Origin of the sequence: Halomonas sp. LC1, assembly GCF_030247125.1 — a bacterium.
GTDB lineage: Bacteria > Pseudomonadota > Gammaproteobacteria > Pseudomonadales > Halomonadaceae > Vreelandella.
Window position 1 is genome coordinate 167193 of the sequence record NZ_JASSPG010000008.1, and the last position, 57047, is coordinate 224239.

51 protein-coding genes, 1 tRNA gene and 1 other RNA gene (2 of these 53 cut by a window edge) are annotated in these 57047 nt (G+C 60.2%); 37 read left to right on the forward strand and 16 right to left on the reverse strand.

Annotated elements, in window-relative coordinates:
• The 6 genes from QIT27_RS14290 to QIT27_RS14315 form a co-directional block, all read left to right on the forward strand.
• Positions 1-3046: the 3' portion of a putative bifunctional diguanylate cyclase/phosphodiesterase gene (locus QIT27_RS14290; RefSeq protein WP_285264195.1), read on the forward strand. Its footprint begins 446 nt before the window's first position; 3046 of the gene's 3492 nt are visible here — the last part of the coding sequence; its start codon lies beyond the left edge, outside the window; its stop codon occupies positions 3044-3046.
• A 6-nt stretch (positions 3047-3052) separates the two neighbouring features.
• Positions 3053-3331 (forward strand): GIY-YIG nuclease family protein, encoded by a 279-nt coding sequence (locus tag QIT27_RS14295; RefSeq protein ID WP_159340702.1) that lies wholly within the window; start codon positions 3053-3055, stop codon positions 3329-3331.
• Between the two features lie 9 nt (positions 3332-3340).
• The gene (locus tag QIT27_RS14300) at positions 3341-4384 is read left to right on the forward strand and encodes a histone deacetylase family protein (protein WP_285264196.1); all 1044 of its coding nucleotides are present in this window, start codon (positions 3341-3343) and stop codon (positions 4382-4384) included.
• Positions 4385-4493: 109 nt separating this feature from the next.
• A complete protein-coding gene (locus QIT27_RS14305; RefSeq protein WP_285264197.1) occupies positions 4494-4880 on the forward strand; it encodes a hypothetical protein in 387 nt (128 codons plus the stop codon).
• A gap of 32 nt (positions 4881-4912) precedes the next feature.
• Positions 4913-6592 (forward strand): VRR-NUC domain-containing protein, encoded by a 1680-nt coding sequence (locus tag QIT27_RS14310; RefSeq protein WP_285264198.1) that lies wholly within the window; start codon positions 4913-4915, stop codon positions 6590-6592.
• A complete protein-coding gene (locus tag QIT27_RS14315; protein WP_285264243.1) occupies positions 6589-8853 on the forward strand; it encodes an ATP-dependent DNA helicase in 2265 nt (754 codons plus the stop codon). The genes QIT27_RS14310 and QIT27_RS14315 overlap by 4 nt, the downstream gene beginning before the upstream one ends.
• Positions 8854-8930: 77 nt before the next feature.
• Here the strand turns inward: QIT27_RS14315 and QIT27_RS14320 are convergent.
• A tRNA-Pro gene (locus QIT27_RS14320) sits at positions 8931-9007 on the reverse strand.
• Between the two features lie 104 nt (positions 9008-9111).
• The gene (ispB, locus tag QIT27_RS14325; RefSeq protein ID WP_253019198.1) at positions 9112-10116 is read right to left on the reverse strand and encodes an octaprenyl diphosphate synthase; all 1005 of its coding nucleotides are present in this window, start codon (positions 10114-10116) and stop codon (positions 9112-9114) included.
• Between the two features lie 285 nt (positions 10117-10401).
• Between ispB and rplU the strand changes: the two genes are divergently transcribed.
• The 4 genes from rplU to proB all read left to right on the forward strand — a co-directional run bounded on the left by rplU (position 10402) and on the right by proB (position 13561).
• The gene (gene rplU, locus QIT27_RS14330) at positions 10402-10713 is read left to right on the forward strand and encodes a 50S ribosomal protein L21 (protein ID WP_139527921.1); all 312 of its coding nucleotides are present in this window, start codon (positions 10402-10404) and stop codon (positions 10711-10713) included.
• 30 nt (positions 10714-10743) lie between these two features.
• Positions 10744-11001: a 50S ribosomal protein L27 gene (gene rpmA, locus QIT27_RS14335; protein WP_139527922.1), complete on the forward strand. Its 258-nt coding sequence runs from the start codon at positions 10744-10746 to the stop codon at positions 10999-11001.
• A gap of 169 nt (positions 11002-11170) precedes the next feature.
• Positions 11171-12361, forward strand: coding sequence for an Obg family GTPase CgtA (cgtA, locus tag QIT27_RS14340; RefSeq protein WP_159340707.1), 1191 nt, complete (start codon positions 11171-11173; stop codon positions 12359-12361).
• 39 nt (positions 12362-12400) lie between these two features.
• Positions 12401-13561 carry a glutamate 5-kinase gene (proB, locus tag QIT27_RS14345; RefSeq protein WP_502875206.1) on the forward strand — a complete coding sequence of 387 codons (1161 nt, stop codon included), beginning with the start codon at positions 12401-12403 and terminating at the stop codon, positions 13559-13561.
• Positions 13562-13569: 8 nt separating this feature from the next.
• Here proB and QIT27_RS14350 read toward each other — a convergent pair whose 3' ends face one another.
• The gene (locus QIT27_RS14350) at positions 13570-14586 is read right to left on the reverse strand and encodes a DUF1853 family protein (protein ID WP_350338775.1); all 1017 of its coding nucleotides are present in this window, start codon (positions 14584-14586) and stop codon (positions 13570-13572) included.
• A 116-nt stretch (positions 14587-14702) separates the two neighbouring features.
• On the opposite strand from QIT27_RS14350, the gene QIT27_RS14355 reads away from it, so the two are divergent.
• Complete coding sequence (locus QIT27_RS14355) at positions 14703-16052, forward strand: Glu/Leu/Phe/Val family dehydrogenase (RefSeq protein ID WP_285264200.1); 1350 nt, start codon at positions 14703-14705, stop codon at positions 16050-16052.
• A 95-nt stretch (positions 16053-16147) separates the two neighbouring features.
• Here the strand turns inward: QIT27_RS14355 and QIT27_RS14360 are convergent, their stop codons facing one another.
• Positions 16148-16624: a PepSY domain-containing protein gene (locus QIT27_RS14360; protein ID WP_285264201.1), complete on the reverse strand. Its 477-nt coding sequence runs from the start codon at positions 16622-16624 to the stop codon at positions 16148-16150.
• A 157-nt stretch (positions 16625-16781) separates the two neighbouring features.
• On the opposite strand from QIT27_RS14360, the gene QIT27_RS14365 reads away from it, so the two are divergent.
• The 13 genes from QIT27_RS14365 to QIT27_RS14425 all read left to right on the forward strand — a co-directional run bounded on the left by QIT27_RS14365 (position 16782) and on the right by QIT27_RS14425 (position 32190).
• Positions 16782-17147 carry a PepSY domain-containing protein gene (locus QIT27_RS14365; protein WP_159340710.1) on the forward strand — a complete coding sequence of 122 codons (366 nt, stop codon included), beginning with the start codon at positions 16782-16784 and terminating at the stop codon, positions 17145-17147.
• A gap of 54 nt (positions 17148-17201) precedes the next feature.
• Positions 17202-17876, forward strand: coding sequence for a winged helix-turn-helix domain-containing protein (locus QIT27_RS14370; RefSeq protein WP_159340711.1), 675 nt, complete (start codon positions 17202-17204; stop codon positions 17874-17876).
• The gene (locus QIT27_RS14375) at positions 17873-19237 is read left to right on the forward strand and encodes a sensor histidine kinase (protein ID WP_285264202.1); all 1365 of its coding nucleotides are present in this window, start codon (positions 17873-17875) and stop codon (positions 19235-19237) included. Before QIT27_RS14370 ends, QIT27_RS14375 begins: the two co-directional genes overlap by 4 nt.
• A 42-nt stretch (positions 19238-19279) precedes the next feature.
• On the forward strand, positions 19280-21202 hold the full coding sequence (locus QIT27_RS14380; protein ID WP_285264203.1) for an alkaline phosphatase D family protein: 1923 nt from the start codon (positions 19280-19282) through the stop codon (positions 21200-21202).
• Positions 21203-21321: 119 nt separating this feature from the next.
• Positions 21322-23076, forward strand: coding sequence for a bifunctional diguanylate cyclase/phosphodiesterase (locus QIT27_RS14385; protein ID WP_285264204.1), 1755 nt, complete (start codon positions 21322-21324; stop codon positions 23074-23076).
• Positions 23077-23177: 101 nt separating this feature from the next.
• Positions 23178-24143, forward strand: coding sequence for a phosphate/phosphite/phosphonate ABC transporter substrate-binding protein (phnD, locus tag QIT27_RS14390; protein ID WP_285264205.1), 966 nt, complete (start codon positions 23178-23180; stop codon positions 24141-24143).
• A gap of 123 nt (positions 24144-24266) precedes the next feature.
• Entirely contained in the window at positions 24267-25142 is an 876-nt protein-coding gene (gene phnC, locus QIT27_RS14395; protein WP_285264206.1) for a phosphonate ABC transporter ATP-binding protein, read from the forward strand.
• A complete protein-coding gene (phnE, locus tag QIT27_RS14400; protein ID WP_044628760.1) occupies positions 25139-25966 on the forward strand; it encodes a phosphonate ABC transporter, permease protein PhnE in 828 nt (275 codons plus the stop codon). The genes phnC and phnE (QIT27_RS14400) overlap by 4 nt, the downstream gene beginning before the upstream one ends.
• Positions 25967-26028: 62 nt before the next feature.
• The gene (phnE, locus tag QIT27_RS14405; protein ID WP_253019190.1) at positions 26029-26844 is read left to right on the forward strand and encodes a phosphonate ABC transporter, permease protein PhnE; all 816 of its coding nucleotides are present in this window, start codon (positions 26029-26031) and stop codon (positions 26842-26844) included.
• Between the two features lie 24 nt (positions 26845-26868).
• Positions 26869-27498, forward strand: coding sequence for a histidine phosphatase family protein (locus tag QIT27_RS14410; protein WP_253019189.1), 630 nt, complete (start codon positions 26869-26871; stop codon positions 27496-27498).
• An 81-nt stretch (positions 27499-27579) separates the two neighbouring features.
• Entirely contained in the window at positions 27580-28059 is a 480-nt protein-coding gene (locus QIT27_RS14415) for a C40 family peptidase (RefSeq protein WP_253019188.1), read from the forward strand.
• Between the two features lie 176 nt (positions 28060-28235).
• Positions 28236-30200 carry a methyl-accepting chemotaxis protein gene (locus QIT27_RS14420; RefSeq protein ID WP_285264207.1) on the forward strand — a complete coding sequence of 655 codons (1965 nt, stop codon included), beginning with the start codon at positions 28236-28238 and terminating at the stop codon, positions 30198-30200.
• Between the two features lie 274 nt (positions 30201-30474).
• On the forward strand, positions 30475-32190 hold the full coding sequence (locus QIT27_RS14425; protein ID WP_253019186.1) for a putative bifunctional diguanylate cyclase/phosphodiesterase: 1716 nt from the start codon (positions 30475-30477) through the stop codon (positions 32188-32190).
• 16 nt (positions 32191-32206) lie between these two features.
• Here QIT27_RS14425 and QIT27_RS14430 read toward each other — a convergent pair whose 3' ends face one another.
• Positions 32207-32848, reverse strand: a complete 642-nt coding sequence (locus tag QIT27_RS14430) for a putative metalloprotease CJM1_0395 family protein (protein ID WP_285264208.1) — start codon at positions 32846-32848, stop codon at positions 32207-32209.
• 73 nt (positions 32849-32921) lie between these two features.
• On the opposite strand from QIT27_RS14430, the gene QIT27_RS14435 reads away from it, so the two are divergent.
• From QIT27_RS14435 to QIT27_RS14455, 5 genes are all read left to right on the forward strand, one after another.
• On the forward strand, positions 32922-33149 hold the full coding sequence (locus QIT27_RS14435; RefSeq protein WP_159340722.1) for a DUF2835 family protein: 228 nt from the start codon (positions 32922-32924) through the stop codon (positions 33147-33149).
• 8 nt (positions 33150-33157) lie between these two features.
• The gene (locus tag QIT27_RS14440) at positions 33158-33541 is read left to right on the forward strand and encodes a hypothetical protein (RefSeq protein WP_285264209.1); all 384 of its coding nucleotides are present in this window, start codon (positions 33158-33160) and stop codon (positions 33539-33541) included.
• 114 nt (positions 33542-33655) lie between these two features.
• Positions 33656-34234 (forward strand): antibiotic biosynthesis monooxygenase, encoded by a 579-nt coding sequence (locus tag QIT27_RS14445; protein WP_285264210.1) that lies wholly within the window; start codon positions 33656-33658, stop codon positions 34232-34234.
• 235 nt (positions 34235-34469) lie between these two features.
• The gene (locus tag QIT27_RS14450) at positions 34470-35141 is read left to right on the forward strand and encodes a glutathione S-transferase (RefSeq protein ID WP_159340725.1); all 672 of its coding nucleotides are present in this window, start codon (positions 34470-34472) and stop codon (positions 35139-35141) included.
• Between the two features lie 41 nt (positions 35142-35182).
• Positions 35183-37753, forward strand: a complete 2571-nt coding sequence (locus QIT27_RS14455) for an EAL domain-containing protein (protein WP_502875207.1) — start codon at positions 35183-35185, stop codon at positions 37751-37753.
• 93 nt (positions 37754-37846) lie between these two features.
• On the opposite strand, the gene nhaD is transcribed toward QIT27_RS14455, so the two are convergent.
• From nhaD to QIT27_RS14475, 4 genes are all read right to left on the reverse strand, one after another.
• Positions 37847-39325: a sodium:proton antiporter NhaD gene (gene nhaD, locus QIT27_RS14460; protein WP_285264211.1), complete on the reverse strand. Its 1479-nt coding sequence runs from the start codon at positions 39323-39325 to the stop codon at positions 37847-37849.
• Between the two features lie 260 nt (positions 39326-39585).
• Entirely contained in the window at positions 39586-41205 is a 1620-nt protein-coding gene (locus QIT27_RS14465; protein ID WP_285264212.1) for an ABC transporter ATP-binding protein, read from the reverse strand.
• On the reverse strand, positions 41198-42037 hold the full coding sequence (locus QIT27_RS14470) for an ABC transporter permease (protein ID WP_253019182.1): 840 nt from the start codon (positions 42035-42037) through the stop codon (positions 41198-41200). Before QIT27_RS14470 ends, QIT27_RS14465 begins: the two co-directional genes overlap by 8 nt.
• A 37-nt stretch (positions 42038-42074) precedes the next feature.
• Positions 42075-43034 (reverse strand): ABC transporter permease, encoded by a 960-nt coding sequence (locus QIT27_RS14475; protein WP_253019181.1) that lies wholly within the window; start codon positions 43032-43034, stop codon positions 42075-42077.
• Between the two features lie 336 nt (positions 43035-43370).
• Here QIT27_RS14475 and QIT27_RS14480 point away from each other — a divergent pair, with 336 nt between their 5' ends.
• Positions 43371-44348, forward strand: coding sequence for a TAXI family TRAP transporter solute-binding subunit (locus tag QIT27_RS14480; protein ID WP_285264213.1), 978 nt, complete (start codon positions 43371-43373; stop codon positions 44346-44348).
• Here the strand turns inward: QIT27_RS14480 and QIT27_RS14485 are convergent.
• The 3 genes from QIT27_RS14485 to smpB form a co-directional block, all read right to left on the reverse strand.
• Entirely contained in the window at positions 44345-45301 is a 957-nt protein-coding gene (locus tag QIT27_RS14485) for a calcium/sodium antiporter (protein ID WP_285264214.1), read from the reverse strand. The genes QIT27_RS14480 and QIT27_RS14485 overlap by 4 nt on opposite strands.
• Positions 45302-45546: 245 nt before the next feature.
• Positions 45547-45926, reverse strand: a transfer-messenger RNA (tmRNA) gene (gene ssrA / locus QIT27_RS14490).
• A 44-nt stretch (positions 45927-45970) separates the two neighbouring features.
• A complete protein-coding gene (gene smpB, locus QIT27_RS14495; protein WP_062360527.1) occupies positions 45971-46462 on the reverse strand; it encodes an SsrA-binding protein SmpB in 492 nt (163 codons plus the stop codon).
• Positions 46463-46588: 126 nt separating this feature from the next.
• On the opposite strand from smpB, the gene QIT27_RS14500 reads away from it, so the two are divergent.
• Entirely contained in the window at positions 46589-47023 is a 435-nt protein-coding gene (locus QIT27_RS14500; RefSeq protein ID WP_159340779.1) for a type II toxin-antitoxin system RatA family toxin, read from the forward strand.
• Positions 47013-47324 carry an RnfH family protein gene (locus tag QIT27_RS14505; protein ID WP_159340780.1) on the forward strand — a complete coding sequence of 104 codons (312 nt, stop codon included), beginning with the start codon at positions 47013-47015 and terminating at the stop codon, positions 47322-47324. Before QIT27_RS14500 ends, QIT27_RS14505 begins: the two co-directional genes overlap by 11 nt.
• A 7-nt stretch (positions 47325-47331) precedes the next feature.
• Here the strand turns inward: QIT27_RS14505 and bamE are convergent, their stop codons facing one another.
• Positions 47332-47796 carry an outer membrane protein assembly factor BamE gene (gene bamE, locus QIT27_RS14510; RefSeq protein ID WP_159340781.1) on the reverse strand — a complete coding sequence of 155 codons (465 nt, stop codon included), beginning with the start codon at positions 47794-47796 and terminating at the stop codon, positions 47332-47334.
• A gap of 72 nt (positions 47797-47868) precedes the next feature.
• Between bamE and fur the strand changes: the two genes are divergently transcribed.
• A complete protein-coding gene (gene fur / locus QIT27_RS14515) occupies positions 47869-48321 on the forward strand; it encodes a ferric iron uptake transcriptional regulator (protein WP_016915905.1) in 453 nt (150 codons plus the stop codon).
• A gap of 182 nt (positions 48322-48503) precedes the next feature.
• Here the strand turns inward: fur and recN are convergent, their stop codons facing one another.
• Positions 48504-50177 carry a DNA repair protein RecN gene (recN, locus tag QIT27_RS14520; protein WP_253019180.1) on the reverse strand — a complete coding sequence of 558 codons (1674 nt, stop codon included), beginning with the start codon at positions 50175-50177 and terminating at the stop codon, positions 48504-48506.
• A 199-nt stretch (positions 50178-50376) separates the two neighbouring features.
• Here recN and grpE point away from each other — a divergent pair, with 199 nt between their 5' ends.
• From grpE to QIT27_RS14540, 4 genes are all read left to right on the forward strand, one after another.
• Positions 50377-51006, forward strand: coding sequence for a nucleotide exchange factor GrpE (grpE, locus tag QIT27_RS14525; protein ID WP_159340783.1), 630 nt, complete (start codon positions 50377-50379; stop codon positions 51004-51006).
• A gap of 152 nt (positions 51007-51158) precedes the next feature.
• A complete protein-coding gene (gene dnaK / locus QIT27_RS14530; protein WP_159340784.1) occupies positions 51159-53090 on the forward strand; it encodes a molecular chaperone DnaK in 1932 nt (643 codons plus the stop codon).
• 109 nt (positions 53091-53199) lie between these two features.
• On the forward strand, positions 53200-54354 hold the full coding sequence (gene dnaJ, locus QIT27_RS14535) for a molecular chaperone DnaJ (RefSeq protein ID WP_159340785.1): 1155 nt from the start codon (positions 53200-53202) through the stop codon (positions 54352-54354).
• Between the two features lie 219 nt (positions 54355-54573).
• A complete protein-coding gene (locus QIT27_RS14540; RefSeq protein WP_285264215.1) occupies positions 54574-55476 on the forward strand; it encodes a DMT family transporter in 903 nt (300 codons plus the stop codon).
• On the opposite strand, the gene QIT27_RS14545 is transcribed toward QIT27_RS14540, so the two are convergent.
• On the reverse strand, positions 55454-56203 hold the full coding sequence (locus QIT27_RS14545) for an ABC transporter ATP-binding protein (RefSeq protein ID WP_285264216.1): 750 nt from the start codon (positions 56201-56203) through the stop codon (positions 55454-55456). The genes QIT27_RS14540 and QIT27_RS14545 overlap by 23 nt on opposite strands.
• On the reverse strand, positions 56197-57047 hold the 3' portion of the coding sequence (locus QIT27_RS14550) for a FecCD family ABC transporter permease (protein ID WP_285264217.1). It continues 217 nt past the right edge of the window; the window shows 851 of its 1068 coding nt (coding positions 218-1068); its start codon lies off the right edge, out of view; the stop codon is at positions 56197-56199. The genes QIT27_RS14545 and QIT27_RS14550 overlap by 7 nt, the downstream gene beginning before the upstream one ends.

The following is a 57047-nucleotide window of genomic DNA, read 5'->3' on the forward strand; positions in this document are numbered from 1 at the left end:
GCGGCTATGGATGAGCGATGCAGAGGATCGGCCGCTGTTCAGCTCATCGCCCATTGCGGTGCTGGTCTTCATCGTGCTGCTGGGAGCCGCGCTGCTGGTCGCGGGCTGGCGACATCGCGCCGAGCGGCTGAGCCCTGGTAAGCTCACGGTCATGGTGGGGTTGGCGGGCGTGTTGGTGAGTAGTCTCGCGTGGCTACTGCTGAGCATGAACCAGCGTTCGACCATCGAGTTGCAAGCCAGTTATCTGCTGGATAACGTGCAGCTCAACGCGGAGCAGGCCATGTCAGAGCGTCTGCAGCTCATGCACCGTATGGCAGAGCGCCTGGGGAGTTTGCCTGACGAGCAGCGCACGACACTGCTCCAACAAGATGCCCAGAGCTATTTCCGCGATACCCTGAGTTTGAATGCCATCGCCCTGATCGATGCTCAAGGGGGGCTGATCTGGCGCCAGGGGCGTCAGCAGGGGCGCGATGGTTGGTTGGTAGGACAATTAGCCAAACCCAGCGTACAGGCGTGGCTGGCGGTGCCCTTTGATCGTCCGCGGCTGCTGATGCCCGATGGCGAGCAGCGCAGCATGATGCTGATGGCGCTTCCCGTGCCCAACCGAGCACAGCAGCTGCTGGCGGCCATCGATTTGAGCGCGCTGCTCAACCATGAGTTAAGCCTGGCGCTGGGGCCGTTTCAGGTAGGCGTGAGCCGAGGCGAGCAGCTGCTGATGATGTTGCACCCCTCGGGCTTCGCCGTGGAAGGCGTAGAATCCCCCGTGAACGCCTTGGCCAACCGGCTCACCGGCTTGCCTGGCGGCGTGAACTTAATGCTGACCGCGTATCCTGGGCAGCATCATAATTGGTACCTCTTGGGGGTGATGCCCATCAGTGTGGCCATGGGTGGCTTGGTGATGAGCTGGCTGCTGGCTTTTAGTGTGGGCGTCGTGGGGGCTACCATTGCCCGTACTCGGGAGCTGGCGGCGGCGCGTCACTCGTTGGAAGAGAACGAGCAGCGCTACCGCTCGCTGTTCGTGCACCACCCCGACGCCGTCTTTTCGCTGGATCAGCGCGGCTATTTCCAAACCGCCAATACCACCTGTGCCGATGTGACCGGCTACCCGTTGGACGAGGTCGTGGGGCGGCACTTCACCGATTTCATTGCTCCCCATGAGCGAGAGCGCATCAAAGCGCACTTCACGTATGTGCTTCAGGGAGGCATTAGCCGCTACGAAGTCACCATGACCGACCGGGAGGCCCAGCAACTCATTCTGGATCTGATCAGCCTGCCCGTCACGGTCAACGGGCACATCGAGGGGGTCTACTGTATCGCCCAGGACGTGACCGACAAGCGGCGTCAGCAGACGCGGCTTCGCACCCTGGAGCGCAGCGTGGAAGCGAGTGTCAACGGCGTACTGATCGCGGATGCCCGACAGCCTGACCTGCCCATCATCTACGCCAACCAAGCGTTTAGCACCATGACGGGGTACGCCCAGAGTGACGTGATTGGCCAAAACTGCCGTTTCTTGCAAGGGCCAGAGAGCGATCCCGCCATGGTCACCAAGCTACGGCGCGGGATTCAAGCGCAGCGCGAAACCCATGTCACGCTGTGCAATTACCGCAAGGATGGCACGCCATTCTGGAACGATCTTTATATTGCGCCCGTGCGAGATAGCGAAGGTCAGGTCACGCACTTTGTGGGCGTTCAGCACGATATTTCGCAGCACAAAGCCTATGAAGCGCGGCTGGCTTACCATGCCACCCATGACGACCTGACCCGTCTGCCCAACCGCATGATGTTCGAAGAGACCCTGCATAAGCAGTTTGCCGCCGCCCAAGGCAGCGGTGAGCGGATCAGCGTACTGTTCGTCGATCTAGACGACTTCAAGCCCATCAATGATACCTTGGGGCATGCGGTAGGCGACCAGGTACTGATCGAAGTAGCCAAGCGGCTGCGGGCCGGGCTACGCCAGGAAGACACGGTCGCCCGCCTGGGGGGCGATGAATTCGTGCTGCTGATTACCAATACGGGCGACGAGCAGCAGGTCATCGAGGTGGTCGAGCGCTTGCTGCCCGCGCTCGCCAAACCCTACTGCCTGGAGGGCCATGAACTGTACCTGACCGCCAGCGTGGGGATTGCCATGAGCCAGCCCGACACGCCGCAGCCGCAAACGCTGATCCAGCAGGCGGACATGGCCATGTACAAGGCCAAGCAGCAGGGACGCAACGCGTACGCCTGGTTCAGTCACGACATCAATGCGCTGGCCAGCGAGCGAGTGAGCCTGCGCAATGACCTGCAAGAAGCGATCGACCACCAAGGCTTCGAGCTTCACTATCAGCCGCTGATGGATCGGCAAGGCAATATTGCCAGCGTGGAGGCGCTGCTGCGCTGGCCGCACCCCAGCAAAGGCTATGTCTCGCCGGCACGCTTCATTCCACTAGCGGAAGCCACCGGGCAGATCATGCCGATCAGCGAGTGGGTGCTGCAACGCGCTTGTCACGACATGCTGGCACTACAGCGCAGCGGCTTGGGCGCACTGCGCGTTGCGGTCAACCTGTCACCGCTACAGTTCCATCGTGACAGCTTCCTGGCTACGCTACGCCAAACCCTGGCCGATACCGGGCTGCCTGCCGAACAGCTCTCCCTGGAACTGACCGAAGGTATTTTGATGGATAACACCGCCTCCGCCATCGAGATTCTACATGCCCTTCGCGGTATGCAGGTCAGCGTCTCCATCGATGACTTTGGCACCGGCTACTCGAGCCTGAGTTATCTAAAGCATCTGCCCATCAGTACGGTGAAAATCGACCGCAGTTTCATTCACGAGCTGACCAACAGCAGCGATGATGCCGCCATCGTTCAAGGCATCATCTCCATGGCCCACCATTTGGGGCTGAGCGTTGTGGCCGAAGGGGTCGAGACCAGCGAGCAGCACCAGCGGTTGTTAAGCTATCACTGCGACGGCTTCCAAGGCTTCGGGTTGGCCAAGCCCATGCCCTTGGCGGAGCTCGAGCGCCTGCTGGCCGCTCAGCGAACGGCCACCACGCCCGTCAACCAATGAGTCATCATGGACAAGAGTTCGCCGCCCCAATGGTATCTCTACCTGCTAGAGTGTCAGCGGGGTACCTACGTAGGTATTACCAACAACCTCGCCAAGCGCTACCGCGCCCATGCGGCGGGTAAAGGCGCGCGTTATACCCGAGCGAATCCGCCGTTAGCCCTGCTCGGCGCGCAGCCGTTTGCCGACCGCGCTGAGGCCAGCCGAGCAGAGTATCGGCTAAAGCAGCAGTCACCCGATCAAAAACGCCGCTGGGCCGCCAAGTGGCCATATACGTATGAAGAGTAAGGAGCCTTGATGCTGACGTTTTTCTCCGAAGGCAGTCGCCGCCGCCAAGCACGCAGCGAGCTGCACGATGGTGCCTTGGTCACGCCCTTCGAGTGCCCGGAACGAATCGATTTGGTGCTGGCAGCCCTGCGCCAAGCGGACTTCGAGGTGCGCGCGCCCAACGATTACGGCCTAGCGCCCGTGCTGGCGGTTCACGATGCCGAGTACGTCGCGTTCCTGGAAAACTGCTGGCAGGCATGGCAAGCTGCGGGCCATGCGGGGGAAGCAATTCCCAACATTTGGCCTGCACGAACGATGCGCGGCGACCGTATTCCCCAATCGGTGAGCGGCCAGTTGGGCTACTACGCCCTGGCTGCTGAAACCTCGATTACGGAAGGTACCTTTGCCGCTGCCTTGGCAAGTAAAGATACGGCGCTGGCGGCAATCGATCATACCCTCGCCACCGGCGAGCCGACCTTCGGCCTGTGCCGTCCGCCGGGCCACCACGCGGCGGTGGATCAATTCGGCGGCTACTGCTTCTTTAACAATGCCGCCATCGCCGCCCAGCGTGCGCTGGACGCTGGCAAGCGCCGTGTCGCGATTCTCGATGTGGATTTTCATCACGGCAACGGCACCCAGCAGATCTTCTATCGCCGTGACGACGTGCTGTTCGCCTCGCTCCACGGCGACCCTGACGTGACCTTCCCCTACTTTTCGGGCTACAGCGACGAAACCGGCGAAGGAGTAGGTGAAGGCTTCACGATCAATTACCCGCTGCCGCCGGGCACCTCCGTTGCGACGTGGATGGCCGCGTTGGATGAGGCGCTGGCGCATATCCATAGAGCAGAGTGTGAATTGCTGGTGGTATCGCTGGGTGTGGATATTTTTGAAGGTGATCCGATCAGCGCGTTTACCTTTCAACACGCCGACTTTATTGCTCTCGGGCAGCGCCTTGCCGCCGCCGGGCTACCCTGCGTGTTTTTGATGGAAGGGGGCTATGCCGTTGAGGATATCGGGGTCAACGTGGTGAACGTCTTACAAGGGTTTGAAGAGGTCATGCAGGGCGTGAAATAAGGCATTAAGGTGACAGTTGCACGAAATTCGGGCAGTCTTATGCCTTTTTGGCCTATGCTGTAGGTCGTTATCTCTTTTTTAATTTGATCGTTCAACGCGGGAGCGGCACGTGGCAGTTTACGGCGGTATTCAGGCACATGAAGTGGAGCGTTGGCTAAATGCCCTCACCAACGCGGCCTATGACCGACGCTGCCCGCTTTCCAAAGTGCACGGGGGAAACGCCCGTGCCCGCACTGCCCGCCAGGATTTGCTTCACCTGGCGACCGCGTTTCGAGGCGGCGAGCGCAGCCGCGACGCCGTTGCCGATGGCCTCAGCCGCTGGTGCCAGCACTATCTCACCGAAGCGGAGTGGTACGTGCTGGTCGGCGGGCGCAGGCCAGCTGCCCAAGCGAAGCCTGCCCCGCGTGTGAGCGAGCCAACCTCTGACACACCGAACGCCGACGAGCAAGCCGCTGACGATGCCTTGGAAGTGCTTTACCAACACCGCGTGGGTTAACCCACGACTGCTTGCACTGTTACAATGGATGCATGAACAGTGCCTCTGCCGCTCCGGCGACCGCCTCCCTCGATGATCCTTTCTACTACTTAGCGAATTTTCGCTTCGTGGTCGCGTGGGTGCAGGCGCGCCACGGAGATTTACTCAGTGCCGATGAGCATCACACGCTCCAGCAGTGGTCGCAGCTGCCCCGCGCTTCTCAAGCGCTGTTAGTGCGGATGGTGATGCGTAAAGGCGAGCTGTTCCGCGTGGATAAGCTTAGCTACCCTGAAATTGGCGATACTCATCAGGCGTTGGCGCCGCTACTGGCGCTTGGCTGGGTGGATGACGCGCCGCTGTTAAGCGTGGAGGAGCTGTTTCGGCTGCTGCGATTAAGCGAGCTGCGCGACGCCCTGAAAGCCTCTATGAATTCCGTTGGGCTGCCGTCTAACGTCACCAAAACAGTGCTTCAGGCGGCGTTAACGCCGGTGCTCACCGTTGCACTGCCGCTGCGCCAGTGGTGGCCTGCCGCCACAACGCACATCGTGCGACTCAACGTCATGGCGCTGTGCGACCGTCTGCGGCTGATGTTCTTTGGCAACCTGCGCCAGGACTGGGCCGAGTTCGTGCTCACCGAGCTTGGCTTGCAGCGTTTTGAACAAGTGCCGCTGACTGCCGAATCACGGGCGTTTCAGCATCGAGACGAGGTGGACACCTACCTGGCACTACACCACCTGCGCGAACGCCTAGAAAACGGTGAGCTGCCTGAACAGCTGGCCACAGAAGTGCCCGCAGCCTCCAACAACCGCTGGCTAGACGCACGCCGTTCGCGGCTGCTGCTAACCCTGGGGCAAACGGCGGAACGTAGCGGCAATACGGAGCTGGCCCTGTCGCTTTACGCTGAATCGACTAACAGCGAGGCGCGCATACGCAGGCTGCGAGTGTTGGAACGCCTGAAGCGCTATTCAGAGGCTTATGAACTCGCTCAGGCCGCGCGCGAGCAGGCGGGGGAGAGCGAAGCCCAAGCGCTGGGGCGCTTGTTGCCCCGCTTGGCGCGCAAGCTGAACCAGCCCGCCCCCCAGGCCGTGAAAGCCGCCGAGGCCCCGACCTACGTGCTGGAGCTTCCTGGCCCTCAATCGGTAGAGCGCGCCGTTGCCGAACACTTATCCACCGCCAGTGCTCCGGTGTTCTATGTGGAAAACTGCCTAATCACCGGGCTTTTTGGTCTGCTGCTCTGGCCAGCGATTTTCAAACCGCTACCGGGGGCGTTTTTTCACCCGTTTCATAGTGGGCCTGCGGATTTGTACCGCGAGGACTTCGTTCGTCAGCGCCAAGCCGAGATCGACGCCTGCCTGGCACAGCTAGACGACGGGCGCTACCGCGAGACGATGCGCGCGACATGGCACGCGAAGCAGGGCATTACCTCGCCGTTTGTGCACTGGGGTGTCTTGAGCGAACCGCTGTTAACAGCCGCGCTTAGCTGCCTGCCCGCCGCGCATCTGCGCGCCTGCTTTACCCGCTTGCTGAGTGACCTAAAGCACAATCGGGCGGGCCTGCCGGATCTTATTCAGCTAATGCCCGATGCGCCCGCCGCGGAGCCTAGCTACCGTATGATCGAAGTGAAAGGCCCCGGTGACCGCCTGCAGGATAACCAGCGCCGCTGGATTGATTTCTTCTGCCGCCACGACATGCCGGTCGAGGTGTGTCACGTGCGCTGGCAGCCAACTTCATGAGCCGCTATCGGGTCGCAGTGCGTACGCTGTGCGATTTCACCGCACGCCAAGGCGACCTCGATCACCGTTTTACCCCTGCGCCCAGCGCCCAAGAGGGCATTGAAGGGCACGCGCTGGTGGCCAAACGGCGGGAAAACATAGCGGGCTACCTGGCCGAATTGCCGCTCTCCGGCGAGTATCAGGGGCTGCGCGTGGCGGGCCGCGCCGATGGCTTCGATGTGGCGGCGAATTGCGTTGAAGAGGTCAAAACCCATCGCGGCAGCCTGGCGCGCATGGCGGATAACCAGCGCGCACTGCACTGGGCCCAGGTGAAGGTATACGGCGCGCTGCTCTGCGCTGAGCGCGGGCTTTCACATATCACGCTGGCGCTGGTGTACCTGGATATTGCCAGCGGTCAGGAAACGCGGCTGACCTTGGAGGCCAGTGCCACAGAGCTTGATGCGTTCTTTACCGACCAGTGCCAGCGCTTTTTAGCCTGGGCCGAGCAGGAGGCTGCCCACCGCGAACGCCGCGATGCGTGGCTCGCCACGCTGACCTTTCCCCACGTGGACTTTCGTCCAGGGCAGCGGGCATTGGCGGAAGATGTGTTTAAAGCCGCCAGCACCGGACGCTGCCTGCTGGCCCAAGCGCCCACCGGCATTGGCAAAACCCTGGGCACGCTGTTTCCCATGCTCTCCGCGATGCCCCGCCAGCGGCTCGACCGCGTTGCTTTTCTCACCATGAAAACCCCTGGCCGCCGCCTTGCGCTCGATGCCTTGGCGAGCCTAGATGCCCCCGCGCAGCCGTTGAGGGTGCTGGAACTCGTCGCCCGCGATAAAGCCTGTGAATACCCCGGCACCGCCTGCCAAGGCGATGCCTGCCCGTTAGCAAAAGGGTTTTACGACCGCTTGCCTGCCGCCCGCCAGGCAGCGGTGGAAAAAGGCTGGCTAGCGCGCGATGCGCTGCGCGAAGTGGCGCTGGCGCATCAGGTTTGCCCCTACTACTTAGGCCAGGAGCTGGCCCGCTGGGCGGATGTGGCGGTGGGGGATGTGAATCACTGGTTCGATAGCCACGCGCTGCTGCACGGGCTTGCCCAGGCCAACGACTGGCGAGTGGGGCTGCTGGTGGATGAGGCGCATAATCTGGTAGACCGTGCTCGTGGCATGTACAGCGCCGCGCTCTCCCAGCAGCGTTTGAGCTACCTGCGCCGTCACTCCCCGCCCGCCTTAGCCAAGCCGCTGGCCCGCGTGGGCAGGCGGTGGCAGGCGCTCAACAAAGAGGCCGCCGAGCACTCTCCAGAACGGCATTACCACTTGCTAGAAGCGCTACCCACCAAGCTGGTGGGCGCACTGCATACCCTGGCCGGGGCTATCTCGGATTATCTCGTGGAGCACCCCGACGGCGCGAATCAGGCACTTCAAGAGCTGCTGTTCGAAGCGCTTACATTCTGCCGCTTGGCGGAATCGTTCGGCGACCACTCGCTGTGCGATTTGGAGATTCAAGGCAAGGGAAGTGCAGTGCTTGGGCTACGCAATGTGATCCCGGCAGACTTTCTCGCCCCGCGCTTTAAGCGCGCTCACTGCACGGTGCTGTTTTCCGCCACGCTGTCGCCTTTCCATTACTACCGTGACCTGCTGGGCCTGCCCGAACAGAGCGTATGGCGCGAGGTGGATTCGCCCTTTGTCGCTCGCCAGCTAGAGGTGCAGCTACGTACGGACATTTCTACGCGCTATCATCATCGTGTTGCGTCGGTAACGCCCATCGTCGCTACGCTGGCAGAGCAGTACCGGCGCTCGCCGGGCCACTATTTAGCCTTTTTCAGCAGCTTTGCTTATCTAGAGCAGGTGATGGACGCGTTCGAGCAGGCGCACCCTGAGATTCCGGTGTTCGCGCAAACGCGCAGTATGCAGGAAGCCGAGCGTGAGGCGTTTTTGGCGCGTTTTACGCCCGGCGGCGGTAAAGGCATCGGTTTTGCCGTGCTGGGCGGTGCCTTCGCGGAGGGAATCGACCTTCCCGGTGATCGGCTCATCGGCGCTTTCGTGGCGACACTGGGCCTGCCGCCCTTTAACGATTTCAACGAAGCGTTAAAAGCGCGCCTGCAAACACGTTTTGGCCAAGGTGATGACTACACTTATCGTATTCCAGGGATGATCAAAGTGGTGCAAGCCGCCGGGCGAGTGATCCGCAGCCCGGACGATGAAGGAGTGGTGGTATTGATGGATGACCGCTTTGCTCAAGCCAAGGTGCGCGCACTGCTGCCGCGCTGGTGGCACCTGGGCTGATCGCTCGGAAAATAGCAGCGCAAAAACAAAAACGGCCACTTGCTCTAGGAGCTAAGTGGCCGTTTTCACTAAATTCATGGTCGGAATAGCAGGATTCGAACCTACGACCTCTGCCTCCCGAAGGCAGCGCTCTACCAAGCTGAGCTATATTCCGAAGGTTGCTAAGGCGTGCTCAACAACGGGACGAATCATACGCAGGCGAAGGGCTTTTTTCAAGCCCCTTTTGCGCGGTTTGTGCAGAGACGCCGTTCCCGGCGATTAGGCCTGGCGGTCGACGGCCAAGCGGGCGAGTTGCGCCATGCTGTCGCGGTAGGCGCTGGCTGGCAGGGCGTCGAGTTCAGCCAGCGCTTTGTCCGCCATCTCTTCTGCCCGGGCACGGGTGTACTCGAGGGCGCCGGTGGCCTGGATGATCGCGAGTACATCGTCTAGCTGCTCGAGACCGCCTTTACGAATCACCTGACGAATCAGCTTGGCTTGCTCGGGGGTGCCACGCTCCATGGCGTGGATCAGCGGCAGCGTGGGCTTGCCTTCGGCCAAGTCATCGCCAACGTTTTTGCCCATGGCCGTGGCGTCGCCCTGGTAGTCCAGCAGGTCATCAATCAGTTGGAAAGCCAGGCCCAGGTAGCGGCCGTAATGCTGCAGTGCGCGCTCCTGCTCGGGCGTGGCTCCGGCAAGCACTGCGCCGCTATGGGAGGCGGCTTCGAACAGCATCGCGGTTTTGCCCTGAATCGTTTCGAAGTAATCCGCCTCGGAAATGCTGGGGTTGCCAATGTTGGTCAACTGCAGCACTTCGCCTTCCGCAATCACGCAAGTCGCGCCGGAAAGGATCGCCATGATACGCATGGAGCCAACGTCGACCATCATCTGGAACGAGCGGGAGTAGAGAAAATCGCCCACCAGCACAGAAGGTGCATTGCCCCAGGCGTCGTTAGCGGTTTTCTTGCCCCGGCGCATGTGCGACTCGTCCACCACGTCGTCGTGCAACAGCGTGGAGGTGTGCATGAACTCGATCAGCGTGGCGAGTGTGATGTGCTTGTCGCCCTCATAGCCCAACGAACGGGCCGCCAGCAGCACCAGAAGCGGGCGCAGACGCTTACCGCCGCTTTCGATGATGTACTGGCCAATGGTCTCCACCAGCGGCACTTTGGAGTTGAGCTGAGCGACGATCGTCTGGTTGACGGCGTCAAAGTCATCGGCCACCACGGCGTGCAGCGGTGAGGGCGAAGGGCTGGCAGGCGGGGTTGGAGAGACGTTGGCTGTCATGGGTTCCGTTCATCGCGGTGGGTAAGAAGAGTGAGGTCATGCTATGGGGCTGCCTGTAAGGCGTCAAGGCGTAGCGCCATGGGGGCGGCATGCCGGTGATTGACAAGTACCGGTGGCCTTGTGGTAAAGCGCGATAGTCGTTATAATCCGCGACCCACTCATCATGCTCCCTGTCAGATGGTTGCCAAAAGGGGCGCCACTCGCAGCAGGTCGATAAGAGCGGAAGGCGATGAGCGTTGGTTACGCGGGGCGTAACCGGCATTAACGACAAGTCCGGAGAGCGACATGTACGCAGTTATCAAAAGCGGTGGCAAACAGTACCGCGTTCAAGAAGGTCAGACCCTCAAGCTCGAGAAAATCGAAGTCGCTACCGGCGAAACGATTGAGTTTGATGAAGTGCTGCTGGTTGCAGACGGCGACGACGTCAACGTTGGTGCTCCGCTGGTAAGCGGTGCCAAGGTTTCCGCCGAAGTTGTTTCCCACGGCCGTGGCGACAAAGTCACCATCATCAAATTCCGCCGCCGGAAGCACCACATGAAGCGTCAGGGCCACCGTCAGTGGTTCACTGAAGTCAAAATTACCGGAATTTCTGCGTAAGCAGCCAATTCCCTTTAGGAGGATTTTGCAATGGCACATAAAAAGGCAGCCGGCTCCACGCGTAACGGTCGCGATTCCGAATCCAAACGCCTTGGTGTGAAACTGTACGGTGGCCAAGCGGCAACCGCTGGTAACATCATCGTTCGTCAGCGCGGCACGCGTTTCCACGCCGGCACTGGCGTGGGCGTTGGTCGTGACTACACGCTGTTCGCACTGAACGATGGCGTCGTGAAGTTCGAGACCAAAGGTCCGAAGAACCGTAAATTCGTCAGCATCGTATCTGCCTAAGCAGCCTAGGTTGCTTTGTGTAAGTGTTCTTGTGTCACTTACGCAGTGCGAAGATGACGAAAAAAAGCCCCGCCATGGCGGGGCTTTTTTGTCTTTTCGATCCCTTTTGCCCGCATGAGGCGGGTGGGGATAGTGCAGTGAGGGCGGCGGAAGCGGCCGGGAGAATCCAATGCAGTTCGTCGATGAAGCCTCGATCATTGTTGAGGCAGGTAAAGGCGGCAATGGCTGTCTGAGCTTTCGCCGCGAGAAATATGTGCCCAAAGGTGGCCCCGATGGTGGCGATGGCGGCCACGGTGGCAGCGTCTACCTGATTGGTGATGACGCGCTCAACACCTTGATCGATTTCAAATTTCAGCGCTTCTACAAAGCTGAAAACGGGCAGGGCGGTATGGGCCGCCAGATGAGCGGTAAAGCCGGGGAAGACTTGCACGTCAAAGTGCCGGTGGGCACCACGGTGATCGATGAAGACACCCTCGAGGTGATTGCCGACGTGACGGAAATCGGTCAGGTCGTGCTGGTGGCCGAAGGCGGTCGCCGTGGGTTGGGAAACATTCACTTCAAATCCTCCACCAACCGTGCACCGCGCCGTACCACGCCGGGCACCGAAGGCGACCGTCGTAACCTGCGCCTGGAAATGAAAGTGATGGCGGATGTGGGCCTACTGGGCATGCCCAACGCCGGTAAGTCGACGCTGATTCGTTCCGTGTCGGCGGCCAAGCCCAAAGTGGCCAACTACCCGTTCACTACGCTGGTGCCGAACCTGGGCGTGGTGAAGCTGGGTATGCATGAGCACTTTGTAATGGCCGACGTACCGGGGCTGATTGAAGGTGCCTCCGACGGCGCTGGCCTAGGGCTGCGCTTCTTGAAGCACCTGACCCGCACGCGGCTGCTGTTCCACGTGGTCGATGTGGCGCCGTTCGATGAGTCTGACCCAGTAGAAGCGGCGCAGGCGATTATTCACGAGCTTGGCCAGTTCTCTCCAGCGCTCTCCGAGCGGCCCCGCTGGCTGGTGCTGAACAAGTTCGATCTGCTGCCGGAAGAGGAGCGCGAGGCGCGCGCCCAGGCGATTATTGATGCGCTGAACTGGGATGGCCCCGTCTTCCGCATTTCGGCGATCAGCAGTGAAGGCACCGATAAGCTGGTGCAAGCCGCTTATCGCTGGCTCACCGAGCAGCAGCGTTTGGAAAACGAAGACGAAGAGGCCCATGCCCGCGAGCAGGAGATGCGTCGCCGCATGGAAGAGGAGTCGGTGGCCCGTACCGAGGCCCGCCTTGGCCGTCGTCGTAAGCGCGATGATGAAGAAGACGATGACGATTTCGACGACGATGATTACGATGTCGAAGTGGAGTACGCCCCGTAAGCCAGCGGCGTACTAGCTAGAATGAAACGCGTGAGCGCAATGGCGTGGGAGAGTCGCGACGTGGAACACAACGAGCAGTTGCCGGGCCGTGAGGCGCTGAGTAGCGCCCGCCGGGTAGTGGTCAAAATTGGCAGCGCGCTGCTCACTAATGATGGTCGCGGGTTGGATGAAGCGGCCATCGGCGGCTGGGTGGATCAAATCGCCGCCCTGCATCAGCAGGGGAAAGAGGTGGTGCTGGTCTCCTCCGGTGCAGTGGCAGCCGGCATGGTACGCCTAGGCTGGCAGGCGCGCCCTAGCGCCGTGCACGAGCTTCAGGCGGCCGCCGCCGTGGGCCAAAATGGCCTGACCCAGTGCTACGAGCAGCACTTTGCCCGTCACGGCATGCTCACCGCGCAGATTCTGCTCACCCACGACGACCTCTCTAACCGCAAGCGCTACCTGAACGCGCTCTCGGCGCTGCGCACGCTGGTCGAGATGCGCGTGGTGCCGGTCATCAACGAAAACGATACCGTCGTCACCGACGAGATCCGCTTTGGCGATAACGACACCCTCGGCGCGTTGGTGGCGAACCTGCTGGAAGCCGATGCGCTGCTGCTGCTCACCGACCAGGAAGGCCTGTTCGATGCCGACCCCCGCCATAATCTTGACGCCACGCTGATTACTGAGGGGCGTGCTGACGACCCCCGCTTGGCCGCCGTGGCGGGCGGCGGCGGGGCGCTGGGCCGGGGGGGGATGAGCACCAAGGTGCGTGCTGCCCAGCTCGCGGCGCGCTCCGGCGCGGTGACCGTGATTGCCAGCGGCCGCCAGCCGGAGGTGATCACTCGCGTCATGGGGGGCGAAGCGCTCGGCACGCTGCTGCGTCCGGATCAAGCGCCGATGGCGGCGCGCAAGCGCTGGCTGGCGGGACAGCTTCAGGTGCGCGGTACGCTGGTGCTGGATGCGGGTGCGGTCAACGTGCTGCGCGACAAAGGCTCCAGCCTGCTGGCGGTGGGCGTGCGTGACGTGCAGGGCAGTTTCAAGCGCGGCGACATGGTGCTGTGTGTGGACGAGCAGGGCGCTCGCGTGGCCAAGGGATTGGTCAACTACGGCGCTGATGAAGCCCGCCAACTAGCGGGCCAGCCAAGCCACCAGATCGAAGCCATCCTTGGTTACGTGGAAGCCCACGAACTGATCCACCGCGACAACCTGGTGGTGGTTTAAACGACGGGTTAGCCGCGCCGCTTCGGCGGTAGCGGTACCTGGCGCGGCCAGTCGTCGGGTACCACCATCAGCCGCGTTAGCGGTCTCTCCTGGTCACTATTTTCTTGGCAACTCTCTTCCCGGCAGTTCTCTTCTTCCTGTGGGTCGTACAGCATTACTTGCTGCGGCCCGTAGCGGTTGATCTGCGCCATCACGTCCGCTATCTGCGCTTGGGCGGGGCCAAATGCGTCGAGCATTGGCGGCGCTAACCAGTGGGGCTTTTCCAGCCAGGCGATCTGAAGAGACGTGCTGTAGCGTTCGGCCACGCTGGGCCAAGCGTGTTGATAGCACCACCACCCTCGCCGATGCTCGGCGGTTGCGCCGGTTGGTGGTGGCAGTGCGACATGCCAGGGGTAAAACAGCACGCCGGGCATGGCAAGCCGTTGGGTGAGCCGTGCGCTGAGCGTCGCGGACTCCGCGATGTCTCTGGGCGTTAGCCAATGCGCCATGGCGGCCTTTGCAGGGGCCGTGCGGGAGAGTGGTAGCTGGTGGTGCAGAAGGTGACCGCACTTCAACGCCAAGCTGTCCAAGCCGCCGGGGCCAATCCAGCGGCTTTGGCTGGTGGGCTCTCCCGGCCCGTCCGGCAGGCCGAGATAAAATTTGATGGCCACTTCTAAATGAATGGGGGAGGGGAGATCCCGCGTGCGGTAGAGCAAGTCCAGCTCTCCCAAGGTGTTGCGGCGCTGGGTGATGCGTAGGTTGTTGGCCAGTAGGCGAGTATTAGGGGCGTTATCCAGTAACAGCTGCCAAAGCCGTTCATGGTAGTGGCCCATGCGCGTGGTCAGCTTGCCATCTAGGGCTTGCACCCTGGGTAGCAGGGTGTCGAGCCACTTATGCTGCTCTTCTGCTAAGCCCAGCGCGGAACGTGTGGGGCGGCCTGGGTAATCGCCAAGGGTCACCAAATCTGGTGTGACGATGAGCCACGCCATATCGCGCAGCACCGCATGGTGAATCCCATCGCTGACACCTTCGGCGGAGGTCGTCAAAAGTCTCTCCTATCAACCGGCCCGATATACGACTGAGTTAGCCGCTTGCTGCTACGCTAAACACATTACCTCGCGATGCCAATAAAATCCCCTAGATACACGCAAAGGAGTGTTGCATGGGCAGTGCCAAATCGAAAAAGCAAAAATCTAAAGCGAAGAAATCCTCGGCGAAAACGTCCACCACCAATGCGCCGCAGCGGCTAACCCCCGAGACGGGCGCCGCGCTGTTCGAAGATGCCCGCTCACGGCTTGAAGCGGTCTTCAACGCGCTGGCGATTCATCCCGATGCCCAGGCCCGGTTGATGCAGCCCAGCCTCTCGCTGCAAGTGAGTGTACCGGTGCGCATGGACGATGGCAGTTTGAAGGCGTTTCCCGCCTGGCGAGTGCAGTACGACACCAGCCTCGGCCCGGCCAAGGGGGGCGTGCGCTTTCACCCCGATGTGAATCAGCATGAAGTGACCACTTTGAGCTTTTGGATGGCGGTGAAGTGTGCAGTGGTGGGCCTGCCCTATGGCGGCGGCAAAGGCGGCGTGCAGGTGGATGCCAAGGCGCTTTCTTCGTTAGAGCGCGAGCGCTTGGCGCGGGGCTATATTCGCGCCATTGCCGACATCATGGGGCCAGACCGAGACATTCCCGCACCGGATGTGAATACCGATGCCACCGTCATGGGCTGGATGATCGATGAGTATGAGCAGATTCGGCGCGCCCAGGCGCCTGCTGCCATCACCGGGAAACCGCTATCGCTTGGCGGCTCGCCGGGGCGGGTCGAGGCCACGGGGCGCGGAGCGCTCACCGTATTGGATTTATGGGCCGAGCGCGAAGGGCGCAAGCCCGAGGAGACCACGCTGGCCGTGCAAGGGTTTGGCAATGCGGCCTTTCACTTTGCGCGCTTGGCAAGCCAGCGTGGCTACAAGGTGGTTGCGGTCTCCGACTCCAGCGGTGCGATCTACCATGCCGATGGGCTCGATGTCGCGGCGGCGAAGGAGGACAAGAAGCAGCATGGCAAGCTGTCAAAAAGCCAGCAGGGCAAAGCCATGTCTGGAGATGACTTGTTGACCCTGGAGGTCGATGTGCTGGTGCTCGCCGCGCTGGAAAATCAGCTGCATCGCGACAACGTGGGCGAGGTGAAAGCAGGCGCGGTGCTTGAAATTGCCAACGGGCCGCTCACTAGCGATGCGGATGCGGCGCTGGAAAAACGCGGCGTGCCGGTGCTGCCCGACGTGCTGGCGAATACCGGCGGCGTCATCGTGAGCTATTTCGAGTGGCTGCAAAACCGTGCGGGCGAAACCTGGCAGGAAGAGGAGGTCAATCAGCGTCTGGATCGCCGACTCGGCGATGAGGCCAAGCGGGTGCTGATGAGGGCGGAGGAGGAGCAGATCACCTATCGTCAGGCTGCTTACCGGCAAGGTATTGAGCGCATTGCAGCGGCGATCATGGCTCGAGGGAACTGCCAAGACTGCCGCTAATGAGCGACGCAACGCAAGCGGCGGGTCCGAAGGCCCGCCGCTGTGTCAGTGCTGGCACACTGCCATGCTAACTGACATGTGGATCGCTTGAGTGATCAGTCGCGCTCCATTTGGGTGACGTCGAAGGAGCCCTGACGCAGGCTCAACTCCAGCTCGCGGCCGTTCTGCTCTCGACCCTCAACCTCGATGATGCCGCTCTTATCGATATCGATGCTTTCGAATTCGGTCATGCCTTCCTGGCGGGCAGCATCAAGTGCTTGGCGGACGTCCTCTTCACTCATACCCCAGGCGCCGGTAATCAGACGCTTGCGCTCTTCTTGCAGGCTTTCGCCGTTATCGATGGAGAAATCCACGTCGGCGTACCATTCGTCATCCAGCCAACCTTCCACTTCTACGCGGCCACGGTCGTCCACGTTGATCTCTTCGATGTGGCTGAACCCATAGTCGTTGGCGTAGGTCAGAATGTCATCGATCCGGTCCAACGGCTGCGTGTCGGCTTGGGCGCTGCCCGCTGCGGCGGCCAGGAGAAGCGCAGAGGTCGGGATCAGCAGCATTTTTTTCATAGCGTTCATATCAAATTCCTTCTTTGCTTAGTGAATGCATTGCCGGATGATGCCTAACGAAGGTCAGTCAGCGAATGCGACAGGGTATTTATATCACCGGGGGTCTTTCCTAAACCTGACAAAGCCGTTCATCTAGCGTTCATGTTGCCTTTGGCATCCTAGTCTTATGAAAACGACGTCTCTCCTCTCACTCAAGCAGTTACCCTGGCAGCGGCTCCCTTTGACAGGGGGGCTGGCGCTACTGCTGGTGCTCGTATTGATGGGTAGTGCGACCGGTGACCAGCACTGGGAGGCGCTGCATGGCGAAGTGCGGCGAGGCGACGTGGTTCCCCTGGATACCATTCTCGACTGGCTCGACGCCCACTACATCGGCGACGTGTTGGAGGTCGAAATCGAGCGCGACGATGGGCTGGTCGAGTATGAAATCAAGCTGCTAGGCCCCCAAGGGCAGGTCGTCGAGTTCGAGTTTGATGGCCAGAACGGCCAGCTCATGCAAATTGAAGGCGTGCGCATCCGCGACATGCAGCGTTGATACGGTTACCTGCAATATCCCGTCTTTACTGAGTGTATTCATAAGGGTGTGTTGATGAAGTGTTTACTGGTAGAGGACGACCAGGCGCTTGCCCGTGAGCTGAGCCAAGCGCTGCAAGATGGCGATTGGATCGTCGAGCGTGCGGAGAACGGCCAGGAAGCGGACTTTTTGGTGCGCACCGAAGCGTACGATACGGTCATTTTGGATATCGGCCTGCCCGATGGTGACGGCACCCGTTGGCTCTCTTCCTGGCGGGAGGATGGCATCGACCTTCCGGTGCTGATTTTGACCGCCCGCGAACGGTGGGCCGATAAAGCCGCTGGCTTTACCGCCGGTGCCGATGACTACGTCACCAAACCTTTCGAACCCGCCGAAGTGCTGTTTCGCCTGCGGGCCTTGGTGCGCCGTACCCATGGCCATGCGCACCCGGTGCTCAAAGTGGGCGAGCTTAGCCTGGATACCCATACGCAGCATGTCACCTTGGTGGGCAGGCCGGTGAGCTTGACCGCCCAGGAAACCCGTCTCTTGAGCTACCTGATGCACGCCTCTCCTCGGGTCGTCAGCCGTAGCGAGCTGTCCGAGCACGTGTACGACCGTGACCACGAACCCGACTCCAATGTGATCGACGTTCAGGTTAGCCGTCTGCGTCGCAAGCTGGGCGCGTGGCGCATCGCAACGCTGCGTGGTCAGGGGTACCGCCTGCTAGCCGATGAGCCAAGCGATTCATGAGCGCCAACGTCGTTACTTGGAGCCAGCGCTGGGCTAACCGCTCCATCACCCTACGTCTGCTGCTGGCGGTGCTGCTCATGGTGCTGCTGGCACTCCCCGTGGCCGGCTGGCTGTTGTCCCATCACTACCGTGCCTCTGCGGTCAACGCGTTCGATGAACGGCTGGAAGCGACCCTCAACGTGGTCATTGCGGGGGTGACTTACGACCCGCTCACCGAGCAGCTCCACTACGAGCGCGCGCTGGGTGACCCGCGTTTCGACCACGTGTACTCAGGCTGGTATTGGCAGATTACCGACGATGCGAACCACTCGGTCACGTCGCGGTCGTTATGGGATCAGCGCTTGCCGGTACTGGAGAGCGAGCGAGTGACCGCCCGCACGCTGCCAGGCCCGCGTGGCCAGCAGCTACGCGTCGTAGAGCGCGATATCTATTTGGGCGCGTTGGAGACGCCGCTGCACGTGAGCGTCGCCGCACGTGACGACGACTTGCGCGAAGACGTTCGGGCTTTTCAGCAGATGCTGTGGCTGGGACTGTTAGGCCTGGGTGCGCTGCTGCTAGGCGTGCTGGCACTACAAGTGCGTTGGGGGCTCGCGCCGCTGCGGCGCATGAACGCCAACTTACGTGATGTAGAGCAGGGGCGGGCCGAGCAGTTGGAGACCCGTTTGCCCGACGAGCTGGCCACCTTGGCGACGTCCATGAATGCCGTGCTGGCCCGCGATCAGCGGCTCATCGAGCGGGGCCGCCACACCGCAGGCAACTTGGCCCACGCCCTCAAAACACCGATCAGCGTCATGCGGCTGTTGGCCAAACAGCTACCCAGCGAGAGCCGCAGTGCCTGGGAAGCCGAGCTGTCGCGTATCGATAGCGCCGTGCGTCACCACTTGGCGCGGGCTTCCGCGGCAGGTGAGGGCGTGCGCTTTGCCCCAGTAGCACTACAAGAGACGCTATCGCCGCTCATCACCGGGCTTGCCCGGCTCGCGCAGCGCCGTCATATTACGCTGCGTCAAACCGTGCATAGCGGCGTGCGGGTGCATATGGACGGTCAAGACCTGCAGGAGATGGTGGGTAACCTGCTGGACAACGCCCTGCGCTGGGCCAACAGCGACGTGCATATCCGCCTGCAGGCACAGGGGAACACGCTGCGGTTGGTGGTGGGCGATGACGGCCCCGGTATGACCCCGCAGGAGTGCCAGGCAGCGGTCCAGCGCGGCAAGCGGCTGGATGAACAGCGCTCTGGCAGCGGCTTGGGATTAGCCATCGTGACGGACCTCGTCACGCTTTATCATGGCCAGATGCGCCTTCAGCGCGCCGAGTCTGGCGGTTTAGAGGTAGTCATTGAACTGCCTGTGGTCGCTACTTAACGAGCTTAAGAGCGATGCAACACACAGCACAGAGGGTGTGAAATGACACAAATCGCCACGACGTTACCCGACGTACTGGTCGGGCCTTTGCTGCGTCGGCTCTCGCCGTCGCGGCTCATCTTATGGCTGGTAGCGACCCGTCCGCTGACCATGCAGCTCGTGCTGAACCCCGAGCAAGAGGAGCAGCAGACCCACGCGTTAGACAACGCCCATCAGTGCGTGGCGATTGGACGGCATGCTTATATTCACTGTATCGACCTTTCGCTGCCCGCTGCGCTGCCCACCGACACCCGTATTGCCTACGACCTGCAGGTACAAAGCACTGACGGCGCGTGGCAGCCCCTGCCGGAGTGGGCACCGTGGCTATGCCACGATGGCTATGACTACCCAGGCTTTGTGTTGGCCTCTCGCCACCACCGTTTGATGCACGGCTCCTGCCGTAAACCCCATCACGACAGCGCCGATGGCCTAGTGCGGGCCGATCACTGGATAGCCGAGCGCCAGGAGTCTCCTACCGAGTGGCCCGCATGGCTGCTGATGACCGGCGACCAAGTGTACGTGGATGACGTGGCAGGCCCCATGCTGCGGGCGGTGCATGCGCTGATCGCCCGCCTGGGGCTGGTGGATGAGCTGCTCGAGGGCGCTACCGTCGATGACAGCCAAGCGCTGTATAACGCCCCGGAAAGCTACTATCACCGAGAGGCGCTGCTGCCGGATGTCACCAGCAATGCGGCGCTGCGTGAGCGCTTTTTTGGCGGCGTCAAAAAGCCGGTATTCACCTCGGCGAACGCCCAGAATCACCTGATGACGCTGGCCGAGATGCTCGCCATGTACTGCTTGGTGTGGTCGCCCACGCCGTGGCAGGTGATTGCCTATGACGCCCCGGCGTTAGGCGACAAAGAGGCCGAGGCTTATCGAGAAGAGCAGGCGATCATTGAAGCCTTTGTAGAGGGCCTGCCTCAGTGCGCGCGGCTGATGGCCCACGTGCCCAGCCTGATGATTTTTGATGACCACGATGTGACCGACGACTGGAACCTGACCGCCGACTGGGAGCGCTGCGCCTACGGCCACCCGTTCTCCAAACGCATCATCGGCAATGCGCTGGTGGCGTACCTGCTCTGCCAGGGCTGGGGTAATGCGCCCGATAAACTTAACCCGTTGCTCCACCAGGCGATCACCCTGTTTGACGATGTCGGCCCGCTGAACCCTAGCGCCCAGGATGCCCTCATCGAGCGGCTGCTGCGCTTTCAGGGCTGGGAGTTTCAGGTGCCGGGCACGCCCGCGCTCATCGTGCTGGACACCCGCACGCGCCGCTGGCGCAGCGAGCGCAGCCCCAGTCGCCCATCGGGCTTGATGGATTGGGAAGCGCTGATGGAGATGCAGCAAGCGCTGCTGGGCACAAAGAGCGCCGTGATCGTCTCGCCTGCGCCCATGTTTGGCGTCAAGCTGATCGAAAGTATCCAAAAACTTTTCACCCTGGCGGGCAAGCCGCTGGTGGTCGACGCCGAGAACTGGATGGCGCACCGGGGCGCGGCCAACGTGCTGCTGCATATCTGGCGGCACTCCAAAACCCCCGGTAACTACGTGATCCTCTCAGGGGACGTTCACTACTCCTTTGCCTACGACATCGTCGTGCGCCGCCAGAAGCGGGCGCCACAGCTCTGGCAAATCACGTCGAGCGGGGTGAAGAACACCTTTCCCAAACAGCTGCTGAATACCTTTGACCGCCTGAACCGCTGGCTCTACGCGCCGCTGTCGCCGCTTAACTGGTTCACCAAGCGGCGCAAGCTCAGCATCTACCCCCGCGATCCAGACCAGGCCAGCGCCGGAGAGCGATTGTGGAACGCCAGTGGCATCGGTTTGGTGAGCCTGGACGAGCAGGGCAAACCAACGGATGTTCGCCAGCTCGATGCCAGTGGAGGCGACGTGGTCTTTCCGCCGCCGAAGGTGCCTATCGACCCGTAAAGAACCGCTAGCTGTCATACAATTGTCATCACAATAACGCAGGCTTGCTGCCCTAGAACCTTCCTCATGGAGCGTTACAAATCATAGGGATAGTAGACGTTTGATAGGGCAGCAGGCATATGACCGCACAAGAAGCGCAGTGGCTAAATCAAATTATTGCGGCAGAAGAGCTGCACGTGCTGTTCCAACCCATCGTGGACGCCAATCAGCAGGCCATTTACGGCTATGAAGCGCTGATTCGCGGGCCAAAAACGTCCCCGCTGCACTCTCCCCTGCGGTTATTCGATGTGGCGACCCAGGCGGGCCTGCTGGTCGAGCTGGATCTTCTGTGTCGGCGTCTCGCCATTCGTCGGTTTGCCGAGCTCGAACTGCCGGGACTGCTGTTTCTCAACGTGATGCCGTTGACCATCGTGGAGCGTGATTTCCGCGAAGGGCTGACGATGAGCTTCATCCAAGAGAGCGGCCTGCCCCCTGAGCGCGTGGTCATCGAGTTGACCGAACACGTGCCGATTCATGACTACGAACTGATGCGTCAAGCGGTGGACCACTACCGCGATATGGGCTTTCAGGTCGCGTTGGATGATTTGGGGGCCGGGCACTCCAGCCTGCGCCACTGGTCAGAGCTGCGGCCCGATTTCGTCAAGCTCGACCGCCACTTCATCTCAGGGATCGACAAAGAGCCTGCCAAACGGGAGTTTTTGCGCTCCATTTTGGACGTGGCGCGCAGTCTCGACTGCCAGCTCATCGCCGAAGGCGTTGAAACGGCCGCTGAACATCTCTGTTTATGGGAGCTAGACAGAGGCCTTGCGCTGCTGCAAGGTTTCTACTTCGCTCGGCCAAGCCTTCAGCCTCCCATGCAGCTCAATACGCTCCTGCCTGCCACGACCCAGCTCAAAAGCCCGGCGGGTCGCACCGCGCACTCCATTTTACGCCCGATCGAGAGCGTCTCGGCGAGCTGTTCGGTACCCACGCTGGCCGAGCGCTTTCGCGGGGACCCGCGGCTGCGCTGCGTGGCGGTGATCGAAGCGGGTGTTCCCGTGGCGGTGGTGCGCCGCAATGCCTTCCTCACGCTGTTCACCAACCAGTACAGCCACGCGCTGTACGCTAAGCGCTGCGTGCTGGAGATCGCCGATCCTAAAATGATCGTGGCGGATGCGGATCTCTCCCTAGAAGCGCTGAGCCAGCAGCTCACCGACAGCCGCGACATCGAACAGGAGGATTTCGTCATCGTCGATGGCGAGGGGCAGTACCTGGGGATGGGCAATATCGTCGATCTGCTGCGTGAGATTACCGCGATTCAAGTGCGCCAAGCGCGCCACGCCAATCCACTCACCGGGCTGCCCGGCAATATTCTGATCAACGAAACCTTGGCTTCGTATTTATCCCAAGGCAGCGGCTTCGCGGCGGCCTACGTGGATTTGGATAACTTCAAGGCGTTTAACGACGCCTACGGCTATGCCCGCGGCGACCACGTGATCATCTCACTGTCCCGATTGCTGCAGGCGCAGGTGGAGAGTGCCGGCGGCTTTATCGGCCATATCGGCGGCGACGATTTCATGATGTTACTGCCGCTGGAACACTGGGAAAGCGTCTGCCAGCAGATTCTCCACTCTTTCGAAGTGATGGCGCCTGGCTTTTACGAGGAGAGTGACCGTCTTCAGGGGGGGATCTCCATCGAAAGCCGCCAGGGCGGCGTGACATTCTTCCCCTTCGTCAGTGTCTCGATTGCCGTCAAGCCGATTACCGACCCCGCTCCCTGCAAGGCGCTGGATATCGCTGCGCAGCTCTCGGAGCTGAAGCATCAGGCCAAGAAAATCGCCGGCAACAGCCTGTTCGTGGAGCGGCGCGGCTGCTGCGTGGGCGGCGACTGTTAGTCGTCACGGATTCGTCACCTAGGCGTCATGAGAGTGTCCCGAGGCTGTCACATCGGATCGCCACTATGGCGTTAACACTTCTTAACTCGCTTAGGTGATGCATGCATACTCTCTCTATCTCTCGTACGCTGTTGAGCGCCGCCGTTGCGGGCGCGTTTGCACTGGCAGCGGTCACTGCCTCTGCTGATCTCTCTTCGCGCTACATGGACAACGACGGCGACATGATCGCCGACGTGCCCAGCGATGAGTCGCAGTGGGTCAATCCGGATACGCTGGTATTTGCTTACACGCCGGTTGAAGATCCGGCCGTGTATGCCGACGTTTGGGCCGATTTTCTGGATCACCTGAGCGACGCTACCGGTAAAAACGTCCAGTTCTTCCCGGTGCAGTCCAACGCTGCCCAGCAGGAAGCGCTGCGAGCCGGTCGCCTCCACGTGGCGGGCTTCAACACGGGCGGTGTGCCGGTGGCAGTCAACTGCGGTGGCTTCCGCCCCTTCGCCATGATGGCGGCGGAAGACGGCAGTTTCGGCTACGAGATGGAAATCATCACCTACCCCGATAGCGGTATCGAGTCGGTGGAAGACTTAGCCGGTCGTCAGCTGGCGTTTACCTCCGAAACGTCCAACTCCGGTTTCCGCGCGCCTTCCGCGCTGCTGCGCTCCGAGTACGGCCTGGAAGCGGGTGAAGATTTCGAGACAGCTTTCTCTGGCTCTCACGACAACTCCATCCTGGGCGTAGTGAACAAAGATTACGACGCCGCCGCCATTGCCAACTCCGTGGCCAAGCGCATGCTGTCACGCGATGTGGTGAGCGAAGGCGATTACAACGTCATCTACACCTCGGAAACCTTCCCCACCACGGCCTATGGTCTGGCGCACAACCTGAGCCCGGAGCTTGCCGAGCAGATTCAGGATGCGTTCTTCAGCTACGACTGGGAAGGCACACCGCTGGAAGCCGAGTTTGCCAACTCCGGTGAAGCTCAGTTCATTCCGATCACCTATCAAGAGAACTGGTCAGTGATCCGTACCATCGCCGATGCTAACGGTGTGACGTACGACTGCGACTAATCCATCGGTCGTTCCATGATTTTCTCGGCCAGGAGGGCGACCTCCTGGCCGAGCCGCTATGTAGCCATTAGAGACGTGCTTGTGAACGCAAGCACGGACGCATAAGAGATTGAGGCATCCTCCATGTTGACACTCACCGGCGTTGGCAAGCGTTACCCGACCGGCGACCGCGCGCTGACCGATATCCAGCTCTCGCTGCCGAAAGGGCAGGTTATGGCACTTATTGGCCCGTCTGGCGCGGGAAAGAGCACGTTGATCCGCTGCGTGAATCGTCTGGTAGAGCCCACCCAAGGCAGCATTCGATTGGAAGACGTGGAGCTGACGAAACTCTCAGGCAGCCGCCTGCGTCATGCTCGCCGCTCCATGGGGATGATTTTCCAAGAGTACGCCCTGGTGGACCGCCTGAGCGTGATGGAGAACGTGCTCTCTGGCCAGCTGGGCTATGTTGGTTTCTGGCGCAGTTTTTTACGCCGCTACCCGCAGGAAGCCGTGGCAGAAGCGTTTCGCTTGCTTGAGCGTGTAGGCCTGCCCCACGCGATCGATAAGCGCGCCGATGCGCTCTCCGGTGGCCAGCGTCAGCGGGTGGGCATTGCCCGGGCGCTGCTACAAAGCCCCAAACTGCTGCTGGTGGATGAACCCACCGCGAGCCTGGACCCTAAAACCTCTCGCCAAATCATGCGCTTGATTCGCGAGCTGTGCGCCGAGCGCGAGCTGGCCGCCATCATTAACATTCACGATGTGGCGTTGGCCCAGCAGTTTGCCGATCGCATCGTCGGGCTGCGCGCCGGGGAGATCGTTTTCGACGGTAAGCCCAGCGATCTGACCAGCGAGATGCTGACCACCATTTACGGCGAAGAGGATTGGGACACCACCCCTGAGCCTGCCGATGATGACGAGGAGGAGAGCAGCGGCGCTACGTCTAACGCCACGCCGCCCCAGGCAGCCACGGCACCACACACGCCGCGCCAGAACCGCTTAGCGAGTGGAGGCGCGCAATGAGCACGACGGACGCTCAAGCCCGCCAGCAGGCCGCCCGCCAAGGCCAGTGGCGTCGGCTGCCGCTGATAGAGAGCCGCCGCCTGCGTTGGGCGCTGGCGCTGGGTGGCGTGGTGTACCTGATGCTGGCGCTGGCATCGGTGGAAGTGAACTGGGCGCGGGTGGCGGAAGGTGCCGGGCGTGCGCTGAACTTTCTCGGCGCGTTTTTGCAGCCGGATTTTGTCAGCCGCCAAAGCGATATTCTGGCGGGCTTGATGGAAAGCCTGACCATGACGTTGACCTCGACGGTGATCGGCGTTCTGCTGGCCATCCCGGTGGGGCTAGGGGCTGCGCGCAATATCGCCCCTTTACCGATCTACGCGGTGTGCCGGGCCATCATCGCCGTCTCGCGCACTTTCCAAGAGGTGATCATTGCCATTCTGTTTGTGGTGATGTTCGGCTTTGGCCCCTTTGCGGGCATGCTCACGCTGGCCTTTGCCACCATCGGCTTTATGGCCAAGCTGCTGGCAGAAGATATCGAAGACCTCGACTGGAAACAGGTAGAAGCCGTGCGCGCCACCGGGGCGAGCTGGTGGCAAACCATGAATCATGCCGTGCAGCCTCAGGTGATGCCGCGGTTGATCGGGCTTTCTATGTACCGGCTGGATATCAATTTCCGCGAGTCGTCGGTGATCGGCATTGTCGGGGCGGGGGGGATTGGCGCGACGCTCAACACCTCGCTCAGCCGCTACGAGTACGGCACCTCGGCCGCCATTTTGCTGATCATCATCGCCATTGTGCTGATGAGTGAGTACGCCTCCAGCCATGTGCGTCGCTGGACGCAGTAGCGCGCCGTCAAACGCTTGTTGCCAACCCTTTACGTAAAGTCTGAAGGTAAAAGGAATTCTCCATGCCGGTGTCAACTTCCTCAAACGGTGTGCCACAGTGGCAGCGGCGCACCACCCGCGCCCAGTGGTTGCAGTACCTCGCTTGGCTGGCGGGCGTTAGCCTGTTCTTACTCTGCTGGAAAGTGATCTCTGACAACACCATGTGGGTGTTCGTGGAAGACGCTGGCCGCCAGGGTAGCGACCTGATTAGCCGTATGATGCCGCCCCGCTGGGAGTACGCCAGCGAGCTTTGGAAACCCATGTGGGACACGCTCAATATCGCCACCTTGGGCACCGCACTAGGCATTATGATGGCGTTTCCGGTGGCGTTTTTAGCCGCGCGTAACACCACGCCGCATCCGCTCGTGCGCAGCTTGGCGCTGACCATCATCGTCTCGTCGCGTTCGATCAACTCGCTGATTTGGGCGATGCTGCTGGTGACCATTCTTGGCCCTGGCGTGCTGGCGGGCATCATCGCCATCGCGCTGCGCTCGATTGGCTTTGTGGGCAAGCTGCTCTATGAAGCCATTGAGGAGATCCATCCCACACCGGTGGAAGCCATCAGCGCCACGGGCGCCAGCCGCCTGCAGGTGATGAACTACGGCGTGCTGCCGCAAATCATGCCTGCCTTTGCGGGGATCAGCGTGTACCGCTGGGATATCAACATTCGCGAATCGACGGTGCTGGGGCTGGTGGGCGCAGGTGGCATAGGCCTGCAGCTGAACGCCTCCATCAACAGCCTAGCGTGGAATCAGGTCAGCGTGATTTTCGTGCTCATCTTTGCCACGGTGCTGGTGTCGGAGTGGGTCTCGGCTCGCGTGCGTCACGCTATCATTTAATCCGTTCACGTTAGGAGCATCGCCATGCGCTTTCCTCATGCCGAGATCACCACCATCGATTTGATGCGTCACGGCGAACCGCAGGGTGGACGGATGCTGCGGGGCAGTACCGACCACCCGCTCAGCGACACCGGCTGGCAGCAGGTGACCGACGCAGTGATGCGCCATACGGTGGATGGACGCCCACCCTATGATGCCATCGTCAGCTCGCCGCTGGCCCGCTGCCGGGAGTTCGCGCTTTGGCTGGGGGAGGAGTTCGACCTGCCGGTGCAGGTGGACGACGATCTAGCCGAGCTGCACCTGGGCGAGTGGGAGGGGAAAACCTATGCGCAGGTGTATGAGCAGGAAGGCACCGAGCAAATGAGCGCCTTCTGGTACGACCCCGCCCGCGCCGCGCCGCCCCGTGGTGAAACCCTTGCCGAGCTGGATGCCCGCGTCAGCGAAGCGTGGCGTCGGCTGTTGCTCCATCCCCCCGGCCGCCATGTGCTGGTGGTGGCACATCTGTTCGTGTGCAACGCCCTGCTGCGCCAGGTGCTGGAACAGCCGCTGAGCAATGGCTTGGTCATGGATTTGCCCTACGCGGCGATGAGCCGCCTGCGTCACGAGCGCCATGCGCTGGGTGATAGCACGTTTATCGAGTGGATAGGCCGTTAACGGCGAGTGGTGGAGTAGCGGGTGAACGGCGCTTAAGCCATGATAAGAGGCACTGTGACTAGGCCACCTTGGAGCTTGTTCATGCCGTTAACCCGCTTCTCTTCGCTGTTGACGCTCGTCGCTCTACTGCTATTGGCAGGCTGTGCCAGTAAAGAGGTCGCCATGACGCCCGCGCCCAGCTCGCCATCGGGCATCTCGATGGAGCGCGCGTTGATTCTCTCCCATGCTCAGCAGGCTATTGGTACTCCTTACCGCTTTGGCGGTAACTCGCCGGATGGCCTGGACTGCTCAGGTTTGGTCGAAATGACCTACCGGGCAGCGGGCATTCGCGTCCCCCGCACCGCCGATGCTCAGTTTCGCACCCTTCCCCACGTCGAGACGCCCCGCCCCGGCGATTTGCTCTTTTTCGGCGATGGTAACAAAGCCACCCATGTGGGCATCTACGGCGGCAACCGACAGATGATTCACGCCCCCGGCAGCGGGCGTGCGGTGGTCAGCGTGCCGCTGGATATCGACTATTGGCAGCAGCGTTTTTTAGGGGCAGCGTCGGTCGCGCCTTGAGAGTCACCGATGCTGACCTGCGTCAATGCGCACGCTTGTCATCGCGTTACACTGATGCCGTTTTGCTGGCTAAGCATATTTAACTTGGCCGCAAAATGCGGCAAACTTAGCGAACAATGCGCTCTCAAGCGTGAACAATAAACGAGTACGCCGCTTACCTCCCCGAAAGACATGACATGAGGTTAAGCAACGCGATGAAAGAGCTGCTCCACCGCTTATCCATGCGGTATAAATTTGCCTTGGTACTGGTGTTTCCGTTGATGGCACTGGGCTGGTTCGCCACCAGCGGTGTGATAGAGCGACAAGCCGCTGTGACGGAGCTGTCTCGTATGCAGGCGCTGACGGCGCTGGCGCAACAGGCAGGCCACTGGGTGCATCAAGTACAGCTAGAGCGAGGTATGACGGCTGGCTTTCTGGGCAGCCAGGGTAACGCCTTCGGTAACCGCTTGAGTCAGCAACGCCCCGCGACGGAGGCGGCTGCCGAGGCGTTCTTCCAGCAGCGCCAAGCGTTGGACGCAGGGCAACTCAGTACAGGGTTGAGCGCGCTGCTGACGAAGATCGACCAGCACTGGCAAGGCGTTCCACCCCTGCGCCGCCAAGTTGACCAGCTCGGCGTGCCAGCCCCGGAGGCATTGGCCCACTATACGGGGCTGAACAGTGCGCTCATGACGCTGGTGGGCGAGCTGGCGCACTTAACGGGGCAGGGCACCATCACGCGTCAGCTGGCTGCGTACTATAACCTCCTCGAAGCGAAAGATCTGGCAGGTATCGAGCGAGCGCTACTCTCGAACGTGTTTGCGGCAGACGTGATGCCCGACAGCACGCTTCAGCGGTTGCTCTCGCTGGTGGGGGCCGAGCAAAGCTTCCTAGAATCGTACCGTGTACTGTCTGACGACACCCAGCGCGAAGCGCTCAGTCGTGCGCTGAGTGGCCCTGAGATCGAGCGGGTGTTAGAGCGCCGAGCGCTGGCGATTCAGCAAAGCAGCGATTACGGCGTGAACCCCGAAGAGTGGTTCGATTGGCAAACCGTCAAGATTGGCCGTTTGAAAGCCCTGGAAGACAGCGCCGCAGCGGCCATCATCACGACCACCGAGGCACTGAAACAGCAGGCTCAGCAGGCGCTATGGGGGTACTTGAGCATCGCTGTCATGGCCACGATGGTGGCGATTGGGATCGCCATATTGATTGTGCGCACCATCACTCGACCGCTGCGGCAGGCCCTGGTGAGCATTGCCTCCCGGGGGGATGACCTGACCCAGCGTCTGCCCGTTATCGGCAGTGACGAACTCTCCAAGCTTTACCAAGCCGTCAACGATGCCTCTGCGCAAACGGAGCAGCTGGTGGCAGACATGAAGCGCAATGCGCATGCTGTTGCACTCGCCAGTAATGAGATCGCCCAGGGTAATCAGGACTTGGCGCAGCGCACCGAAGAGCAGTCCGCCTCGCTGGTGCAAACCGCGTCGAGCATGGAGCAGATGACCGCCACCGTGCGTCAAAATGCGGAAAATGCGCATCAAGCCCAGCAGATGACGGGCGATGTCGCCGCCCAAGCGCAAGAGGCCACGGACGTGGCGAGGCAGGCGCGCCAAGCCATGCAGCACATTCTTCAGGCAAACGAGCAGGTCACCTCGATCGTGGCCGCCATCGATAACATCGCCTTTCAAACCAACTTGTTGGCGCTAAATGCCTCTGTGGAAGCCGCGCGAGCCGGAGAGCATGGGCGAGGCTTTGCCGTCGTGGCCGACGAGGTGCGCAAACTGGCCAGCCGTAGCGCGGAAGAGGCCGATCAGATTCGTCGGTTGATCGACAACAACGTAGCGCGTATTAGCGAAGGGGAGTCGCTGGTCTCCACCACGAGCACCACGCTTGCGCACATTGCTGAGCGAGTGCAGCACGTGGCGGCGCTGGTCGATGAGATCGCCACGGCGAGCCATGAGCAGTCGGCAGGCGTCGAGCAAATCAGCCATGCGATGGCCCAGCTCGAAGACGTTACCCAGCAGAACGCGTCCCTGGTAGAGCACGTCGCCACGGCGAGTCGTTCGCTGGATGAGCAGGCGGACGAAATGTCGACGCTGGTGAGCCGATTCCAGGTGGGAGAGCCATCCACCCGCGAGCATCGCCAGCTCGCTTACGCTGAATGATATAGCGTCGATCACGCCCAGGGAGCCTTGCGCTCCCTGCGGTATGCTGTGCGGGTGACGGCGTGCCATACAGGAAAAAAGCGCGTTGATTCAGCGCTGTTGAATCTAAAACACGGGGAAGGAGACGGTGTTAATATGACCAAAAGACATTAAATCACCAACACTTATAAGAGGAGAGCAGAGACGCATGTGCCCGCCCTTGAATGACACACAAGAGCAGTCTTTGCCTCAGCCAGCCGCACGTTCAGCCTCCCTACCCGTTGACGCTGTGGCGATGTCGGTCCTAGATGCCGGTACGCCGTTGGCACCCGCCGAGTCGGCGTTTCGCTACGCCAACGAAGCCATCATCATTACCAACGCCGATAACGCCGTCGTGGATGTGAATCCTGCGTTCAGCGAGCTGACGGGCTTGGCGCTGAGCGAGGTGCAGGGAAAAACCCCCGAGGCGTTCAGCATTCTCCCCTTGGACGATAGCCGCACCACGCGCTTGATGCGTGAAGAGCTGCAGCTTCGCGACCGTAGCAAAGGGCAGATCAGCTACCGTAGCCACGACGGTCAGTTCTATCCGGGCATGATGTCGATCAATCGGGTGCGCGATGAGCAGGGGCAGGTGGATCATCATGTGATCGTGCTGGCGGACCTGTCGGCCATTCCATCCCACGCACGCCATTTGAACCGTGAAGTCTATTTTGACGCATTGACCGGTCTGCCCAACTTACAGCTATTGACGCAACTGATTCAGGAGTCGATTCAGCACGCCGAAAACCGCCAGCTACCGCTGGCCGTCTGCGCCCTCGATATCGACCATTTTCAGCGCATCAATGACCGACTGGGCCCGCAGATTGGCGATGCGCTGCTGACCGCCTTTGCGCAGCGGATCAGTCACCTGCTGTTTGGTGATGACGTGCTCGCGCGCATCGGCGGCGATGAGTTCGTATTGCTGCTGCATCACGGTGTCGAGGAAGCCTTTTTCGAGAAGTTGCTTGCGTCGATTCGCCAGCCGCTGCTGATCGAAGGGCAAACGATTTACCTCACCGCCAGTCTTGGTATTACCTGCTATCCCGACGACCACGCTCAGGGTGACGTGCTGCTGCGCCACGCCAATCAGGCGATGTACCGAGCCAAGCAGCGTGGACGCGACACCTATCACTTTTTCGACTCCCATCAGGATCGCAGGCTTCAAGTGCGTCATGAGCAGCGACAGCGCTTCATGGATGCGATTCACCACGACGAGCTGCGCCTGTTCTATCAGCCACAGGTCGATATGCGCAGTGGCTGCGTCGTGGGCGTCGAGGCGCTGATCCGCTGGCAGCATCCTGAACTTGGGCTGCTGTCGCCGGGCGATTTCTTGCCGATCATCGATGGCACGCCGTTAGAGGTGGATCTGGGAGAGTGGGTATTGGAGCACGCGCTGCGTCAGCTCGCCCTGTGGCAAAGCGAAGGGATGGCGCTGCCCGTGAACGTCAATATCAGCCCGTCACACCTGTTGGTGAATACGTTCAGCCAGCGTCTGGCGGAGCTATTGGCGCGCTATCCCACCGTGTCGCCCTCGCTGTTAAAACTCGAAGTGCTCGAAAGTGCCGCCATGCACGATGTGAAAGCCGCGCTGAAGAACATGGCCCGCTGCCAAGCGTTAGGCGTGGGGTTTGCCATCGATGATTTCGGTACGGGATTCTCATCGCTGACCCACTTACGTCAGCTGCCCGTCAACCTGATCAAGATCGACCAGAGTTTCGTACGCGATATGCTGAGCGATCAAAATGACATGGCGATCGTGGAGAGCGTGATTTACATGGCCAACCGGTTCCAGCGACCCATGCTCGCGGAGGGCGTGGAAACGCTGGACCATGCGAAAGCGCTCATGGCGTTGGGCTGCGAGCTGGCTCAGGGCTACGGAATTGCGCGCCCGATGCCCGCGGAATCGGTGCCCGAGTGGATGGCTCACTGGCCCGAACGGCAAGATTGGAAAGGGTTGACGATGCTACAGTAGTGCAGAGAACAGGCCGTTAGGCGGCCTGCTCGGGAGGCTGCGGCTCATCATTGGCGGGCACGTCTCCCGGCTGCTCGGTGGCGCGGGCCTGGTTCATTTCGCTCTGTTCACGAGCCGCTTCCAGCTTGGCTTCTAGCAGGTACTGGCGCGCTTGAGCGGCCACCTGCAGATCTTTCGGTGACGGGTCCGCGGGAGCCAGGGCCGCTGCAATGACGGTCTGCATTTTCTCCACCGTGGCCTGCGGGTCGCCGGGAACGGGGCCGTAATCGATCGACACCTCTCCAGCCACCGCATAACGTTTACCGTCCGGGCCGACTTCGTACTCATAGGTAGCGCCTCCCGTATAGGGGGCACCAACGGTTTGGTGGGCCATTTCGTGCTGGCGCACTTCGCGATCGGTTTGTTTGAGCTGTTCGAGCTGCTGAATCTCTTCCGGTGCCAGCGGCGTGCCGTCGGGCCGAGTAGGGCCGGTGGGCGTTTCGCTGGCACGGCTTTCGTCGCTTTCGCTGACGTCGTCGGAGGCTGGAGCGCTCAGCCCACGGTCGACACCGGCTTCCCGGCTCTCCACCTCATGACGCGATACCCGTGCAGTAGGCACATTCGGTGAGGTCCAGCCAGCTGACGTGGCGGAAAACGGGGTGATAGAGGAAAGATCCATAAGCGGTTACCGATATTGGCGGCCATTTCAGTTAGCATAGAGTATCTGTGAGCCAGCCGAATTGCGCAACGTTATGCACTCCATCGACGTCATTCTTCATCTAAGTGTCACCGAATGTCTGGCCTACTACGAAGGCCGGTACGATAACGTGCGGGCGCGCAGTGTGGATGGCCGTTGGGTCGTGTTCCCCGCCCACGCCGTGCAGCGGGTGGTGGGCCATGAGGGAGTGCATGGTGTCTTTCGGATTACGTTTACCGATCAAGGCCGCTTTCACCATATTGTTCCATTAAACCGCTATTGAGTCTGTTTATGCACCCGCACGATGCCACGATGACGCTTTACGAACTGATCTATTCCGTGATTCCCAATTTAAATACCGCCGAGCGTTTAGTGTGCAATACCTTAGATAGCCTAATCGAGTCTGCCGAAAACCCTCTCGATATTTTTAAACGCACCGAACAGCGTCAGGCTTTTAATTTAGAGATTCACCGCGTTCGTATGAATATCGAACATCTTCTGTCGCGTTATCGCGCCGATGTGGATGAAATATTGCGCACGGAAGGGGGCGTTAAAGGGCCGGTGATTCAGCCTGAAGCGTTAGAAGCCGATGCCATTCAAAGCGCGATCGATATCTATCAACACGTGCGTGCTTTTCAACGCGGCGAGCGCAGCCATCCTTTACCGCGACGATAGATCTACATGGCATTAATATTGCCTGTATAATGTGGCTCATGCATCAGGATTACCCGCCTGATTGCCTGCAGCTGGCCTACCCGGCCGCCGCTGCTTACACATTAGGAGATCACCATGTCTGCCTTACCCGTCACACTGATGGTGGCCCGTCGCGTTGCGAATGGCCGTTACCAAGATTTTCATCGCTGGCTCAATGAAGGGCGCGAGCTGGCCGCTGACTTTCCCGGCTACCTAGGGTCCGGTGTGTTAGCCCCCCCTCAAGACGACGATGAGTTTCAGATTATCTTCCGTTTCGAGAACCAAGCGTCGCTGGCCACCTGGGAGCACTCGGCGTCTCGTCATGCGTGGTTGGAGCGCGGCAAAGGACTCTACGATGCGCCACACGAGCACCGAGCGACCGGGCTGGATGCATGGTTCAACGTGAGCCCCGGTGTGACGCCGCCGCGCTGGAAGCAAGCGGTGGCCGTTTGGCTGGCCTTTTTCCCGATTTCGCTGCTGTTTCAGTGGCTTTTCGGCGGCGTATTGGCCGACTGGGCGCTCGTGCCCCGTGTGCTCGTGAGCACATTAATGCTGACCCCGGTCATGGTGTTTGTATTCATACCGCTATCGACACGTTTATTGGCGCCCTGGTTACAAGGCAAGTGGTCGCCGATGGATCTTTTAGCCCGTTTAAAGACGCAGCATAGAGCGTGATACATCGCTCAGGAGTGGCCTTTTAACTCTTAAACATATAGTAAAACAACGGCTTAAACGTTTGAAAAAGCAAGGGGCGAACATCGGTGTTCGCCCCTTGTTGCATTTGCACACTCGCCATCGCTTTCTCCATGGGGTTCAACGCTGTAATAGTGCTAAGCTGAGAAAGCTTGCAGTCAATGGATAACTGACATCTGCGTGAAGCAGATGTATCAAGTCGCCTCATGGAGTAGTTATGATCCGCGTTCACCATCTTGAAAAGTCCCGCTCTCACCGTGTTTTATGGCTTTTAGAGTCTTTGAATCTCGATTATGAGATAGAAGTTTACCAGCGTGACAGCAAGACTCAGCAGGCGCCGGACGCGTTGAAAAAAGTGCACCCGCTGGGCAAATCGCCGGTCATCACCGATGGCGACTTAACGATTGCGGAGTCAGGGGCCATCATCGATTACCTGGTGAACCGTTACGGTAACGGGCGGCTTCAACCCGCCGCTGATGCCGGTGAGGAGTGGGTCAATTATCGCTATTGGCTGCACTATGCGGAAGGCTCGTTAATGCCGCTATTGGTCATGGGGCTCGTGTTTAACCAAGTGCCCAAACAGTCGCCCTGGTTCATCAAGCCGCTGGCCAAGGGCATTAGCGATACCGTACGTAAACGCTTCATTCAGCCTCAGTTAACGCAGCATATGGATATGATGGAGTCCCACTTGGCGACGCGCGGCCATTTTGCCGGCGAGTGGCCCAGCGGCGCCGACATTCAAATGAGTTTTCCGCTTCAGGCGTTAAAAGCGACCCAGTCACTGTCCGAATATCCGGCCATTGCGGCATTCGTGGAGCGGGTCGAGAACGACTCTGCTTGGCAGCGCGTGGTGGAGCGCGCAGGGCCGTTAACCATGCCGGGTGAGTAACGCCTACCATGCGGCGCAAGGGAGTGTTCGCGTTGAACCGGATGCCAAGCAACCGTTCTGCCAAGCGCTTGACGTGTTCTGCCATGGGGGCGGTGGCGCTCTGTTACGTGCTTGGGTGGAGCGCCCTGGCACAGGGCGACACCTCGCTTAGGGTCGGGGTCTATCATAATCCGCCGAAACTGTTTGCGGGCGAGCAGGGCCAACTGCGCGGCGTACTGGGCGAATTACTGGAAGCCATGGCACAGAAGGAGCAGTGGCAGTTAGAGAGCCGCCTGTGTGATTTCCAGCAGTGTCTCACGCTGCTGGAGCAGGGGGAGATCGACCTGCTGCCGGATGTCGCCTGGAGCGAAGAGCGTGCCGGGCGTTTTGCGTTTCATCGTGAGCCGGTGATGCATAGCTGGTCCCAGCTCTACCAAGCCAACGACAACCGCGTTGAAGCCATCTTGGATTTAGAGCAGCAGCGAGTCGCCGTGGTGGATGGTTCGATCCAGCAGAGCTATCTTGCCGCCGTGACCGAGCGCTTCGATATCCGCGTCATCTGGATGCCGGTGGACAGCTTCGCCGCAGGTTTTCAAGCCGTGGCACGCGGTGACGCTGATCTCGTAGCCTCCAACCATCTGTTTGGTGACTGGCGAGCCCGGGATTACGGCCTGCGTGAAACGCCGATCATATTTCAGCCCTCGCGCCTCTTTTATGCCGCCTCGCCCTCCCTATCTGCCGATGTGCTAGAGCGCATCGACACCACGCTGCTAACGTGGAAGGACGATGTGGATTCGGTGTACTACCAAACGCTCAGCGCATGGCGCTCGGGCGGCGCGACCGAGACGCTGGTTCCCCGCTGGCTGTGGTGGGCCTTAGGGCTGTTGATCGTCGTGTTGGCGCTGGCCGTGGGTGCCTCACTGCTGCTCCGGCGGCGGGTCAGTATCAACCGCGCCAAGCTCTCCACCAATGAACACCTGCTGACCACGATCCTCGACAGTGTCGATGCGTATATCTACATCAAAACGCCGTCGCTGGAGTACCGTTACGTCAATCGACAAATCAGCGAGTTGTTCAAGCGGACGCCAAAAGAGATTCTCGGCAAGCGCGATGAGGCCTTTTTCGACCCCGCCAGCGCGGCCGAAATGGCCGAAATCGACCAGCAAGTGCTCTCTTCGGGCAAAAAAGTCACGGTAGAAGAGCACAACGTGCTAAAGGGCGAGGAACGGGTACGCACTTTCCTGTCGATCAAAATGCCGCTGGAGATGTCCCCCGGGGAAGCGCCGTGCCTGTGCGGTATTTCCACCGAGCTGACTGAATATTTAGAAATGCAGTCCCGCACCCACCACCTGGCGTTCTACGATGCGCTAACGGGGCTGCCCAACCGACGCCTGCTGCTGGAGTCGCTGGCAGAGGCCACCGACCCCGATAGAGGGCCTAGTGGTTACAGCGCCGTACTGATCGTGGATTTAGACAACTTCCGGCTGGTCAACGACATTCAGGGGCACGAGAGCGGTGATCAACTGCTGATCAACGTCGCGCAGCATCTCAAGCAGCGCCTGAGCGACGATGCCACGCTGGCACGTTTTAGTAGCGATGAGTTCGTCGTGCAGGTCAATGGCTTGGGCGAGCGGCAAAGCGATGCGGCTGCCAACGCCGAACGGCTGGGGCGCCAGCTTTTGGACACGGTATCGCAACTGCGCAACGACCGCGCTCTACCGATCAGCGCCAGTATCGGCATCACGCTGTTTGACGGTGAAGGCCTAGGCGTCAACAGCGTGCTGCAGCAGGCCGATATGGCCCTACAGCAGGCCAAGGCGGCTGGCGGCAACACCCTGCGCTTCTTCAATGTCGATATGCAAACCAGCGTGCTGGAGCGGGCCAGTCTCGAAGGGGATTTGCACCAAGCGCTAGAGCGTAACGAGCTGGCTCTACACTATCAGGTGCAGGTCGACCACCAGGGGGCCACCACCGGCGTAGAGGCGCTACTACGCTGGTACCATCCCCAGCGCGGCTGGGTATCGCCCGGTACCTTCATCCCGCTGGCCGAAGAGAACGGACTGATCGTGCCCATCGGCTACTGGGTGCTGCAGTGTGCCTGCGAGCAGCTGGCCAAGTGGTCGCATCAGCCGGCCTACGCGGGGCTGACCATTTCGGTGAACGTCAGCTCGGTGCAGTTCCAGCAGCCCGAATTCGTGCGTAACCTCGAAGGGTTGCTGGCGCAAACCCAGGCCCCGCCGGGTCGACTGGTGCTGGAAGTGACCGAAAGCCTGCTGATGCGCGAACCCACCCGCGTGCGTAATACCATGCTCAAACTTCGCACCCAGGGCATTCGTTTTGCGCTGGACGACTTTGGCACTGGCTACTCATCGCTGAGTTACCTAAAGCGCTTGCCGCTGGACGAGCTGAAGATCGATCAATCCTTCATCCGTGAGCTGCTCACCGACAAGACCGACGCTGCCATCGTGGATACCACCATCTTGCTGGCGGTGAGCTTGGGGCTGACGGTGGTGGCCGAAGGGGTCGAGAAGAAAGAGCAGTTGGATTGGCTGAAGGGGCACGGCTGCTATCGTTATCAGGGGTACCTGTTTGGGCGGCCTACGCCCATCGAGTACCTGTTCGAGAGCTACTGAACCACTGGCCGCATACCACCATAATACGCCCGAAAACAGAACACCCGCCCAGGTTGCCTGGGCGGGTGTTGTGCATAGCGACTCAGCAGAGCGCTAGCCAAAGACGCTGAAGCTGCCGGCGTTGAGCCACATGTGTACCGCAATGCTTGCGATGTAGCCGAGCAAGATCACCGGTGACCAGCGTAAATGGCCCAAGAAGGTATACGAGCCGCGCGCCTGACCCATGACCGCTACCCCGGCAGCAGAGCCAATCGACAGTAGGCTACCGCCCACTCCCGCCGTGAGTGTGATCAGCAGCCAGTGGCCATGGGACATGTCGGGCTCCATGGTGAGGACCGCGAACATGACCGGAATGTTATCGATCACGGCCGATACGATACCCAAGGCAATGTTGGCCCAGGTGGCGTTCCAACCGGTGTAGAGCGCCTCAGAAAGCAGTCCCAGATAGCCCATGAAGCCCAAGCCACCAACGCACATCACCACCCCGTAGAAGAACAGCAGGGTATCCCACTCGGCGCGGGCCACACGGCTGAAGACATCGAAGGGCACCACGCCGCCGAGCTGTTCCAGCTTTTTATTATCGCCCAAGCGGCTATAGCGTTCGCGCTTGCGCTCCAGCGAGCGGGGAAGGCTTTGGCGTAGGTAGTAGCCAAAGAACTGTAGATAGCCAAGCCCTGTCATCATGCCCAAGACCGGCGGCAGATGGAGCAGCGTATGGCAAAGCACCGCCGTGACGATCGTCAGCAAGAACAGGGCAATGATGCGCCGTGCGCCGCGTTTGAGCTGAACGTCTTCATACACGCTGCTGGGTTTTTGATCCTTGATGAACAGGCTCATCACGATCGCAGGAATCAAGAAGTTCACGAGCGAGGGAATGAACAGGATAAAGAACTCTTGGAACTCGATGAGACCTGCCTGCCAAACCATCAAGGTGGTGATATCACCAAAGGGGCTAAAGGCACCGCCTGCGTTGGCCGCGACCACGATGTTAATACACGCCAAGTTGATAAAGCGCTTGTCGCCTTCGGCCACTTTGGTGATGACTGCGCACATCAAGAGGGCGGTGGTTAAGTTATCGGCAATGGGCGACAGCATAAACGCCAAGCCGCCAGTCAACCAAAACAGCGTGCGGTAGTTAAACCCTTTGCGCAGCATCCAAGAGCGCAGCGCATCGAAGACGCGACGCTCTTCCATGGCGTTGATATACGTCATCGCCACCAGCAGGAACAGCATTAGCTCGGTAAACTCCAGAAGCGTCACGCGAAATGCGTACTCGGACGTATCCGACATGCCGTTCTGAACGTATACCCAGCCAATGAGTCCCCAGATGATGCCCGCCGCCACCAGCACGGGCTTGGATTTGCGCATGTGGATCTTCTCTTCGGCCATCACCAGCGCATAGGCCAGCACGAAGATCGCCACGGCCACATAGCCTACGGCAGAGGTGGTTAAATCTACCTCGCCGGTGGCGGCAAAGGCCGCCGGGCTGATGAAAAATAGTAAGGCCGCTAACAAAAAAGGCCAGCAACGAGTGTATCGAGGCTGGCCTGGGTCATGATGTAGCGTCAACATGGCGCGTTTATCCTTATAATGGTTAAAAGAAGGGGGAATAAGCGCCGCCAGTTTAACAAGCTATATTGCGTCGCAATACGGAATTAAACCGAATGAACAGGGCGTATCTTTTAGAGATACCGTCTTTTTTTTAGAAATTATCCGTTTCGCTAATAGTAAATAACGCACAATAGTGTAAGAAGTTTAGCCGGTTAAACGAAAGGTGAATGCCTTACATCCATAAAGGCAGCGATGGTGCCACTGCCCTTATTGGCACTTAGTTAATGGCCGTGAGTCGTCAGGGCCTCTTCGAGCCATCCTAGCTTCATTTGCGGCACCGACGCCAATAGCGTTTGCGTATACTCGTCGAAAGGCGGGCTCAACACGGTATCACGCTCGCCGTCACGCACCACACGCCCTTGGTGCATCACCGCAATGCTATCGGCAATCGCCTTGACGGTGGCCAAGTCGTGAGTGATGAACAGGTAGGCCACGTTCTCCTGCGCCTGTAGCCGCAACAGCAGCTTTAAAATACCATCGGCCACGAGCGGGTCGAGCGCGCTGGTGACCTCATCGCAGATGATGAGCTTCGGTTTGGCCGCCAGGGCACGCGCAATGCATACGCGCTGTTTTTGACCGCCCGATAGCTCGGCCGGATAGCGGTCGATAAACGCTTCCCCCAGCTCGATGGCGTCGAGCAGCTCGATCACCCGCTGACGGCGTGCTTGGCCTTTCAAGCCGAAGTAGAACGTGAGCGGTCGGCCGATGAGGGTGCCTACGGTGTGGCGCGGGTTCATGGCCACGTCCGCCATTTGATAAATCATCTGCAGTTCGCGCAGCGTCTCTTTATCACGTTTGGCGAGGGTGTTGGGCAGTGTGCTCCCGTCAAAGCGAAGCTGGCCCTGGTTGGGCGGCAGCAGCCCGGTGATGACCCGCGCCAGGGTGGATTTCCCCGACCCAGACTCCCCCACGATGGCCAGCGTTTGGCCTGCGCTCACCGAGAGATGAATGTCCTTCAACACGTTGCTTCCGCTTTGGTGGTACGCCGCACTGACGCCCTCGATGGCCAGCAGCGGCGTGGATGACGGCGTTTTCGGCGCATGCTCGATGGAACGCACCGACACCAGCGCTTGCGTATACGGCGCTTGAGGCGTCTCAATGATGTGCGCGGTGCTGCCCATTTCGACTTTTTCCCCCTGCCGCAGCACGAGGAGGTCATCTGCGACTTGAGCGACCACGGCAAGGTCGTGGGTGATATAGAGTGCACCGACCCCCGTGGTTTTGATGGCCCGCTTGATGGCGGCCAGCACGTCGATTTGCGTGGTGACATCAAGGGCCGTGGTGGGCTCGTCGAAAATGATCAGATCGGGCTTTGGACAGAGTGCCATCGCGGTCATGGCACGCTGTAGCTGCCCGCCCGATACCTGGTGCGGGTAGCGGTGGCCAAACTTTGCCGGGTCGGGTAGCCCAAGCTGCTCGAACAGTTCGATGGCTCGTGCCTCGGCCTCTTGGCGAGTGGCTAGGCGGTGGTACAGGGTGGTCTCGATGACCTGCTCCATCAGCGTGTGGGCGGGGTTGAACGCGGCTGCCGCTGACTGCGCCACGTAGCACACCGTTTTACCACGCAGCTGACGCAGTGCCTTTGGCGAGTCTTTCAAGATATCGCGGCCGTTCACCCACACTTCACCGCTCAAGCGAATATCGCCGCGTCCATAGCCCGCTGGCGACAAGCCAATGGTCGATTTGCCCGCGCCGGATTCACCAATCAGCCCCAGTACTTTGCCGCGCTCCAGGGGGAAGCTGACGTCGTTGACGATGCTGATCTCCCGGGGCGCTTCGCCGGGCGGGTAGGCCGTGGCTTCGATGGTCAAATGACGAATGTCTAACAGCGAATCAGCCACGGCGGCCTCCTTTTAGATCGGTGGTGTGTCGCAGCACCCAGTCGGCTACCAGGTTCACGGAAATGGCCAACAGCGCGATGGCCGCCGCAGGAATCAGCGCAGCGGGCACGCCAAAGACGATGCCTTGGCGGTTTTCACGCACCATGCTGCCCCAGTCGGCTTCCGGTGGTTGAACGCCGAGCCCCAAAAACGACAGCGAAGAGAGGAACAGGACGGCGAAAATGAACCGCAGGCCTAGCTCGGCCACCAGCGGGGTGAGTGCGTTGGGCAATATTTCTCGGAAGATGATCCAGACGTTGCCCTCGCCGCGCAGCCGAGCGGCTTCCACGAAGTCCATCACGTTGATGTTCACCGCGACCGCTCGTGAAATACGAAACACTCGGGTCGAATCGAGCACGCCCATGATCAAAATCAGCATGAGCAGCGTGCTGGGCATCACCGACAGAATGACCAGAGCAAAAATCAGCGTCGGGATCGACATGACGATATCGACACCGCGCGACATGAGTTGATCCACCCAGCCACCGTAGACCGCCGCCAGAATGCCCAGCACCGAGCCAATGGAGAACGCCAGCGCCGTGGCTAGCGCGGCAATGGTCATCGTGGTGCGGGCGCCGTAAATCAGCCGTGAGAGAAGGTCGCGGCCTAAATTGTCGGTGCCGAGCCAAAACTCTGCCGATGGCCCCATCCACATGTCGCCCACACTGTCGGCCATGGGGTAAGGGGCCAGCCAAGGGGCGAAAAGGGCCATTACTAAAAAACCGAACGTGAGCAGCAGGCCGATCAGCGCAGTCACCGGCATCCGTTTCAGCAGCGTTAAACATATCGACATGGTGGTGCGTTCCTATCTAAAGACGGTGATCAGCGAGTTATTTGGGGTGGCGCAAGCGCGGGTTGGTGACGATGGCGATGATGTCCGCCAGCATGTTGAGTCCGATGTACACCGCTGCAAACAGTAGTCCCACCGCCTGTACCACCGGCACATCGCGCTTGGCGACGTGGTCGATCAGGTACTGACCCATGCCGGGGTAGACGAAGATCACCTCGACGACGACCACGCCCACGATCAAGAAAGCGAGGTTCAACATGACCACGTTGACGACGGGGGCAATGGCGTTGGGAAAGGCGTGTCGCGCAATGATGCGAAATAGCCCCAGCCCCTTGAGTTCGGCGGTTTCGATATAGGGGGACTGCATCACGCTTAAAATGGCCGCCCGCGTCATGCGCATCATGTGAGCTAGAATCACCAGCGTTAAGGTGGCGGCAGGCAGGACAATGGCGTGTAGCCGCTCGCCCAGACTCATGCCGCTATAGACGGTGGACACGCTAGGGAACCAGTTGAATTTCACGGCAAAGAGATAGATCAGCAAATAGCCGATGAAAAACTCGGGTAGCGAGATGGCCGTTAGCGTGGTGCCGGAAATGATGCGATCTGGCCAGCGATTCTGATAACGCACCGCCACGAGCCCCAAGAGAATGGCGAATGGCACGGCCACCACGGCCGTCCAAAACGCCAAGAACAGCGTATTCCCCGCCCGGCCCCACAGCGACTCGCCAATATCCTGGCGATTGGACAGGGCCGTGCCTAGATCGCCCTGTAGGATGCCGCCCAACCAATCGATGTAGCGCGCCCAGGCGGGTTGGTCGAGCCCTAGTTCACGACGTAGGTTCTCGAGGGCGTCAGGGGTGGCGCTCTGCCCAAGGATGGATTGCGCCACGTCGCCAGGCAGTAGCTGGGTGCCCACGAAGATCAGTACCGAGACGGCGAGAAGGAGTAACAGGCCCAGCGCCAAGCGCTGAGCGATCAGCTTGATAACGAAGGTGTTCATCACGAAGGTCCAGATTAAGAAGCCAGCGAGCGCTTCGAAAGCGCAAAGCCCGCTATCATCTCGCCCATGGGAGGCGCTGACCAGCCCCTAATGCGGTTTAATATTGCCTCGCAGGCACTGCTGCCCCTCGGCAGGCGCGGGTCGAGCCGTTTAAACCGACCATTGGTGTCCGCCACGGCGGGTTGCTAACGTAAGAACGAATATGCCGCTATGCTATCGGTGTCGACCGGTAGGCGATGAGTAGCCAGCCAATAGACGGCGAAAGCTTCACGTGACGGCATTCAGAATCCGCTCAATCCATCAGGCCGAGAAGGCCTCAACTGCAAAGGACGTTGCATGCGTGCCCGTTTCTGCTCTCTTTTTCGTACCGGTGGTGTGTTGGCATTCACGCTGATGATGGTGGGTATGGGGCTGGATGCCCACGCGCAAACGCGCATTACTTATAAATCGGCACTTGCGGGCACGGCCTATCACCAAATGGGCAGCGAGCTTGCTAACGTCATTCGACAAGGCAGTGACGACGCTATCGTACTGACCAACGAAGAGAGCCAGGGGTCGGTGCAAAATGTTCAAGAAGTCATGACCCGGCAGGAGCGCTATGTATTCACGGCACCGCCTGCCCTCGTGGCTCAGGCCGTGGCGGGCGAAGGGGCGTTCGCTGGTCATGAGGATGAGCGGTTCGCGGCCATTCGTGGACTGTTTCCCATGCCGTCGCTGACCATGCACTTCGTCATGGCGGGGGACGATGGCACGGCATCGTTCGACGCGTTGCGCGGCCAGCATGTGCTGATTGGGCGTGGCACGTTTAGCGCCGGAGAGGCCGCTCGCTATTTTCAGCTCTTCGGTTTGGAAGGCAGGGTGCGCTTGGCCGATGCCTCGATCACCAACGGCCCAGAAGCGTTGAGAGAGGGCCTGATCGATGCGTTCGTCACAGCCAGCTCTTACCCCACACCCAACGTGATCGAGACGGCGTCGCTCGTGCCCATCACGCTCATTAGCTTGACCGCCGAGCAGATCGCTCAGACGGGGGCGGTACCCCAGGTCATTCCAGGAGGCACCTATCCCGGCATCGCCCAGCCCACCCACACGACGTCACGCCCCGTCATTGCGTACACCACCGAGCAGATGGATGCAGAGACCGCGTATCGCCTTACGAAGCTCTTCTGGGAGCAAAAAGCGCGTCTCGCGGAGCAGGCCGCCTGGTGGGCGGGCGTCACGCCGGACCTGCTCGCTCATATGACGACACCGCTGCACCCCGGCGCTCTGCGTTACTACGACGAAGTGGGCACTGACTTACCCGTGCATGTCCGTTAAAAGATAGTAAAGCTCAGTGCAATGTACGCTGCGTATCCACCCAGTAGCGCGGTGCCTTCCCAGCGGGATAGGCGCATGCCGGTATAAAGAAAGAGCAGCAGCAGGCCTGCCGAGCCCAGCATCACCCACTGGTCAAACTGGCTCACCCGTTCGGCAATGGGCAGCGGCTGGAGAACGGCCGAGATGCCGAGAATCCCAAGCACGTTGAAGATGTTGCTGCCTAGGATATTACCCACGGCGACATCGGCGTGACGGCGCAGCGCGGCAATTACTGACACGGCCATTTCTGGCAGTGATGTCCCGACCGCGACGATGGTCAAGCCGATGACGGCTTCTGAAATCCCCATCGCTTGGGCAAGGCCAATCGCGCCATAAAGCAAGAGCTGCGAGCCACCAATCAACATGCCCAGCCCCACGACGAGAGCAGCGACGATCATGGCGGTCGAGGTGGGAATGGCCGTGACTTCCTCCGCTTCGGCGGCGTGCATGTCGCCTTCCGGCATCGGCTGTTGGCGCTCGGTGCGGTAAGCCCACACCAGATAGGCAGTGAGGGCGGCTAGCAGTAGGGCCGCTTCCCAGCGACCCAGTGCACCGCTCCAGGCCAGTACGATAAACAGGACACTGGCGCCGACCACCACCACGCCGTCTCGCCGCAGCGCCAGGGGCTGAACGGTCATGGGGCAGATGGCGGCACACAGCCCTAAAATCAGTAACACGTTACCGATGTTACTACCGACGATATTGCCCACGGCGATGTCCGGCTGCTCGCGTATCGCGGCATCGATCGAGACCACTAGCTCAGGCGCCGAGGTGCCAAAGCCCACGACCACCAATCCCGTGAGTAGTGGTGAAACCCCCATTCGCTTGGCACCAGCGACCGCACCGCGTATTAACGCCTCCCCGCCGCCGAATAGCAGCACGATACCGGCCAGCAAGCTCAATCCATACAGCATGTGTCACTTCCTTCTCGATACGCTTGGACGTTTGCCAAGCTTAGGCCTCTAACAGTAGCTGGCTTCATGAGGCGTGCAAAGCCCTTTGCATCGGCCACATAAAAGAGACAAAGGGCGGGAAGAGGGCATGAGAAAAGCGGTCGCTTTCATACTGGAAATAACGCTAAAAAGAGGCGCTTGGACGTATAAGGGCAGTGAGCAGGCACAAAAAAAGCACCCGTGGGTGCTTGATTTGTAGGGGTGTCTGGTGGAGGCGGCGGGAATTGAACCCGCGTCCGCCAGCACGCGCCCATTGGCTCTACATGCTTAGATTCCGTCATTTGCTTTAGCGCGACTGACTCCGACGGTCAGGATTCAGCCACGCGAGCCTTCTAAAGTTTAACGGTTGACGAGAAGACACCGCCAACCGCGGTCCTATCAGCTTTAGCTCATATCCCCGCAGCGATGAATAGGCACATCACCTTGGGGCCAGACAAGAAGCTAGCAGGGTTTAAGCTGCCAGCGCGCCTTGAGCGTAGTTTTCGTCGTTTGCGACTATTTTTCGTGATGTGGTATTTACGAGATACATCACGCTCTCGGCATGCACCGCAGGGTTTGTCACCGGCGTCGAAACCATGTCGCCCCCTTATTCAAAGCCACATTCTAACGTGCTCACGGCAAATTGACCAGTTATGCCTTGTTATGTTCCCGCATAATTCGGCCTTTTTGGCGATTCCAGTCGCGATCTTTTTCGGTAGCCCGCTTGTCGTGAATTTTCTTACCGGTTACTAGCGCCAGTTCGCACTTTACCTTGTTACGCTTCCAGTAGAGCTTGAGCGGCACACAGGTGTGGCCCTTGTCCTGGGTGACCGAAAAGATTTTGGCGATCTCTTTACGATGCAGCAGCAGTTTACGAGTTCGCGTGGGGTCAGCAATTTCATGGGTGCTGGCCGTGTTCAGCGGCATGATATGACTGCCCAGCAGGAACGCTTCGCCGTTGCGAATCAAAATGTAGGTGTCGGTGAGCTGCGCTTTACCGGCGCGCAGGCTTTTTACTTCCCAGCCCGCCAGCGCCAAGCCCGCTTCGAAGGTTTCGTCGATATGGTACTCAAACCGTGCCTTCTTGTTCTGGGCAATGACACTGCTGCCGGGGCCCTTGCTGTTACCTTTCTTAGTGGCCATGGAACCTCATCGTTGATCTGTCAGTAGCACCCCCTTCGTTATGTGGGGAGGCGTGATACCATTCAAGGTCTGAAAAAATGTTTCCCATGATACGCTTTGGGCACTGTGAAGTCAGCGGAGAGGTCAATGCCAACCGTTAATCGTACCGCCTTGGTGCGGCACACCCCCCAACAAATGTTCGATTTGGTCAATGACTTCGAACGCTACCCCGAGTTCCTGCCGGGGTGCCGCCGGGCGCGTTTGCTCGAGCATGACGCTGATCATCTGATTGGTGAAATGACGCTTGGGCGCGCGGGCGTGGAGCAAACCATTACCACGCGCAACGACCTGTACGCGCCTGAGCGCATCGAGCTGTCGCTAGTGAAAGGGCCGTTCAAACAGCTCAAGGGTCGCTGGCTGTTTACGCCGATGGGCGAAGATGCCTGTAAGGTTAGTTTGGAAATGGAGTTCGTGTTCGCCAATCGGCTGCTGAGCATGGCGTTTGGCAAGCTGTTCCAGCAAATTGCCGGGCAACTGGTCGACGCGTTCACCAAGCGCGCCGATGAGATGTATGGCCGATAACCTGCTGAAGGTAGAGGTCGCCTTCGCATTACCCCACAAACAGCGCATCGTTGCGCTCGTGGTGCCTGAGGGCACGACCGCACGACAAGCCGTCGCGCTGGCCGATTTGCCTAGCCTGTTCCAAGAGGTACCCAGCGACACCTTCGCGCAGGCACCGCTGGGCATATTCGGCAAGGCCATTCGCCAGCCGGACAAAGAGACTCTGCGCGAGGGCGACCGTGTGGAAGTGTATCGCCCGCTACAGATCGACCCGAAAGCGGCCCGCCTAGAGCGGGCCAAGCGTCAGGCCAAAGGGCAGTAGCCCTGGCTTACTCGCCGGTAATGATGGGCTGTGGCTCGGGGGCCGTTTCCGGCGTGGGGGTACGCTGGCTGGGCAGCGTGTCCAGCGGGTCTGCGCCTTCCACGGCGGGGCCCATGCTGCCGTCGGTGCTGATCGGCAGATCACTGGATAAATCGCCTTCCTGTTCGATGTTCACCAAGCGGCCCGCGTTATCGAACGTGAGCGTCACGCGGCGCTGCTCGACGCCCTCGTAGGCTTTGTCGACGCGGTAGACATAATCCCACTCACTGGAGTCGAACGGCGCTTCCAGCAGCGGGCGCCCCATGACGTAGGTCACCTGCTCTTGGGTCATACCCGGCTGGAGCTGGCTGACCATCTCCTGGGTGATCAGGTTGCCCTGGGGAATGTCGCGCTTATAAACGCCAACGTAGCTGCAGCCGCTAACAACGGTCAGGGCAACGGAAAGAGTAATGATACGAGTCAATTTTTGCATTTGAGCCTGTTCTTCACTATCGTGGTTTCGGTCGATGATACCCGACCTAACCTGTTACTGCGAAGAGCAACCATGGCCGATCAGAACCATGAACTGCGCAAAGCCGGGCTGAAAGTGACCCTGCCGCGCGTCAAGATCCTGCAGATTCTCGAAAATGCTTCGGGTCAACACCACCTTAGCGCAGAAGAAGTGTATAAAACACTGATTGATGCGGGCGAGGATGTTGGCCTGGCAACCGTCTACCGCGTATTGACTCAATTCGAGTCGGCGGGCCTTGTGATTCGTCACAACTTCGACGGTGGCCACGCGGTCTTCGAGATGACCCAAGAGGACCACCACGACCATATGGTGTGTCTGGAAAGCGGTGAAATCATCGAATTCGTCGATGACATCATCGAGCGTCGCCAGCAAGAGATCGCCGAAGAGCACGGCTACGAGCTAGTGGACCATGCCCTGGTGCTGTACGTTCGCCCTCGCGGGTCTGATGTGACACGCCAGGATAGCGGCCCAACGAATCGCAAATAGCGAATCGTTAAGCGCAACGCCGTGTAAAAACGCCCCCAACGTGCGAGTGAACGTATCACTGGCGCTCTGGGGGCGTTTTGCATTCAACGGAGGCCTAGGTACGCTGTGCCACCTGCGCGAGTCAGGTGGCGTGGGCTTGGATGCTGGGGAGATAGATACCTGGGCGTTAGAGACCCTGGGAGTTAGTGGGGCGGGCGCTGGCTGGCGTGGAGCATTTCCCGCGCATGGGCCAGGGTTTGGTCGGATAGCGTCACGCCGCCCAGCATACGCGCCAGCTCGCTGATCCGGCCGCGCTCGTCCAGCAGCGCCATGTGGGTGAGCGTGGTGTCTCGCTTGGCGCGCTTTTCGATGTGCAGATGCTGGTGCGCTTGAGCGGCCACTTGAGGCAGGTGGGTCACGGTCATCACCTGACCGTTTTCCCCCAGCTTTCGCAGCAGCTGGCCGACGATTTCCGCCGTTGCCCCAGAAATACCCACGTCCACTTCATCGAAGACGAGGCTCGGAATCGTCGAATGCGACGCCGCCACCACTTGAATGGCCAAGCTGATGCGCGACAGCTCGCCCCCGGAAGCGACCTTGGTGAGCGGCCGGGCGGGTTGGCCCGGGTTGGCGCTGATCAGGAATTGCACATGGTCCAAGCCCTCGGGGGAAGGCGTTTCGCGCGGGGTGACGTCCACTTCGAAGCGTGCTTTGCCCATGGCCAAGAAGGCCAACTGCTGCTGCACCTCTTTGCCCAGACGCACGGCGGCCTTCTGACGTGCTTCGGTGAGCTGCTTGGCCTCGCTGCGGTAACGCTCGCGGTACTCGGCCACTTGGCTGCTGAGGGCTTCTAGGTCGTCATCGCTGGCTTCGAGCTGCGCCACTTCCTGTTTGAGTTGGGCATGCAGCGCACAAATCTCTTCGGGAGCGACGTGGTGCTTACGGGCAATGCGGTGTACGTCGCCCATCCGCTCCTCTACCCACGCCAGCCGCTCTGGGTCCAGTTCGGTAGTGCTGGCCAGTCGGTGCAGCTCACTGGCGGCTTCTTCGACTTGAATGCGTGCATCGCTCAACATGGTGAGCGTGTTGGCAAGCGTGCCTTTATCGCTGCCGGGCAGCGCGCTCAGGTGGGCGTAGGCTTGGTTGAGAAGCGACAGGGCGCCCCCTTCATCGCTTTCGCAGCAGTCGGCGGCAAACTGGGTTTCACGCAGGGTCTCTTCGGCGTGGGCCAGGGTGTGCTGCTCCTCTTCCAAGGTTTGCAGCTCGCCTTCGGCAAGGCCTAGCTGATCCAGCTCCTCGACTTGATAGCGCAGCAGTTGGCGTTTGGCCTCGACTTCGCTGCCCTCTTCACTGAGTTTTTTCAGCCGACGGCGAGCGCTGCGCCACTCGCGGAACGTCTCGGCGAGCTGCTGGCTGCGTTCGCGAAGTCCGGCGTAATCATCCAGTAGCGCCAAGTGCGTCTCTTCCCGCATCAAGGCTTGGTGGGCATGCTGGCCATGAATCTGAATCAACTGTTCGCCAAGGGATTTCAAATCGGCAATGGTCGCCGGGTGGCCGTTGATCCACGCCTTGGAGCGGCCGTTGGCAGTGACCACGCGGCGCAGCAGGCACTCGTCGGCGGGCAGTTCGCGGGCCACCAGCCATTCGGTAGCGGCGGGCAGATGCTGAATATCGAAACGGGCGGAGAGATCGGTTCGCTCGCAGCCGTGGCGCACGCTACCCGCATCGGCGCGCTCGCCCAGGCAGAGCCCCAGGGCACCCAACAGAATGGATTTACCCGCCCCAGTTTCGCCCGTAATGGCGGTCATGCCCCGGGTCAGGTCGAGTTCGAGACGATCAACGATCGCGTAGTCTTGGATCGCTAGCTGCGTAAGCATAAGGCCTCCTGAGGCGGTGCGGCACAGAAGCTGGATACTTATCCAATAATTGTTGTTTTATACAGTAGTCGATAACTCACTTCAATGCCCCTCTTGAGATGGCTTTTATGGCCCCCATATAGGCTGCATACGTGGTTAACACCCGCTACTTAACTCAGGTGGCCGCCACCGGCACCGTTACTTATTTCAGGAGCAAGGCATGGCAAAAGAACCGCAAACCCCGTTGGAAGATGAGCTGGCACGCCAAGAGCAGGAAGCAGAGGTCACCGACCAATCTGCCGAGGAGCGGTTGGTGGAAGGCGAACTGGAAGGGCTGATCGATGACGATGCGCCGCTGGAAGGCAGCGCCGGCAGCCCCGAAGCCGACGTGTTGGCCGCCCAGGTAGAAGAGCTGGAGCAGAGCCTAGCGGAAGCCAAAGACCAAGCGCTGCGCGCCGCTGCCGAGGCTCAAAACGTTCGCCGCCGGGCGGAGCAAGAAGCCGAAAAAGCGCGCAAGTTTGCCCTGGAGAAGTTCGTCAAAGAGCTGCTGCCCGTGGTGGATAGCCTTGAGAAAGCCTTGGAAAGCATGCAGGACGACGCGTCCGACGTGCATCGTGAAGGTGTCTCCATGACCCTCAAGATGCAGCTAGACGTGCTGAGCAAGTTTGGCGTCGAAAGCATCGAGCCCCAGGGCGAGCCCTTCGACCCACAGGTGCATGAAGCCATGGCGATGGTGCCGAACCCAGAGCTCGACCCCAACACCGTGATGGATGTGATGCAGAAAGGCTATCTGCTGAACGGCCGCCTCGTGCGCCCTGCCATGGTCGTGGTCAGCCAAAAAGCGAATTAAGCCGCGTTGACGCATTGCAGTAAAAAAAGCCCTTGAAATGCTGCAAGCGGCCCCCAAATAAAGGGCAACCCGCGGGAAAACCCGCAGACGCCAAGTAAGTAACAGCGGCGTAAAACATCAGTTTTGTTTCAACCGAATTCGAGGTTTTTGCTATGGGACGCATTATTGGTATCGACCTGGGCACCACTAACTCTTGTGTGGCCGTGCTCGATGGTGACAGCGCTAAAGTCATTGAAAACGCCGAAGGCGGTCGTACCACGCCTTCCATCATTGCCTACACCGACGACGGCGAAACCCTGGTAGGTCAGGCCGCCAAGCGCCAGGCCGTGACCAACCCGGAAAACACCCTTTACGCCATCAAGCGTCTGATCGGCCGCCGCTTCAAAGACGACGTCGTTCAAAAAGACATCAAGATGGTGCCCTACAAAATCGCTGAAGCCGATAACGGCGATGCGTGGGTAGAAGTGAAAGGCAAAAAAATGGCACCGCCGCAGGTAAGCGCGGAAGTGCTGAAGAAAATGAAGAAGACCGCCGAAGACTATCTCGGCGAAGCGGTCACCGAAGCGGTCATCACCGTACCGGCCTACTTCAACGACAGTCAGCGTCAGGCTACTAAAGATGCGGGCCGCATTGCCGGTCTGGACGTCAAGCGCATCATCAACGAGCCGACCGCCGCAGCGCTTGCCTACGGCATGGACAAATCTCGTGGTGATAAAACCATCGCGGTGTACGACCTGGGTGGCGGTACCTTCGATATCTCCATCATCGAAGTGGCCGACGTTGATGGCGAAACGCAGTTCGAAGTGTTGGCGACCAACGGCGACACCTTCCTGGGCGGTGAAGATTTTGACTTGGCGCTGATCAACTATCTGGTCGACCAGTTCAAGTCGGACAGCGGTATCGATCTGTCTGGCGACAATCTGGCCATGCAGCGTCTGAAAGAAGCCGCCGAGAAAGCCAAGATCGAGCTTTCCAGCGCGCAGCAGACCGACGTGAACCTGCCGTACATCACCGCCGACAACACTGGCCCGAAACACCTCAACGTTAAGGTGACCCGTGCCAAGCTGGAGTCGCTGGTCGAAGACTTGGTTCAGCGTTCGCTCGAGCCGTGCAAAATGGCGCTGAAAGATGCAGGCCTGTCCGCGTCTGAAATCGACGAAGTGATTCTGGTCGGCGGTCAGACCCGTATGCCGATGGTTCAGAAGAAAGCGGCAGACTTCTTCGGTAAAGAAGCGCGTAAAGACGTGAACCCGGACGAAGCAGTGGCCGTGGGTGCTGCGATTCAGGGCGGTGTTCTGGGTGGCGACGTTAAAGACGTACTGCTGCTCGACGTGACCCCGCTGACCCTGGGTATCGAAACCCTGGGTGGCGTGATGACGCCGCTGATCGACAAGAACACCACCATCCCGACCAAGAAGACCCAAACCTTCTCGACCGCGGATGACAACCAGACTGCCGTGACTATTCACGTCGTCCAGGGTGAGCGTAAGCAAGTGTCGCAGAACAAGTCGCTGGGTCGCTTCGACCTCGCCGACATTCCGCCGGCACCGCGCGGTGTACCGCAGATCGAAGTGGCGTTCGACCTCGATGCCAACGGTATCCTGAACGTGTCTGCTAAAGACAAGGCGACCGGCAAAGAGCAGTCTATCGTCATCAAAGCGTCCAGCGGCCTCTCCGATGAAGAGATCGAGCAAATGGTACGCGATGCTGAAGCTCACGCGGACGAGGACAAAAAGTTCGAAGCGCTGGTGCAGCTGCGTAACCAAGCGGACGGCATGATTCACGCCACCCGCAAGACCGTTCAAGAGGCGGGCGACAAGGCGACCGATGATGAGAAACAGGCCATCGAAAACGCCATCGCCGAGCTGGAAGAAGCGGTGAAAACCGATGACCAGGACGATATCCAGAAGAAACTGGATGCGCTGACCGAAGTGTCCGGCCAGCTGGCGCAGAAGATGTATGCCGAGCAGGCAGACGCCGCGCAGGCGGGTGGTGAAGGTGCAGAAGAGGCCAACACCAAGCAGGACGATGACGTGGTTGACGCCGAGTACGAAGAAGTCAACGACGACAAGAAGAAGCAGTAACCCACCTCTTTCTGCCAAGGAAAGCGGTGACGCGGGAGGCAACTCCCGCGTTGCTGTTTCCGCGGCCGAGACGCCTATAGTGCGTAGCTAACCAGGAGGCGTAGGACCCATGTCCAAACGCGATTATTACGAAGTCCTGGGTGTCGAAAAAGGGGCCGATCAGAAAGAGATCAAAAAGGCCTATCGCCGTCTGGCGCAAAAATTCCACCCTGATCGAAACCCGGACGATAACACCGCAGCGGAAAAATTCCGTGAAGTGTCGGAAGCCTACGAAGTCTTGAGCGACGGCGAGAAACGCGCGGCCTACGACCAGTTCGGTCATGCCGGTGTGGATGGCCAGGGCGGCGGCTTTGGCGGCGGTGGCTTCGGTGGCGGCGGCGCTGGCGATTTCAGCGACATCTTCGGCGATGTGTTTGGCGATATCTTCGGTGGCGGCGGTGGCCGTCGTCGTGGGCCCAACGCACCCGCACGGGGTTCCGACCTGCGCTACAACCTAGAGCTGGATCTAGAGAGCGCGGTGGCGGGCACCACGGTGGATATTCGCGTCCCGCGCCATATCGAGTGTGACCGCTGTGACGGCGGCGGTGCCGAGCCGGGTTCCACCAAAGAGACCTGCCCCACCTGCCACGGCCACGGTCAGGTACGTATGCAGCAGGGCTTCTTCGCGGTTCAGCAAACCTGCCCGACCTGTCACGGCAGTGGCCAGCACATCAAAGTGCCGTGCCACAAATGTAACGGCGAAGGCCGCGTGCGTGAAACCCGCACGCTCTCGGTGAAGATTCCGCCGGGTGTGGATACCGGCGACCGTATTCGTCTCAACGGCGAAGGCGAGAGCGGCGTGAACGGTGGCCCGGCGGGCGATCTGTACGTTCAGGTTTCCATCAAGCCGCACCACATCTTCAAGCGTGACGGTAAACACCTGCAGTGCGACGTGCCGATCAATTTCGTCGATGCAGCACTCGGTGGCGAGTTGGAAGTGCCCACGCTGGATGGCCGCGTGAAGCTGAAGATTCCGCCGGAAACCCAAACCGGCAAACTCTTCCGCCTACGCGGTAAAGGCGTGAAGCCCGTTCGCGGTGGCGCCCCCGGCGACCTGCTGTGCAAAGTGGTGCTGGAAACGCCCGTCAACCTCAACGACGAGCAGAAAGACCTGCTTCGCCAACTGCAAGAGAGCTTCGATGGCAGCAACAGCCACAGCCACTCGCCGAAGAAAACCGGTTTCTTCGACAGCGTGAAGAAGTTCTTTGAAGAGATGAAGCCGTAAGAGCCCAGAGCGCTTTGAAGTAACAGCCCCAGCACCCCGGTGCTGGGGCTTTTTTATCTGCATCAACGCAGCAGGTGATCCATCCGCCACGACAAAGCCAGCGGATCAGGCTGGCTGTGCTGCGCGAGCCTAGCGTGAGACAAGCTGTGGCGACTTGCGTCACAATAACAGTATCCGCTTATCAATCGCTGGACGCTAACGAATGAAGGAAGTCACCTAATGCCTTTGGATGCTGTTGATCGCCCCTACGTAGGGATTTGGCTGCGCGTGCTGTCGGGGGTGCTGTTTACGGGCATGCTGGTGTGTATCAAAGCCGTGAGCGATGAGGTGCCGGTGGGGCAGTCGGTATTTTTCCGTTCGCTGTTTGCGCTGTTGCCGATCGTGGTGTTTCTGGCCTTACGCCGGGAGTTTCCTCAGGGGTTGGCGACCCGGCGGCCGTTGGGCCATGCCTTGCGTTCAGGATTGGGCGCGGCGGCGATGTTTGCCTCGTTTGCCGCTGTGGCGGTGTTGCCGGTGGCCGAGACCACGCTGCTGGCGCAGTTGACGCCTATTTTTATGGCACTAGGCGGTGTACTGCTGTTGGGCGAGCGCTTTACGTGGGTGCGTGCGCTGGCCATGGGGCTGGCGATGGGGGGAATGGCCGTACTGGTGTTGCCGAACGTGGGCGGTGCTTCCCAATCGGGCCAGCTAGTGGGCTATCTATTGGCGGTGCTGAGCGCGGTGCTGACGGCGGGCGCGTTACTGACCGTGCGGCGTATTTCGCGCACGGAAACGGCAGGCGCTATCGCATTTTACTTCATTTTAGTGTCGGCCTTGGCGGGGCTGGCGACGCTGCCGCTGGGCTGGGCAGCGTTACGCCTAGAGGTGTTGAGCCTGCTCGTGCTGGCGGGGCTGTTGGGCGGGGCGGCGCATATCGCGATGACGCTGGCATTTCGCTATGCCGAGGCGTCGCGGTTAGCGCCGTTCGAGTACCTCGCCTTGCTATGGCCGGTGTTGGCGGATTGGTTGCTATTCGATATTCCGGCCTCGCACCACTTCTTCTTGGCGCTGCCTTTGATGCTGGGCGGTGTCGTCTTGGCGGCGTTAGAAGGTAAGCGCCTTAAATGGCCTCTTCGACGATAAGCTGAGGCCGCCCTTTCGAGCAGCGCTCGATGCGAGCGTTCACGTGGTAAACGCTGCGCAGCAGCTCGGGGGTAATGACGTCCTCCGTGGCGCCGCAGGCGATCAACCTGCCTTGTTCCAAGACCATGGCGTGATCGGTAAAGCGCAGGGCGTGGCCAATGTCGTGTAGGGCGACCAGGATCAGCATTTGCCGCTCGTCGGCTAGGCGTCTCAGTACGCTCAACAGACTAATTTGCCGGTTGAGATCGAGCGCGGACGTGGGCTCGTCCAGCATGAGGATTTCAGGCTCCTGCACCAGCGCCTGGGCGGCGCTCACTAGCTGGCGCTGGCCGCCGCTCAAATCGCCGATGTCACGCTCGGCCAGCGCGCTAATGTTCAGCTCGGCAAGCGCTTTGTCCACTTGGGCAAGGTCGTCGGCTTGTACCGTCAGGCTACGCCCTTGCATGCGGGCCAACAGCACGGACTCATACACCGATAAGACGGCTTTGGCACCGGTGTCCTGGGGCATGTAGGCCACGGGCCGCTCGGCGGTGGTGTGCGAAATGAGCACGTCGCCGCTGCCTTTCAGCAACCCTAGAATGCGACGGAACAGTGTCGATTTGCCTGCCGCGTTGGGGCCAAGCAGCGCCACGACTTGCCCGCCTTGAAAGCAGGGCGTGGAGATGTCGTGAACAATGGTTTTGCGCCCATAGCGGGCGCACACGTTCTTGAGCTGTAGCGTTACCATGCGGCCTTCTTGTGATTGAGCACGAGGAAAAGGAAGAAGGGAATGCCCACGAGCGACGTGATGATGCCGATGGGAATGATGGTGCCGGGAATGATGATCTTCGACAGCACCGACCCCACCGAGAGAATCAGCGCCCCGCACAGGGCCGAGCCGGGCAGGAAGAAGCGCTGATCTTCGCCCAGCAGCATACGGGCAATGTGCGGGCCCACCAGGCCAATGAAGCCAATCGTACCGACGAAGGCAACGGCGATGGCGGCCAGCAGCGACACAAGCACCAATACCTCTAGGCGCAGCGCGCGAGGGTTAACGCCCATGCTCTCCGCTTTGGCATCCCCTAAACGCATGGCGGTGAGCGCCCAGCCGTGGCGTGCCAAAAGCGGCATTACCAGGGCGAGTACGCCAAGCGCAATCCAGAACTTTGGCCAGGTGGCTTTGGTGAGGCTGCCCATCGTCCAGAACACCACGGCAGCCACGGCCTCTTGACTGGCAAAGAACTGAATCAGCGCCATCAGCGAGTTGAAGATGAACACCATCGCAATGCCGAGTAGCACGATGGTTTCCACGGTGACGCCGCGTTTGAGGCTCAGCGCGTGAATCAAAAACGCGGTGAACATGGCCATCAGAAACGCGTTGATGGGCACCACGTATTCGATGGCGGTGGGGATGATGGCCACACCAAAGGCCAAGCCCAGGGCAGCACCGAAGCTGGCGCCTGCGGATATCCCCAGCGTGAACGGGCTGGCGAGCGGGTTGCTGAGGATGGTCTGCATCTGCGCGCCCGCCACCGAGAGGCTAGCCCCCACGACGATGGCCATGAGCGCGACCGGCATACGAATGTCCCACA

Excerpts from the sequence above, each read along its gene's own strand:
- QIT27_RS14300 (WP_285264196.1), top strand. The coding sequence starts at position 3,341 with ATGCTGACGTTTTTCTCCGAAGGCAGTCGCCGCCGCCAAGCACGCAGC.
- QIT27_RS14420 (WP_285264207.1), top strand. The coding sequence starts at position 28,236 with ATGAGGTTAAGCAACGCGATGAAAGAGCTGCTCCACCGCTTATCCATG.
- dnaK (WP_159340784.1), top strand. The coding sequence starts at position 51,159 with ATGGGACGCATTATTGGTATCGACCTGGGCACCACTAACTCTTGTGTG.
- phnC (WP_285264206.1), top strand. The coding sequence starts at position 24,267 with ATGTTGACACTCACCGGCGTTGGCAAGCGTTACCCGACCGGCGACCGC.
- QIT27_RS14485 (WP_285264214.1), bottom strand. The coding sequence starts at position 45,301 with ATGCTGTATGGATTGAGCTTGCTGGCCGGTATCGTGCTGCTATTCGGC.
- rpmA (WP_139527922.1), top strand. The coding sequence starts at position 10,744 with ATGGCACATAAAAAGGCAGCCGGCTCCACGCGTAACGGTCGCGATTCC.
- recN (WP_253019180.1), bottom strand. The coding sequence starts at position 50,177 with ATGCTTACGCAGCTAGCGATCCAAGACTACGCGATCGTTGATCGTCTC.
- QIT27_RS14295 (WP_159340702.1), top strand. The coding sequence starts at position 3,053 with ATGGACAAGAGTTCGCCGCCCCAATGGTATCTCTACCTGCTAGAGTGT.
- QIT27_RS14310 (WP_285264198.1), top strand. The coding sequence starts at position 4,913 with ATGAACAGTGCCTCTGCCGCTCCGGCGACCGCCTCCCTCGATGATCCT.
- QIT27_RS14455 (WP_502875207.1), top strand. The coding sequence starts at position 35,183 with ATGCCAAGCAACCGTTCTGCCAAGCGCTTGACGTGTTCTGCCATGGGG.
- rplU (WP_139527921.1), top strand. The coding sequence starts at position 10,402 with ATGTACGCAGTTATCAAAAGCGGTGGCAAACAGTACCGCGTTCAAGAA.
- phnE (WP_044628760.1), top strand. The coding sequence starts at position 25,139 with ATGAGCACGACGGACGCTCAAGCCCGCCAGCAGGCCGCCCGCCAAGGC.
- dnaJ (WP_159340785.1), top strand. The coding sequence starts at position 53,200 with ATGTCCAAACGCGATTATTACGAAGTCCTGGGTGTCGAAAAAGGGGCC.
- QIT27_RS14415 (WP_253019188.1), top strand. The coding sequence starts at position 27,580 with ATGCCGTTAACCCGCTTCTCTTCGCTGTTGACGCTCGTCGCTCTACTG.
- QIT27_RS14425 (WP_253019186.1), top strand. The coding sequence starts at position 30,475 with ATGTCGGTCCTAGATGCCGGTACGCCGTTGGCACCCGCCGAGTCGGCG.
- QIT27_RS14470 (WP_253019182.1), bottom strand. The coding sequence starts at position 42,037 with ATGTCGATATGTTTAACGCTGCTGAAACGGATGCCGGTGACTGCGCTG.
- QIT27_RS14410 (WP_253019189.1), top strand. The coding sequence starts at position 26,869 with ATGCGCTTTCCTCATGCCGAGATCACCACCATCGATTTGATGCGTCAC.
- QIT27_RS14430 (WP_285264208.1), bottom strand. The coding sequence starts at position 32,848 with ATGGATCTTTCCTCTATCACCCCGTTTTCCGCCACGTCAGCTGGCTGG.
- QIT27_RS14435 (WP_159340722.1), top strand. The coding sequence starts at position 32,922 with ATGCACTCCATCGACGTCATTCTTCATCTAAGTGTCACCGAATGTCTG.
- nhaD (WP_285264211.1), bottom strand. The coding sequence starts at position 39,325 with ATGTTGACGCTACATCATGACCCAGGCCAGCCTCGATACACTCGTTGC.
- QIT27_RS14545 (WP_285264216.1), bottom strand. The coding sequence starts at position 56,203 with ATGGTAACGCTACAGCTCAAGAACGTGTGCGCCCGCTATGGGCGCAAA.
- QIT27_RS14450 (WP_159340725.1), top strand. The coding sequence starts at position 34,470 with ATGATCCGCGTTCACCATCTTGAAAAGTCCCGCTCTCACCGTGTTTTA.
- QIT27_RS14375 (WP_285264202.1), top strand. The coding sequence starts at position 17,873 with ATGAGCGCCAACGTCGTTACTTGGAGCCAGCGCTGGGCTAACCGCTCC.
- QIT27_RS14500 (WP_159340779.1), top strand. The coding sequence starts at position 46,589 with ATGCCAACCGTTAATCGTACCGCCTTGGTGCGGCACACCCCCCAACAA.
- ispB (WP_253019198.1), bottom strand. The coding sequence starts at position 10,116 with ATGACAGCCAACGTCTCTCCAACCCCGCCTGCCAGCCCTTCGCCCTCA.
- phnD (WP_285264205.1), top strand. The coding sequence starts at position 23,178 with ATGCATACTCTCTCTATCTCTCGTACGCTGTTGAGCGCCGCCGTTGCG.
- QIT27_RS14385 (WP_285264204.1), top strand. The coding sequence starts at position 21,322 with ATGACCGCACAAGAAGCGCAGTGGCTAAATCAAATTATTGCGGCAGAA.
- phnE (WP_253019190.1), top strand. The coding sequence starts at position 26,029 with ATGCCGGTGTCAACTTCCTCAAACGGTGTGCCACAGTGGCAGCGGCGC.
- QIT27_RS14480 (WP_285264213.1), top strand. The coding sequence starts at position 43,371 with ATGCGTGCCCGTTTCTGCTCTCTTTTTCGTACCGGTGGTGTGTTGGCA.
- QIT27_RS14445 (WP_285264210.1), top strand. The coding sequence starts at position 33,656 with ATGTCTGCCTTACCCGTCACACTGATGGTGGCCCGTCGCGTTGCGAAT.
- smpB (WP_062360527.1), bottom strand. The coding sequence starts at position 46,462 with ATGGCCACTAAGAAAGGTAACAGCAAGGGCCCCGGCAGCAGTGTCATT.
- QIT27_RS14355 (WP_285264200.1), top strand. The coding sequence starts at position 14,703 with ATGGGCAGTGCCAAATCGAAAAAGCAAAAATCTAAAGCGAAGAAATCC.
- fur (WP_016915905.1), top strand. The coding sequence starts at position 47,869 with ATGGCCGATCAGAACCATGAACTGCGCAAAGCCGGGCTGAAAGTGACC.
- QIT27_RS14540 (WP_285264215.1), top strand. The coding sequence starts at position 54,574 with ATGCCTTTGGATGCTGTTGATCGCCCCTACGTAGGGATTTGGCTGCGC.
- QIT27_RS14440 (WP_285264209.1), top strand. The coding sequence starts at position 33,158 with ATGCACCCGCACGATGCCACGATGACGCTTTACGAACTGATCTATTCC.
- QIT27_RS14365 (WP_159340710.1), top strand. The coding sequence starts at position 16,782 with ATGAAAACGACGTCTCTCCTCTCACTCAAGCAGTTACCCTGGCAGCGG.
- QIT27_RS14505 (WP_159340780.1), top strand. The coding sequence starts at position 47,013 with ATGGCCGATAACCTGCTGAAGGTAGAGGTCGCCTTCGCATTACCCCAC.
- proB (WP_502875206.1), top strand. The coding sequence starts at position 12,401 with ATGGCGTGGGAGAGTCGCGACGTGGAACACAACGAGCAGTTGCCGGGC.
- grpE (WP_159340783.1), top strand. The coding sequence starts at position 50,377 with ATGGCAAAAGAACCGCAAACCCCGTTGGAAGATGAGCTGGCACGCCAA.
- QIT27_RS14380 (WP_285264203.1), top strand. The coding sequence starts at position 19,280 with ATGACACAAATCGCCACGACGTTACCCGACGTACTGGTCGGGCCTTTG.
- bamE (WP_159340781.1), bottom strand. The coding sequence starts at position 47,796 with ATGCAAAAATTGACTCGTATCATTACTCTTTCCGTTGCCCTGACCGTT.
- cgtA (WP_159340707.1), top strand. The coding sequence starts at position 11,171 with ATGCAGTTCGTCGATGAAGCCTCGATCATTGTTGAGGCAGGTAAAGGC.
- QIT27_RS14475 (WP_253019181.1), bottom strand. The coding sequence starts at position 43,034 with ATGAACACCTTCGTTATCAAGCTGATCGCTCAGCGCTTGGCGCTGGGC.
- QIT27_RS14315 (WP_285264243.1), top strand. The coding sequence starts at position 6,589 with ATGAGCCGCTATCGGGTCGCAGTGCGTACGCTGTGCGATTTCACCGCA.
- QIT27_RS14360 (WP_285264201.1), bottom strand. The coding sequence starts at position 16,624 with ATGAACGCTATGAAAAAAATGCTGCTGATCCCGACCTCTGCGCTTCTC.
- QIT27_RS14370 (WP_159340711.1), top strand. The coding sequence starts at position 17,202 with ATGAAGTGTTTACTGGTAGAGGACGACCAGGCGCTTGCCCGTGAGCTG.